This is a genomic window from Thermoactinomyces sp. CICC 10735 (assembly GCF_016055175.1).
Taxonomy (GTDB): domain Bacteria; phylum Bacillota; class Bacilli; order Thermoactinomycetales; family Thermoactinomycetaceae; genus Thermoactinomyces; species Thermoactinomyces vulgaris.
On the sequence record NZ_JAECVT010000003.1, the window covers coordinates 461,373 to 519,043 of the forward strand.

Below are 57,671 nucleotides of genomic sequence, written 5' to 3' on the forward strand. Positions count from 1 at the left end.
CCAAGTCAAAGAAGTGATCAAGCAGTTGAAACAACAACTTCAACGCAAAGCTTAAAAGCAACGCCTGTGGAAACTGTGGATAAGGTGTACAAGCTTATGCACACTTTCTCCACAGCCGGCAATCCGCTTTACACCTGGTCCAAACCCGGTTTTCCACATTATCCACAATCCCTACTACTAGTGCTACTGCAATTTTAAAAAATAAATATATGTACAAGCGTCCTGCTTTATGCATGCCTGTCATGTTTTTCCCAAAACAATTTTTGGTTCTATCACCATCAAGGAGGATCGATATGAAATTCCGTGTCATCAAATCAGCATTGGTTGATGCTGTTTCTCAAGTATCCAAAGCGGTTTCTTCCAAAACAACCATTCCCATTCTCACCGGGATTAAAATTGCTGTGGATGAAGATGGGCTCACTCTGACCGGAAGCAATTCGGACATCACCATTCAGGTGCATGTTCCCGTCAAAAAAGAGGACTTGGATCAGGTGTTCGTGGAAAAAATAGGTAGTATCGTACTCCCCGGACGCATCTTTGGCGAGCTTGTCCGCAAATTGCCCGGAGATGAAGTGGAATGGATCACCAATGATCAATTCCAAACCACCATCCGATCGGATATGGCGGAATTTCAACTGAACGGACTGGATCCGGTGGAATATCCGCGCTTGCCGCACTTATCCACAGAGCAGATGTTCAGTATTTCCGCCGATGCACTCAAATCCCTGATCCGGCAAACTGGATTTGCCGTGGCCGCCAAAGAAGCGCGGGGCGTATTGACCGGAGTGCTGTTCCAACTTGAAAATGGGGTGTTGACTTGCATCGCCACGGACAGCCACCGTTTGTCCAAACAACAGGCCCAAGTGGAAGCTTCCCCGGAAGTGACACTGAAAAATGTGATTGTCCCGGGCAAAAGCTTGTCGGAATTGGCCAAGACCCTGGGGGATTATTCCGGATATGTGGATATCCTGATCGCGGAAAATCAAATTCTGGTAAAAACCGATGAATTCTCGTTTTATTCCCGTTTGTTGGACGGGACCTATCCCGACACCAACCGGGTGATTCCCGAACGTGGTGAGACGGAACTCGTTTCCTCCACCAAGGAATTGTTACAATCCGTTGATCGTGCATCCCTAATCAGTCGGGATGGCCGGGATAATGTGATAAAATGGACTATAAAAGACGGAAAAGTGGAAGTTCACTCCACCGCCCAGGATATTGGAAGCGTCTCTGAAGAAGTGAATGCCAAGGTGAACGGGCCGGAAATGAGCATCTCTTTTAATGCGCGTTACATGATGGAAGCTCTCCGCTCCATTGAAAGCGATGAAATCCGGATTCAATTCACAGGCGCGATGACACCGTTTATGATCCAACCGACAGACCGGGATGACTCGCTCCATCTGATCGTACCGGTCCGCACCCGTTAGGACGGACCGGTACGGATGACGCCCGAAAAGGAGGACTGGGATTGGAATCCATCAAGATTGACACACCGTACATCACATTGGGGCAACTCTTAAAACGCCTGGATGTGATCAACAGCGGCGGGCAAGCCAAGTACTTTTTGCAAGAGGAAACGGTAAAAGTCAACGGCGAAGTGGAAACGAGACGGGGGAGAAAAATTTATCCCCGGGATCAAGTGGATATCTCCGGGTTCGGGTCCGTGGTCGTGTCGGACCGGTAAGGGAGGATCTTCGTTTTGCGTGTCCAAACCCTGGAATTGAAACAGTACCGAAACATTGAGAAACTTCATCTGCATTGTCCGGAGGAGCTTCATTTCTTTGTCGGCCCCAATGCCCAAGGGAAAACCAACATCCTCGAATCCCTTTATGTCCTTGCGCTTGGCAAATCACACCGCACACGGACTCATAAAGAACTGATCCGTTTCGGCCAAAAGGCATCGTTCATCAAGTGCAGAGTAAAAAAAGGAAATGAGATCCAGCGTCTGGAAATCAGTTTATCGGACAAAGGAAAAAAAGTGAGTCGGAACGGGGTTGAACAAAGGAAGTTGAGTCAGTATATCGGCTCGCTTCCTGCCGTCCTCTTTGCGCCGGAGGATCTGGCGCTGGTCAAAGGAAGCCCGCAGGTTCGACGCCGTTTTTTAGATATGGAGATTGGCCAGGTAAGTCCTCAATATGTGCATGATTTGTCGCAATTAAACAAATTGCTCGTGCAGAGAAACAGCCTGTTGAAACAACTTTCCCGGCAAAAGCAGGAGGATTCCCCTTTATTGGAGGTATTGGATGAACAATTTGCCGCTTTGTCCGTCCATTTATGGAAAAAAAGAAAACAGTTTTTAAAATCCCTCACCCGATGGGCGCGTGAAATTCATCAGGCCATTACGCAACAGCCGGAGGAGCTGGTGATCAAGTACCGCCCTTCTTTTCCTTTGCCCGAACCATCCGGGCCGGATGAATGGGCGGAGATTTTGCGGTCGGAACTGAAAAAAAACCGCCAAAAAGAAGTGATGCGGGGAAGTACCGCCATCGGGCCGCAACGGGATGACATCCGGTTGTTTCTGGGAGAGATGGATCTTCATCATTACGGTTCCCAGGGACAGCAACGAACCGCCGCCTTGTCGCTCAAGCTGGCGGAAATCGAATTGATTCATCAGGAAATCGGTTATTATCCCATATTATTATTGGATGATGTGTTGTCCGAATTGGATGACATGCGCAAAACGCATTTATTGAAGGCCATTTCCGGACGTGTCCAAACTTTTGTGACCACCACCGGTTTGGACGGGATCCATCCGGATATCTTATCCGGAGCCAAAATCTATCAGGTGAAGCAAGGACAGATTACGGAATCGGGGTGAAAGAAGTGTTTATACACTTGGGTGGAAGCCGGATGATTTGCATTCGCGAAGTGATCGCCATATTGGACGCCAATGTTGCGAAGAGTGCAACGCCACCGTTTTTGAACGCTTGCCATCAGAAAAAGAAAATTGAACATTTGTCTCCTGACGAAATCAAATCGTATGTGATCACCACACATCACATCTATGCATCGCCCATTTCTTCAACCACATTGAAAAAACGGGCCGATCTGACTCAAAAGATATAGAACCGAGTTTATCAGTTATGGAAGAAGGAAGCAGGTGACCGAGAGTGTCCATTCAACAAACAAATTATGATGAAACACAAATTCAGGTGTTAGAAGGTCTGGAAGCCGTACGAAGGCGGCCGGGAATGTATATTGGTTCCACTTCCAGCCGCGGTCTCCATCATTTGGTGTGGGAAGTGGTGGACAACAGTATCGATGAAGCACTGGCCGGCCGTTGTGATACCATTCAGGTGATTGTCAATGAAGACAACAGTGTGACCGTGATTGACAACGGAAGCGGGATTCCTGTCGGGATCCACCCGAAAATGGGCCGTCCGGCGGTGGAGGTTGTGATGACGGTCCTTCATGCCGGGGGTAAATTCGGCGGAGACGGATACAAATTTTCCGGCGGTTTGCACGGTGTGGGGGTTTCTGTTGTCAATGCGTTGTCGACATGGCTGTCGGTCGAAGTGAAGCGTGACGGGAAAATCTATCATCAACGTTATCAACGAGGGGTTCCGGATGCGGATTTGGAAGTGATCGGAGAAACAGAGGAAACAGGGACCAAAATCACCTTTAAACCGGATCCCGAGATCTTCACGGAAACCACCGAGTTTGATTTCAACATTTTGCAAAACCGTCTGCGCGAACTTGCTTTCTTAAACGGCGGCGTAAAGATCATTTTAAAGGATTTGCGCGGCGAAGAAGAAAAAGAAGTGGTTTTTCAGTTTGAAGGCGGAATCCGGTCTTTTGTGGAGCATTTGAACCGGAATCGCGAAGTGTTGAATCAACCGCCGGTATACATTCAGGGGGAACGGGATTCCATCCTGATTGAAATCGCTTTGCAATACAACGACTCTTTTACATCCAACATCTATTCTTATGCCAATAACATCCACACGCACGAGGGCGGTACGCATGAAGCCGGCTTTAAATCGGCTCTGACGCGCGTGATCAATGATTATGCCCGCCGGAACAACCTTTTGAAGGATAATGACAGCAATTTGACCGGGGACGACGTGCGGGAAGGCTTGACCGCCATTATCAGCGTGAAAATTATGGATCCTCAGTTTGAAGGGCAAACCAAAACCAAACTGGGGAACAGCGAAGCCCGTTCCGCAACCGAGCAGCTCTTTGCCGATCATTTCCAAACCTATTTGGACGAGCATCCCGCGGAAGCGAAAAAGATTATTAACAAAGCCGTGATGGCGTCCCGTGCCCGCCAGGCCGCCCGCAAAGCCCGGGAATTGACACGGCGCAAAAACGCGTTGGAGGTCAGTGCATTGCCCGGGAAACTGGCGGATTGCACCTCCCGCAGCGCTCAGGACAGCGAGCTTTTCATTGTGGAGGGGGATTCTGCCGGCGGTACCGCAAAACAAGGACGGGACCGGATGTTCCAAGCCATTTTGCCATTGAAAGGAAAAATCATCAATGTGGAGAAAGCACGACTGGACCGGGCGCTTTCCAATGATGAGATTCGCACCATCATTACGGCATTGGGAACCGGAATCGGCGATGATTTCAATATTGAAAAGGCCCGTTATCACAAAATCATCATTATGACGGATGCCGACGTCGACGGTGCCCACATCCGGACTTTGCTGCTCACCTTCTTTTACCGGTACATGCGTCCGTTGATTGAACATGGATATGTCTATATTGCCCAACCGCCTCTGTATAAAATTACGCAAGGCAAAAAGATCCGGTATGCGTTCAATGACAAGATGAAAGATGAAATCGTGGCCGAGCTCCAAGGGAAAGGGAAAATCGAGATCCAACGGTACAAAGGGTTGGGGGAAATGAACGCCACCCAGCTGTGGGAAACCACCATGGATCCGGAAAGCCGCACCTTGCTCCGTGTTTCTTTGCAAGATGCCATGGATGCCGATGAAGTGTTTGAAATGTTGATGGGAGACCGCGTGGCACCGCGTCGGGAATTTATCAAGGAGTATGCACAACAGGCGAACCTTGATATTTAGGCGAGTGTAGAACGGAGAGATGAACAATGGAAGAAATGAACCGTATCCAAGAAGTCAATATCAGTAAGGAAATGAAAACCTCTTTCCTGGACTATGCGATGAGCGTGATCGTGAGCCGGGCGTTGCCGGATGTCCGCGACGGGTTAAAACCGGTTCACCGGCGGATTTTGTACACCTTTTACGAGTTGGGGATGACCCCGGATAAGCCGTACAAAAAGTCTTCCCGTCTCGTCGGAAACGTGACGGCGAATTATCACCCGCACGGGGATGCGGCCGTGTACGATTCCATGGTGCGGATGGCACAGGACTTTACTTACCGTTATCCGCTTGTCGACGGACACGGGAACTTCGGATCCGTGGACGGGGACCCGCCGGCGGCCATGCGTTATACCGAAGCAAGGATGGCTGCCATCAATCTGGAAATGCTTCGCGACATCCAAAAAGACACCATCGATTTCACACCCAACTACGACGGGCAACAAGAGGAGCCGGTGGTGCTCCCTTCCCGTTTTCCGAACCTCCTTGTCAACGGGGCTTCGGGGATTGCGGTCGGGATGGCCACCAACATCCCTCCGCATAATTTGAGGGAAGTGATCGACGGCATCCTGTTGTTGCTGGAAAATCAGGATGTGTCCGTTGAGGAATTGATCAAAGTGATCAAAGGGCCGGATTTCCCCACCGGCGGCATTATTTTGGGTTATGACGGAATCCGCAAAGCGTACCGCACCGGTCGCGGAAGCATTCAAATCCGGGCTAAAACGCGGATTGAAGAAGCCCGAAACGGAAAAATGCGGATTGTGGTGGACGAACTTCCGTTCCAAGTCAATAAAGCGAAATTGATCGAAAAAATCGCCGAATTGGTACGGGATAAAAAGATCGACGGAATCACCGATTTAAGAGATGAATCCGACCGCAACGGAATGCGTGTGGTGATTGAGCTCCGCAAAGATGTGAATCCGCAGGTGGTTTTGAACAACCTGTACAAATTCACCAACTTACAAACCAGTTTCGGCATCAACATGCTGGCATTGGTCGACGGACAACCGCGCGTGTTAAATCTGAAGCAGACGATCCAACATTATGTGGACCATCAAATCGAAGTGATTCGCCGCCGGACTCAATATGATTTGAACAAAGCGGAAGACCGGGCGCACATCTTGGAAGGGCTCCGAATCGCTTTGGACCAGATTGACGAAGTGATTGATTTGATCCGCTCCTCGAAAACCACGCAGGAAGCGAGAACCGGCCTGATGGAACGGTTCGGCCTGTCCGAAAAACAAGCCCAAGCCATCCTCGATATGCGGCTGCACCGTTTAACCGGTTTGGAACGGGAAAAAATCGAGAGCGAATATAAAGAGCTGCAACAGCTGATCTCCAAATTGCGTGCCATTCTTGCCGATGAGAACAAAATCCGGGGGGTGTTGCGCAAGGAAATCATTGAAATCAAAGAAAAATACGGTGACGAACGCCGGACAATGATCAAAATTGAAGAAGACAACATCGACATTGAGGATCTGATCCCGGAAGATGAAGTCTCCATCATGATGACGCAAAGAGGGTATATCAAGCGGGTGCCGCTTTCCACCTACCGCGCGCAAAAACGGGGCGGCAAAGGCATCACGGGGATGGGAACCCGTGATGATGATCTCGTTCAGCACATGTTTGTCACCCATTCACACAGCACGCTGCTTTTCTTTTCAAACAAAGGAAAGGTTTATCGCCTGAAAGCTTATGAAGTTCCGGAACTGGGACGGACGGCGAAAGGGACACCGGTGATCAATTTGATTCAAATTGATCAAGAGGAACGGATCGAAGCCGTCATTCCGGTCAAAGAGTTCACCCCGAACCAATTCCTCTTCTTTGTCACGGCGGAAGGGGTGGTGAAGAAAACCGCATTAAGCGAGTTTGAAAACATCCGCCGCAACGGATTGTTCGCCATCAATCTACGTGACGGGGACGATCTGGTGGGCGTGCGTCTGACCGACGGGGACCAGGAAGTGATCATGGGCACACGGCACGGCATGTCCATTCGTTTCCATGAATCCGATGTCCGTGAAATGGGACGTTCCGCCACCGGGGTAAAAGGAATCACCCTGGGCGAAGGAGACCGCATCATTGACATGGATATTGTGGTTCCGGACAGCTACGTAATGATTGTGACCGAAAACGGCTACGGAAAACGGACGCCGATCGATGAGTACCGGATTCAATCGCGTGGAGGCAAAGGGATTAAAACGTTAAGCCTGACAGAGAAAAAAGGCGAAGTGGTTGCGCACAAAGTGGTGTCGGAAAACGAAGATCTCATGATTGCCACGCAATCGGGTGTTGTGATCCGGATCAAAGTCGCGGATATTTCCATCATGGGCCGGTATGCCCAAGGTGTCCGTCTGATTCGGGTGGATGAAGACGAAGTTTCCGCGGTGGCCCGGGTGCATGCCGAGGAAGAAAACGATGAAAAAGAAGAGAAAGAATCGGATGCTTAATCCGGCCAATCCCAAAACGGGGCCATAAAGCCGGGGAACCCGTAAAGAATCAGATCAGTCAGATGGATTAACATCAGCTGTTCCTGATGAACGGACGCCAGCATGATTTCTTCCCACAAGGGGGGATCATACCGGCACAGCATACTCATGGAAAAACACAGCATCATCAGGGAAATGACCCGCGGAAGCGGACCAGGGCGATGATTACCGATATACAGGTAATGGTCGCCCTTTTTGTTTCTTTCAATCCAAGGATGAAGCCGGTGCGGCGGGCCGGAGGCGGAACAGTTCAGGTAAAGCGCTCCTTCCTCTTGATGGTGCAATGAAAACTGAATTTCCCTGCTTTGTGCGTTTAATTTTTCCACAAAGGATGAGGTAGCAAGGTGGCATTGATCCAGAATTTTTTCAGGGATGACCATAAGGGAGGAAGAAGGCATCCAATCCACGGGAAACCAAGTGCACTCACCGAAGATCGTCCGGTACGTCGGCTGCAGTTCAGGCAAAAAGCCGAGCAATTCCTTCATCCGATAGGAATCGCCGGCAGATACCGGAAGATTTATCATTTCAGCCAGATACGGAAACAGTCCCTCTTTTTGGATCCGGATTTCGTCCTGCGAAAAGCGAAAGGGTTCCCTTTTCCGTTTGCGGGTCGACAGCCCGTGTCGCAACACGGCCGTGTTCTTTGGATAATCGGGGTCTTTGGTTAAAATCCAGGCTTTGAAAAAATTCATCATCCCGTAATAGAGCAAAAGGGGTTGCATCCATTTGTCACATGCCCGGGCTGTTTGAAACAGGGAGCAAGCTTGGCGAATGTAAGCGGCAAAAGATTGGACATTTTTGTAAGCCAAAACTCCCGGTTCCCCGAAAGAAGCATCCTGATATTTTTGCTGCAGAAATTTGCGTGCCCATTCTTCATTTTGCAGTTTTAAAAAAAGATCCGGTGCATGGAAGCCATCACGGGAAGAAGGGTCTGAGCAAAACGGCACACCCGTCACCTCGATTTTTCTTTCTTTTTTTTTTTATTGTTTGACAAAATAAAAAGGGCTATAACAAGAAAGAGCAATGGGAGAGAGGCAGCATCCATGAAAAGAAAGGTTATATGCCTTTGTCTGTTGTCGGTTTTTGTGTTTGGACTGTTGCCGCCTCCGGGTTCCGGAAAGACAACGGTTCCGAAAAAATATGATCTGGTGTTGATTCACGGATTTAACAACCGCCATCAATGGGGGTATGAATTTTTAAACTGTTTGGCCCGGAATTGGGGCTCCGGGAATGTTTATGTGGTGTATTCCAATTCGTCCATGAAAGTCTGGTCGATGCCGGTGCAAGGAAAACGGGTGATCATGATGGGGGCGAAAAACCATCAGGCCGGGAATGATTCCATTGAGAAGCAGGCCCGGGTGATTTCCGAGAAAATTTCGATTCTCCAAGAAAGGCACGGACTCGGGAAAAACTACTACATTTTGGCTCACAGCATGGGTGGACTCGTTGCCCGGCGTTTGGTTTACATGCGGCCCGGGGAAGTGGCGGACCTGGTGACGCTCGGGACTCCGCATCAAGGGACACCGCTTGCGAAAGAATATGAATGGCTGGGGATGTTTGTCAACGGACAGGAAGGGATCAAAGATGTCACGCCGGAAGCAGTGGCCCGGTTTAACCGGCGCTTTCCGGTGGAAAAAAGCCCGTTTTATCAAAACGGAAAACTGTACACGATTGCCGGGGATGCGGACGGTTGGGGCGACCGGGGATGGAAAGGGGAATTGGCCGTCGGTTGGACCTTGCTGGCCCTGAAATATCATACAGACAGCGACGGGGTTGTGGAAGAAGGAAAAGCCACGCTTCCCGGCGCTTACCATGTGAAAACTTTTTGGCATTTAAACCATTTGCAGTTGATCCAGAGCCCGCTGGTTGCCGAATTTGTATCCAAGTTGTTGCCTTAAACACATTTATCCACAAGCCTTTGTGAGTTATCCACAGGCTTTTGTGGATAATCTATGGATAAATACAATACAGCCATGGCTGGATCTTGAAAAATCTTGACAGTTATGCAGGAGACTGTTAAACTGCTTTAAAATTATTAGGCCAAAAGGGGAAAACGTCTATGTGGGAACAGAAATTCGCCAAAGAAGGATTGACTTTTGATGATGTACTGCTATTGCCGGCAAAATCAGAGGTACTGCCTCGCGAAGTCAATGTGGGAACCAAGCTGGCAGAAGGAATTGAATTGAATATTCCGTTGATCAGTGCGGGAATGGACACCGTCACCGAATCCAAACTGGCGATTGCCATTGCCCGGCAAGGCGGAATCGGAATCATTCATAAAAACATGAAAGTGGAAGAACAAGCCGAGGAAGTCGACCGTGTCAAACGTTCCGAAAGCGGAGTGATCACCAATCCGTTTTATCTGACGCCCGAACACAAAGTCCATGACGCGGAAGAACTGATGGCCAAATACCGGATTTCCGGTGTGCCGATTGTGGATGAAAACCGGAAACTGGTTGGCATTATCACCAACCGTGACCTTCGCTTTGTACGGGATTATGCCATGCCAATTCAAGAAGTGATGACGACCGAACCGCTTGTTACGGCTCCGGTCGGGACCACGCTCGAACAAGCGGAAGAAATCCTGCAAAAGCATAAAATCGAGAAATTGCCGCTGGTGGATGAAAACGGGGTTTTAAAAGGGCTCATCACCATCAAAGACATTGAAAAGGCGACACAGTTTCCCGACGCGGCCAAAGATAAACAAGGACGTCTTTTGGTCGGGGCGGCTGTCGGGGTGTCCAAAGATATGGAACGCCGGGTTCAAGCCTTGATCGATGCCGAAGTGGACTTGATTGTTGTGGATACGGCCCACGGCCACTCCAAAGGGGTTTTGGATGCCATTCACGCGCTTCGCCGGAAGTATCCGGATTTGGTCATTGTGGCCGGAAATGTCGCAACCGGTGAAGCCACCCGTGATCTCATCGAGGCAGGTGCCAATATCGTGAAAGTTGGAATCGGCCCGGGATCCATTTGCACAACCCGTGTGGTTGCCGGCATCGGCGTTCCGCAAATCACGGCGATCTATGATTGCGCGACTGTGGCCCGCCAGTACGGTGTGCCGATCATTGCTGACGGAGGAATCCGTTATTCCGGGGATATCGTCAAAGCTTTGGCGGCGGGTGCGGATGCAGTCATGTTGGGAAGCCTGTTTGCCGGAACGGAGGAATCTCCCGGGGAATCAGAAATTTACCAAGGACGCCGGTTCAAGGTGTACCGGGGAATGGGATCCATCGGCGCCATGCAACAGGGGAGCAAAGACCGTTACTTCCAGGAAGATGCGCAAAAACTCGTTCCGGAAGGCATCGAAGGACGGGTTCCGTACAAAGGGCCTTTGGCCGATACCGTGTATCAATTGATCGGAGGCATCCGTGCCGGAATGGGTTACTGCGGTGCGGCCACATTGAAAGAACTGAAGGAAAACAGCCGGTTTATCCGGATCACCAATGCCTCTTTGCGCGAAAGCCATCCGCATGATGTCCAAATCACCAAAGAAGCGCCCAACTATCATTTATAATCCATCCGTTAAAATGCAAGCTGTTGATCGTTGATTCGGTCAACAGCTTTTCTTCGTGATGCGAAATTTTTCTTTTCTTGTCCATTTCTTTTTTTATTGCAATTTTGTAAAATGATTCTCATCCTTTTCATCCTTTTCGAATGTTGTTGTAGAGGACGATTTCAAAACAGAGACAGGGAAGTAGGGAATGAGCGACGATGAATCATTTTCATGACAAAAAAGTTTGGTTGTTTTTAAGCGCGTTTGCTTTTTTCATATGGATGTTTCCGGTTCCGGTGCAGGCTGAGCAGGCAGAGCTTCCTCCAGTGGAAGCGCGTTCTTATTTTTTGATGGATTTTTATTCCGGGGTGGTTTTGGCCGCGAAAGATGAAGAAACCCCTTATCCCCCGGCCAGCATGACCAAAATGATGACGGCCCTGGTGGTTTTGGATGACATTCAGGACGGAAAATTGCATTGGGATGATGTGGTGACGGTCAGCAAACGGGCGGCCGATGTGGAAGAAGCACAAATTTATTTAACCGAAGGCGAAAAGATCACGGTCAAGGAACTTTTTGAAGCGATGTTGATTTATTCCGCCAATGATGCGACCGTGGCCTTGGCGGAACATGTGGGCGGAAGCGAAGAAGGATTTGTCGACCGGATGAATGAAAAAGCGAAAGAAATTGGGATGAACAACACCCATTTTCAAGGAGCCTCCGGTTTGGATCTGCATCTGTATCCCGATCCGCCCAAGGTGCCCGGGAAACACGTGATGTCGGCCCGGGACACGGCGATTCTTGCTTCGACGTTGATTCAAAGACACCCCGAAGTTCTGAAGGTAACGGCGACGGCGAAATATAAGGTCCGGCCCGGAACCAACCGGGAACAAACGGTGACGAACTGGAACCTTATGCTTCCGGATTTTGTGTATGCCTATCCGGGTGTGGACGGAATGAAGACCGGACATACCAATGCCGCCGGTTATTGTTTCACGGGAACCGCGCAACGGGACGGATACCGCTTGGTTTCGGTCGTGATGGGAACCGCGAATGATCAAAGGCGTTTTTCTGAAACGAAAAAACTTTTGGATTACGGATTTGACCAATTTTCATTCACCACTTTGGTCCCGGAACACGGAAAAGTAAAAGGGCAAGAATCATTGACATTGCCTAACGGCGTGGAACGGACCGTCCCGGTGGAAGTGGAAAAAGCCGTGTCGCTGCCGGTTCAAAAAGGAGAACAAGGCAAATATTCCATCAAAGTGGAGTTTGATTCCAACGTGAAAGCCCCTCTGGAGAAAGGCACCATTGTCGGAAAAGCATATGTCGTTTATGATGGAAAGAAAATGGAAGGCTTCAAACCAATCAATGTGGTCACTTCTCAATCCGTGGAAGAAGGGAGCTGGATTCGCCTCTTTTTCCGCTCGGTGGGGGATGAAATTTCAAGTTGGTTTGATTGATTATTTTTCAAATGCTTCCATTCAATTATAATAAAAGAGGGAGGAAAAGGGGGATTTTCTCTCTTGCAAAATGAAACCCCCCTTCCATGACGATCACAGTTGAAGACATCCATAAGATCACAGAGGAGGCAGCAAGATGAGTCAAACACGGAAAACAGGAACGGACCGGGTAAAACGCGGGATGGCTGAAATGCAAAAAGGCGGCGTCATCATGGACGTGGTGAACGCCGAGCAGGCCAAAATTGCCGAACAAGCCGGCGCGGTGGCAGTGATGGCGCTGGAGCGCGTTCCGTCGGATATCCGTGCGGCAGGAGGCGTTGCCCGCATGGCTGATCCGCGTGTGGTGGAAGAAGTGATGAACGCTGTTTCCATTCCGGTAATGGCCAAAGCACGGATCGGCCATTTTGTCGAAGCGCGTGTATTGGAATCCATGGGGGTTGATTATATTGATGAGAGTGAAGTGTTAACCCCGGCGGATGATTTGTTCCATATCGACAAATCCCAATTCACCGTTCCATTTGTATGCGGTGCCCGTGATTTGGGGGAAGCGTTGCGTCGCATCGGGGAAGGGGCATCCATGATCCGGACCAAGGGGGAACCCGGTACCGGAAACATTGTGGAAGCGGTTCGCCATATGCGTAAGATGCAGGCACAAATTCGCCAAGTGCAAAATATGTCCCGTGATGAATTGATGGCCGAAGCGAAAAAACTGGGGGCTCCGTATGAACTGCTCCTGGAAGTGCATGAGACCGGAAGATTGCCGGTGGTCAACTTTGCGGCAGGAGGCGTCGCCACCCCGGCGGATGCCGCACTCATGATGCACTTGGGATCCGATGGCGTGTTTGTGGGCTCCGGTATTTTTAAATCGGAAAACCCGGAAAAATATGCGCGCGCGATTGTGGAAGCGACCACCCATTATGAAGATTTTGCTTTGATTGCAGAGGTCTCCAAAGATCTGGGTTCGGCGATGACCGGGATTGAAATTTCCAAACTGAGTGCGGAAGAACGGATGCAAGAGCGCGGTTGGTGACATAAGGAGGACAGATCCGATGAAAATTGGAGTATTGGCATTACAAGGCGCAGTCCGTGAACATATCCGCCTGCTTCAACAAACCGGGGCAATGGCCGTGGCGGTGAAGAGGGCGGAAGAGTTGTCGGATCTGGACGGTCTGGTGATTCCGGGCGGGGAATCCACAACGATTGGCAAATTGGTGAAAAAATATGAACTGACCGAACCGATTCTCGCGCTTCATCGTGCTGGGAAACCCATTTTCGGAACCTGTGCCGGAATGATCCTGATTGCCAAAAATATCGGGCCGGAAGAAGAACCCCATTTGGGCATCATGAACATCACGGTGAAGCGGAATGGGTTTGGACGCCAGCGGGAAAGTTTTGAAGCGGAGCTGGCGTTAAAAAACATTGCTGATGATTACCCGGCGGTCTTTATTCGTGCTCCTTACATCGAAAAGGTGGAACCGGGAGTCGAGGTCTTCGCCGAAGTGGACGGAAAAATTGTCGCTGCCAAGCAAGGGAATTTGCTCGCGATGTCTTTCCATCCGGAATTGACCGAAGATCCGCGGGTTCACGCTTATTTTGCTGAAATGGTTCGTGAATCGATGGCAGAAAAAGCAGTATAACGGAAAATTTTCATTCTTGACGGAATCCTCCCTGTTTTGGGGAGGATTTTTTGGTTGGGATGGTTACAAAGGGTGTACAATCGGATATAATAAAAGGTAAAATTTGAAATGGCAGGCCGCGAGGAAAAGGCGAGTAGCTGATTGTTTTGTCATCCAGAGAGGCGGTGGAAGGTGCGAACCGTCCAAAATGATCAGTGAATCCACCTTGGAGCGAGGCACGAAGCGAACCGGGTTCGCATAAGTGTTTTCGGTGAACGAACCGTTATCTCGTCAGAGCGGGCCGGTGGATGCGTCCACGGCCAAGAAGGGTGGCAACGCGGAACCTTCCGTCCCTTGTATGAGGGGGGAAGGTTTATTATTTTATAGGAGGTGTGTGTGAGTGCTGGATATGAAAATCCTTCGCAATCAAATGGAGGATGTGAAGAAAAAATTATCGACAAGAAATGACGAATTGGAAGGACTCCGCGCCTTCACGGAATTGGATCAGCGGCGACGCGCATTGATTCAGCAAAGTGAGCAATTGAAAAACAAACGGAACGTGGTATCCAAAGAAATCTCCCAAAAGAAAAAGAACAATGAGGATGCAGAAGACAAAATCAAGGAAATGCGCCAAGTGGGAGAGGAAATCAAACGGTTGGATGAAGAATTGCGCCGGTATGAAGAAGAAATGAATCAAATCCTGCTCCAACTTCCTAACATTCCTCATGAAAGCGTTCCCGTCGGAAAGTCGGAAGAAGAGAACGAAGTGGTTCGCACATGGGGGGAAGTTCCCGCTCCTTCCTTCGAGCAGAAGCCGCACTGGGAACTGGCGGAAGAATTGGATTTGCTTGATTTTGAACGCGCCGCCAAAGTAACGGGTTCCCGGTTTGTCTTTTATAAGGGTCTGGGAGCGCGTCTGGAGCGGGCGTTGATCGATTTCATGCTGGATTTGCATACCAGGGAGCATGGATATACGGAAATTATTCCGCCTTATATTGTGAACCGCCGCACCATGACCGGTACAGGGCAATTGCCCAAATTTGAGAACGATGCCTTTAAGCTGGCGGAGAATACGGATTATTTCTTGATTCCCACTTCCGAAGTACCGGTCATAAACTATCATGCCGGCGAGATTTTGTCTTTGGAAGACCTGCCCAAATATTACACGGCTTACAGCAGTTGTTTCCGCTCGGAAGCGGGATCGGCCGGACGGGATACCCGCGGTTTGATTCGTCTTCATCAATTTAACAAAGTGGAATTGCTGAAATTGGTCCATCCGGAATCATCCTATGAAGAGCTGGAAAAAATGGTGGAGAATGCCGAAAAGGTCTTGCAATTGTTGGAACTCCCCTATCGGGTGGTGGCTTTGTGTACGGGAGATCTCGGGTTTTCTGCCGCCAAAACCTATGATCTGGAGGTATGGATGCCCAGCAATCAAAGCTATCGGGAAATCTCTTCCTGCAGCAATTGTGAAGATTTCCAAGCGCGCCGCGCACAAATCCGCTTCCGTCCCGGCCCCAAAAGTAAACCGGAGTATGTCCATACGCTCAATGGTTCGGGACTGGCCGTGGGACGGACCGTTGCCGCCATCTTGGAAAATCACCAGCAAGCGGATGGAACGATCCGGATTCCCGAAGCATTGCGTGCTTACATGGGCGGAATCGAGAAGATTGGATAAAATAAATCCCTGCAGATATTGCAGGGATTTATCTTTTGAGGTTGGTTGACATCGCACAAAAAATCAGTATAATATAACTTTGTAATTGAATATTTACATTGTGGAGAGGTGGTCGAGTGGTTTAAGGCAGCGGTCTTGAAAACCGCCGAGGGTTCACGCCCTCCGTGGGTTCGAATCCCACCCTCTCCGCCAAATGGACAGAAAGGTTTCGCTTTCCGCGAAACCTTTTTCTTTACTGCCAGGTTAAATTTTTACGGGATGCGTTTGATGTGTAATCCATGTTGTTGCTGGTTGTTCATGCACAAAAGATATCATTCATGGAAAAAAACATTAAAAAAACATAAAAAATTAATCAAATAGAAAGAGAATCGACATTCATCAGCAGGGGTTCTTAAATAAAAGGATTGAACCAACGGCCTGATTCATGTAAATTCAGAATTAAAGATATAGTTTTCACAATGACTTGATCAAATGTTAAAATCTCATTCAACATTTAAAACAAGGAGGGTAAAGAATGTTCTACTTAAAAATTGAAACTGAAAAAAACGGGGAAATCAAAACGCATGAATACCCCGCCGGATTTGAGACCGAAGAATCCGCCAACGAATACATAAAATCTCTGATTCGCTTGTTTCCCAAAAAACATGAAGCCAGCCGCTTCTATATCAGTACGGACAAAAGCAATTGGAAAGAAGTTCAGGTTGAAGTTTGAGACAATCCGACAAAAAGCTGAATATGATCAAAGTGGGAGGGGGAAACCTCCTCTTTTTTTTATCAATCTTAACATTTATATTAGCACAAGATGTTGTGGATAGTGTGGATAAAATTGTGGATATGTTGATAAATTTTATTTTTATACAACATACTGAATGAAAAAAAGAGCCGGCTTTTTAGCGCGACTCACCGGAGGGTATCGGTTTTTTCCCGTGATTCAATCCCGTTGAAATCTTACATTTTCATTATAACGAATCATCGGTGGATTCGAAATATTATTATGGAAAGGGTCATAAAAAAGACACATGCATAATTATGAATGATGGTTTTTGGAAGAAGAAGTTTTGAAGGTTAATTCCTCAAACATATTCTCCATTTTCCAGATCACGCTTTGATTATGGGATAGTTGTTCTTGGACCAAGGGAAGGGTTTCTTCAATGATACGGGCAGCCCAGATCAGCCATGGATTATGCATTCCATCGGCTCCTTTGGAAGTGGTTTTGTTTTATTATTATATCATATATTCGGCGGAATAGGAACGCATGTTCTTGTTTTGGGGTTGAAAAGCATGCTGTTCCGAAATTGCACTATATGTTGTGGATAATGTGGATAAAGTTGTGGATATGTTGATGGGGCGGCATCGGGATCAGCTGTTTTAAATGCATTAAAAAATCTGTACCAAGGAAAAGATGATTTATTCAAAGGTTGAAAGCTTTTTTTGAAACTGTTTTTGGTTTGACAGGATGTTGTAATCATCCGGCTTTTTTCCGTGGAACCGGTCTCACTTTGCCGGCAGAAAGAATGGAATTATTCATTTTGTTCAGAAAAAGGAAAATGAATCGTAAACAAAACGCCGTTTTCTTCATTGGTCAGCTGGTAAGGGAACGAATGGATATCCAAAATCTGTTTCACGATATAAAGCCCCAAACCGCTTCCCCCGGTGTTTCGGTTTCGGGATTTTTCCAAACGGTAAAAGGGTTCGAAGACTTTTTGCAGTTCGGCTTCCGGGATGGAGGCTCCCGTATTCAGTACGTGAAATTCGATATGGGAGTTTTTTTGTGCAAGGGAAATCCGGACGGTTTCGCCGGAAGGAGCATAGTTGATGGCATTGTGGATGATGTTTGCCACCGCTTTTTGCAGATAGCCGGGATCGGCTGTGACAAACAGGTCCGGTTCGATGTTCACGTCAAATCGGATTTGTTTGTCCTCGCGGAAAAATTCCAGCCTTTTGATGACGGATTGAATCATGCTTGATAAAGAAACGGTTTTTTTCAGCGGATGAAATGCATCCGATTCCAGTTTGGAGACTTCCAGGATTTCTTTTACCAGTTGTTCCATGTTTTTGATAATCGAATAGGATCGGCGCAAATATTTATCCCGGTCTTTGTACACACCGATTTGGTGGATCATGCCTTCCAGTTGCCCCATCACGGCCGTGATCGGTGATTTCAATTCATGCGAAATGGTCGCCATCCATTCCCTCCGCTTCGCTTCTTGTTCCCTTTCGCGTTGAATGTCATCTTTTAACTTCGCATTGGCTTGTTGCAATTCGGACATCGTTTGTTTGAGATTTTGCGACAATTCATTCAGGCTCTGGGACAATTCCCCGATTTCATCATCGGACCGGTTTTCCAACCTCTGGCTGAAATCCAGTTTGGCCATTCGCTTGGCCACTTGATTAATTTTAAGCAGAGGTTGGGTGATCAGTTTGGTGTAGAGAAATGCACCAACCATGGAGATCAACAGGACAAAAAAACCCATGTACGGCATCAGCATCAAAATGGCATTGGAAGCCTCATCGATAGGCTGCAAGGTGGCGACAAAAATGGCGATAAACCGGCCGTCCCGAAAGGAGATGGGTTTTTCGATGATCCGGATCGGCGGGATGCCATCTGTTTCCTTTTCGTAATTATTACGGTACGGGATTTTAACCAAAGGAGAAGAGGAAGACGGAATCGAAATCATGTTTCCCTGTTGATCCCGGATCAGCAAATGGATGTTGTAGTCATGGGTGAATTCGTATAAAAGGTTTTGTGCCTGGGAAACGGGAACCTCCGAAACATCGGCCAACAATTGGTCGATGCCGTGGTTTAATTTATTGATCTTGTATTCATAATAAAAAGAAGGCAACAAAAAATAAAAGGCAGCAAACAGGATGCTGGTGGTCAGAGCGATCAGCAGGCTGGTGACCCAAAAAATTTTCAGGGTAATGCTTTTTTTATGCTGTATCAAGCTTGTAGCCCACTCCTTTCACCGTCTGTATGTAGGGGACCCCCAATTTTTTGCGCAAGTTTTTGATATGGGTGTCGACAACCCGGGGATCTCCGTAATAATCAAATCCCCAAACTTTGTTGAGCAAAAGCTCTCTTGAACACACTTTCCCTTTGTGTTTCATCAGGGTTTGCAAAATTTCAAATTCCTTGGTCGTCAAGTGTTTTTGATGCTTGCCGACATAAACGTTATAGCCGTCCAAATCCAATGTGATTTCCTGGTACTTTAATTTTCGCGTTGACTCTGCTGTCTGATAGGTTCTGCGCAGCACGGCTTCGACGCGTTTGATCAAAATATGAAAAGAAAACGGTTTGGTGATGTAATCATCCACCCCCAGCTCAAATCCTTTCAGTTGGTCGGCTTCCTCATCCAAAGCCGTCAGCATGATCACGGGAACACCGGATTGTCGGCGGATGGCTTTCAATACCTGATATCCGTTCATCTCCGGGAGCATGACATCCAAAATCAACAGGTCCGGATTCGTTTCCATAAATTTTTGGATTCCTTCTTTTCCGTCACCGGCCACATCGACATAGTAATCCTGAACCGTTAAAAATTCACGAATCAGCTCCTGAATATCAGCGTCGTCCTCGATGACCAAAATATGGTATGGCATGATGACCCTCCGTATCGTTTCGTTTCTTTTGTTATGATAGCAAATTTATTTATGAAAAGACGGGACATACTAAGAAAAAGTGGTCCGCTTCAGGTGGAGGAGTTGTTATGCAGGAGCTTATCAGCCATCTTTTTTATCTTTTGTTGGTCCTCATCTTTGTCTTGTTAAACGGTTTTTTTGTGGCTTCCGAGTTTGCCATTGTGAAAGTCCGTTCCAGCCGGATCGCGCAGATTGACACCAAGCGGGGAAGAGTTGCACAACAGGTTTTGTCCAATCTGGATGAATATTTATCGGCCACTCAATTGGGAATCACCTTGGCGTCTTTGGGGCTTGGATGGATCGGGGAACCGGCGATCGCACGGTCTTTGGAGCCCTTTTTTCGTTGGGTCGGGATTCCGGACCTTCTGATTCATACAATTTCTTTTGCGATTGCCTTTTCCTTGATCACCTTTTTGCATATTGTGATCGGGGAAATGGCCCCCAAATCGCTTGCCATTCGCCAGTCGGAACGGATCACTTTATGGACGTCTGTTTTTCTGCACGGATTTTACAGGTTGTTTCGCCCGTTTATTTTTTTGTTGAACCGGTCCGCTAATTGGTTTCTCCAAAGATTTGGCGTCGGAACGAGCGAAACGCAACAAGCGCATACCGAAGAAGAAATCCGCATGTTGATTGCTCAAAGCCATCGCAGCGGTTTCATTGACCAGACCGAACTCAAGCTGTTTGACAATGTGTTTGATTTCACCGAACGCGTCGCCAGGGAAGTGATGGTTCCCCGTGTGCGAATGCATTGTATGTACGTGGAAAAACCGCTCGAAGAAAATCTGAACATCATCAAGCAGTTTCATCACACCCGTTTTCCTTTGTGCAAATATGACAAAGACAATATCCAGGGACTGATTCACATCCGGGATGTTTATGAACAACTGGTGGAAGGAAGAAAGCCCGATTTAACGGCATTGGTACGCCCGGTTGTCGTTGTGCCGGAAACGATGGAAATCAAGGATGTGCTTCGCCAATTGCAGAAAAAGAAAACAGGAATGGCGATTGTTATCGATGAATTTGGCGGGACATCCGGGCTGGTTACCACGGAAGATATCATCGAAGAGATTTTCGGCGAGATTCAAGATGAATTTGATGATGAAAGGCCATTTTTCCAAAAAGAAAAACAAGGCATCCTGATTGATTCCGGGTTGTTGATTGAAGAAATCAACAATTATTTTAACATCCATATTGAGGACGAAGATAATGACACCATCGGGGGCTGGTTGTTTTCCAAGCTGGAAAAAGTGCCGAGCGTCGGGGATCAAGTGGAGTTTGAGGGATTTGTGTTCACGGTCAAAGAAATGGACCAGTGGCGCATTTCCCGCATCTTGGTCGAACAACATAACACCGCCGAAAAAAAGGGCGATGTAGTCCGGTAAAAGGGCATCGCCCTGCGGGTTAAACCAATTTTCGGCTCAGGATTTCCTTTAATTTGTTGGTGGGGTTGGTCAGTGTTTGTTGTCCGTTGACATAAACCTGTCCCAGTTCGTGAGGATTCCAGGACAATGTGGTGTAAAAAGACTGATTGGCCCGGATCATTTCCAGGTTCATCAACACTTCGCTGTCAGAGAGATTGAAAACCACATTCAACTCGTCGATATAACCGTGGTAACGCCCGATGGGCCGGAATTGGAATACTTGTTGAAAACCGAAAGGCTTGGCTTCCGGATCATATTGGTTATAAATCTGATACAAAATAAATTCCGACTCCTCGATTTGTTTCAGGCAATTTTGCACGGTTGGATGGGGAAGCACCTCAATCAGGTCTTCGTCACTGGGATCGATGGCCATTTTGATGTCCAATCCGGTTTTTAAGTAAATGGGGTAACTGCCTGTGGACATCGGTGTGACAATCGGCAGATGAATCTGAAAAGGAATTTCCTTGGTCTCATTGGCTTGAATGACAAAGGATTTGGACAACTGGTATTCTTGCAGGATGTAAGAGACTTTTTTATTGTATCTTAAATAATGAATCACCAGATACAAATAAATATCGTCAATTTGTTGTTCGGCTTGTCCGCCTTGTATAAATACAACGCCTTGAACTGAATCGCCGGCGTAAAAAGTTTCTTGGTTCAGCCGGGTGTCCACTTGTGCGGCTCCGATTCCCAAGCTGGCTAATGATTTGAAAATCAACAGGTATCCCTCCTTTGGGCGAGAATTTGGTTAAAAGGACCAATTATATCATAACACAAAATAAGACATTTCCCGATATTGAATATTTTTCTGTTTTTTATGGGCACTTTTCTGGGGTTTCTACATAGTATGAGAAGAAGACACTTTATCAGAAAAATGGGGGATGTCCATGTGCGGAATTACCGGATGGATAGATTTTACGAGGGATTTGACCCGGGAACGGGAAATTTTACGCAGGATGAATAAAACGCTCCAATCCAGAGGACCGGATGGAGAAGGGTTTTGGTTTTCCGAACATGCCGCTTTGGGACACCGGCGGCTGATCGTGATTGACCCGGAAGGCGGAAACCAACCGATGGTGAAAAAAGTGGATGGGTATGAATTTGTCATTAATTATAACGGCGAAATCTACAACATGGAGGAACTCCGCCTCAAACTCCGGTCATTGGGGCATACCTTTGAGACCCGGTCCGATGTGGAATTGATCTTGACGGCGTACTTGGAATGGGGGGAAGATTGTCCCAAGCATTTAAATGGAATTTTCGCTTTTGTCATTTGGGACGGAAAAAAGCAGGCTTGTTTTGCGGCCAGGGACCGGTTGGGGGTAAAACCGTTCTTTTATACCAAAACAAAAGATGCTTTTCTGTTCGGATCCGAGTTGAAAGCCATTCTGGCCCATCCGGAAGTGGAACCGGTATTGGATGATCAAGGGTTGGCCGAAATTTTGGTGATAGGCCCGGCAAGAACCCCGGGATGCGGAGTGTTTAAAGACATTCATGAATTGCGTCCCGGACAGATGCTCCGTTATGACCGGAACGGCCTCAAAACGTGGACTTACTGGGAGCTGACCAGCCGCGAGCATGAAGATGATCTGGAAACCACGGCCGAAAAAGTGCGCGAACTTTTCCGGGATGCGGTGAAAAGGCAATTGGTTTCGGATATTCCTGTGGGCACGATGCTGTCGGGGGGATTGGATTCCAGTGCCATCGCGACATGCATGGCACAGGTTTATAAAGAAGAAAACCGGGGGCCGTTGCATACTTTTTCGGTGGATTATATTGATAATGAAAAATACTTTCATGTCAATGAATTTCAGCCCAATGCCGATCCCCCTTGGGTCAAAATGATGTCGGAAGAGATCGGGTCTGAGCACCATACCATTTTACTGGATAATCATGAACTGTTTCGCAGTATCATCCAAGCGATGGAGGCAAGGGATTTGCCGGGGATGGCCGATGTCGATGCTTCCATGCTCCTTTTTGCCAGAGAAATCAAGAAAGAAATGTCCGTGGTTCTTTCCGGGGAATCCGCGGATGAAGTGTTCGGCGGGTATCCGTGGTTTCACCGGGAAGAGATGGTGAATGCCGATACGTTCCCTTGGGCGCGCTTGGTTGAAAAACGGCTTCCTTTTATTTCCCCGGAAATAAAAGAACGGGTGAATCTGTTGGAATATGTGGAAGCAAGGTATCAAGAAGCCTTGTCGGAAGTTCCGCGCTTTTGTGAAGATCACACCCGGGAAGCACGGATGCGGGAAATGTTTTATTTGAATTTAACCCGATGGATGCCCACCTTGCTGGACCGGAATGACCGCATGAGCATGGCATTCGGTTTGGAAGTGCGCGTGCCGTTTTGTGATCATCATTTGGTGGAATATGTGTGGAACATCCCCTGGTCGATGAAAAAGCATGGAAACCGGGAAAAAGGATTACTGCGTTATGCCATGAAAGAGGTTCTCCCCCAACCCATTGTTGAGCGCAAAAAAAGCCCCTATCCCAAGACCCATCATCCCGATTATTTGCGCCTGATGAAAAAACAAATTCGCGAAATCCTGGATGACCCGTCGGCACCGTTATTTCAATTATTGGATCCAAAGGAAGTCGAAAATTTCATGAATCAGGATTTGACCCAGTTGCATTTGCCTTGGTTTGGTCAATTGATGAACGTGCCGGCCTTGTTGGCTTACTGGTGGCAAATCAATGAATGGATGAAACGGTATAAAGTGGTGATCCAATAAACGCGGGAATGAATTCAATCCCGCGTTTTTTTGGCATAAAATAACACCGTTCTTTTTTATATTAATAATTTACTTCATTAAAGCAATGGCGTTATAATGGATGGAGCATGATTGTACTTTATCGGACGGTGATAGAAACGATGCAAAATCAAGAAACAAAGTTGAAAAAGGATCTCGGTTTCTGGCCTGCGATTTCCTTGGTGGTGGGAGTTGTCATTGGTTCGGGAATCTTCGTCAAGCCCGGTACGGTGCTGGATTATGTGGGAGGGGACTCCTCTCTGGCCTTATTGGCTTGGTTATTGGGCGGTTTATTGATGCTGGCCGCGGGCCTGACCATTGCCGAGCTGAGTGCTCGGATTCCCAAAACCGGCGGGCTTTATATTTATTTGGAGAACGTATACGGAAGGTTTTCCGGTTTTTTAAGCGGCTGGGTGCAGACGGTGATTTATCAGCCGGCGCTGATCGGATCCATGGGGCTTTACTTCGGATTGTTGACAGGGAATTATTTATCTTTGGCTGAATCCTGGCATCTGTGGATTGGCATCGGAACCGTGCTTTTTCTGACCATCGTCAACAGTCTGGGCGTGAAATACGGCGGAATCATCCAAGTGATCACCACGATTGCCAAATTGGTGCCCATTGTCCTGATTTCCACATTTGGATTGTGGCAAGGTTCCGGCGACATCTTTTCTTCCGCAACCTTCGGGGGAAGCAAAGAAGGACTGGGGGCTGCCATGCTTGCCGCCATGTTTGCTTATGACGGTTGGATTGCGGCTTCATCAGTGGCGGGGGAAATGAAAAACCCGGCGAAAATCCTTCCCAAGGCGCTGAGTCTCGGTTTGGTAGTCATTATTGTCGCTTATCTTGCGGTCAATCTGGCTTTGCTTTCCGTCATGCCGGCCGGCCAGATTCAAGCGTTGGGTGAAAATGCAGCGGGGACGGCAGCCGGTCTCTTGTTTGGAGAGGTCGGACAACAAATCATCAGTATCGGTATTATCATTTCTATTTTTGGCGGTTTAAACGGGAAAATTTTAAGCTATCCCCGGCTTGCGTTTGCCATGGCCAATGACCGCCTGCTGCCGGGAGGAAACTTCTTGTCGCAGGTACATCCCAAATTTGGCACGCCGATCCGCGCGATTTTGTTGCAAATCCTGCTGGCTGTCCTGTTCATGGTGTTGAGTGACCCGGATCGTTTGTCCGAAATCGCCATTTTTGCTATTTTTATTTTCTACATCCAGGCTTTCATTGCCGTATTCTTGCTGAGAAAAAGAGACCCGGAATGGGTTCGCGAAAAAGGGAATTACCGGGTGCCGCTTTATCCGGTGACTCCGGTTCTGGCGATTATCGGTTCTTTGTTTGTGGTCTTCAGTATGCTGACCCACGACTTGGAAGGAGCCGTGATCACCATCCTCATTGCTTTGGCCGGTTTGCCGTTTTACGGATGGATGAAACGAAAAGAAAAACTTGCGGATCAATAAAAAAGTGTCGCCGGTATTTCAGCTCCGGCGACACTTTTTTTGTATCCCTGATAGCCCGAATTTCTCCAGCCGTGTATTACCGGAACCGGGGATCCAGCCCCATGGCAGAAAAAAGCCGGGGTTTCCCCCGGGTGGATCAGGCCGCTTGTTGGGAGCGTTGTTGCTGTTTTTTTCTTAAGGCGGCTTTTTTGCCGTGCAAGATGAAATACAGGAAAATCGACAGGAGAACAAGGAATGAAAGCATCAAATACATACTCCGGAAGTCCATGTACTGGATGACGATCCCGATCAAGTAAGGGCCGATGCCCACGCCGCCATCCACCAGAGAATAGAAGGTGGAAGTGGCCAAACCGACTTTGTGCTTGGGGGATTCTTTAATGGCAACCACCTGGCAACAGGACATGAGGGCGCCGAACCCAAGCGCAAGCAATGCACCTGCCAACAGCAGAACGGATCCGCTCCGGGCTTGGCTGAGGAACAGGAAACAAAGCGCATGCAAAATGATGGCCGGATATAGAACCATGTTTTCCCCTTTCAAGTCCAGCAGTTTCCCGGCAAAAGGGCGCGAGATCAGAAGCATGACGGCATAGACGATAAAAAAGAAGCCGGCAGACTCAGTCAAATTCACTTCGATGGCATAAGAATTGATAAACGAAACGATGCCGGAGTAAGTGATCCCGATGAGAACCATGTATAAAGAAATCGGAAGAGCCTTCTTTTCAAAAAAATCCCACAAGCTGAATCCGCTTTTCATCGCCTGCAGCTGTTCCTCGGTGACGGAGACTTGAGGAATGTCCGCAAAAAAAGCGAAGAGCAAGGAAAGGAAAGAAAAGAGTGCACAAAACTCAAAGATCACTTGGTAATCCGCGTGTTGGGAAATGAAAAGGCCGAGAAACGGACCGATGGCGGTTGCCACGGTGGTGCTCAAGGTGAAATATCCAATGCCTTCACCTTTCCGATGATGAGGAATCATGTCCATGACCGCCGTTTGCATGGCCGTCGAAGCACACCCGAAAGCAGCTCCGTGAAGAAAACGGATCAACAGCAACAAAATCAAATGATCAGCAAGAAAATAGCACAAGGTGGCAATCAGGTAAAAAAACAATCCTCCCAAAAGCAGGCGTCTTCGGCCGATCACTTCAATGTATTTTCCGGCAAACAACCGGGAAACCAATGCCCCGATGACAAAAATCCCCGCAGCCAGTCCGGCCGAGCTTTCGGAGGCATGATACTGTTTCACGGCATAAACGGCCATGGTGGTCATCAATAAGTAAAAAATTAGGGACACGAAAGAATTGGACAAAAATAAAAAAAGGAAATTTTTCGTCCACAGCTTGTCATTTTCCATATAAAACCATCACTCCTTTATCATGTAATGAAAAAGAAGCCGGCCCCGATCGGCGACTTCTTTTTAAAGCAAAATAAAATGCGCCCTCCACAACAGAGTCAGCGCGTTTCCTGGAGCACCGGAAGGATTGGAACCCCCGGCACGCGGGTGAAAATCCGCAATCACACGGTTAAAATATTTCGATACCCTAAATATACCATATCATCGAATTTTCTTCAATAATCATCGGTTCTTCTTCAGACGGTCGGCTTACCGGCTTCTCATAAAATAAAACGCCGCCTTTCTTTACCGGCAATTGCATGGTAAAGTGGCGGCTGTACGTACGGATCAGGAATTTTCACGGTTAACTGTGAAACCCTGCATCCTGTCCGGCTTGGTGCACCCGAGAGGACTCGAACCTCCGACACGCGGTTTAGGAAACCGCTGCTCTATCCTGCTGAGCTACGGGCGCTCAATGTTTAATGATCCAATCTTCATTATAACGTTTGGGAATAAAAATGTCCAGATATTGCGGATGGCCGAAAAAGGTGTATTTGGCCGGAAATTCCTTCATCCATGCATAATAAAACGCGTTTTGAAAAAAATAGGGACGTGGACTTCGCATGGAAAAGAGGGATGATGATGCAAGAATTGCATAAGACCTTGAATCAGCAACTGGCCAATTTTGGCGTTCTTTATTTTAAGCTTTATCATTATCATTGGTTTGTCAAAGGAGAAAAGTTTTTTGAACTCCATGCCAAATTCGAGGAATTTTACAAAGAAGCGGCATCTTACATTGACGAAATTGCAGAACGGATTTTGGCCATCAAAGGCATTCCGCTCAGCACCATGAAAGAGTATTTGGATCATGCCACCATCCAAGAAGCGGTGGGCAACGAAACCGCTGAACAAATGGTGGAGCAATTGATTCAAGATTTCCAAGTGGTGGTGGACGAGGCAAAAAAAGGCATCAAAGAAGCGGAACGCGCCGAAGATGATTCCAGTGCCGATTTGTTGACCGACATACGGACAAACCTTGAAAAACACATTTGGATGCTGACGTCATACTTGGCCAAGTGAAGAAAAGAGGGCACCTTCCGGGAGGTTGGGAAGATGCCTTCTTTCGTTTTTACTTTTTGGGGAGGGCATCATGATCCATATATCTTTCCCCGTTTAATTCACTGATTACATTGATGGCGACCCGGGCTCCGTCCCCGGCGGCAATGACGGTGTGGAAGCTCGCGCCGGCACAGATTCCGGCCGCCCAGATCCCATCAATATTGGTTTTTCCGTTTTCATCCACTTCAAAGATGGTTTTGATGAATGGTTCGGTTCCCGGCTTGGTTTGGATGCCGGTTTTGTCGGCAAGTTTGGCAACCATTCCGGTGGCCAGAATGACTTGCTTGGCTTGGATGGGTTCTCTGTTATCAGTTTCGATGACAAAATATTCCGATTCTCTGCGGATGTCGGACACGTTGTCTTTCACCCATTCCGCGCCAAACGAAACGGCTTGTTCCTGAATGGTTTTCAGCAAATCAGCCCCGTTGATTTCCTTGATACCGGGATAATTTTTTAACAAAGCTCTTCCAATGGGGGTTTTTTCATGATCGATCAGTATGGTTTTCTTTCCTGCTTTGGCTGCGAAAATCGCGGCGCTTGCACCGGTTGGACCGGCTCCGACGATGGCGATGTCAAACATGCAACCACCCTCCTGTGAAAAGGTTCTGTATAAATGATTTATATAGAATATTCTATCCTTATTCCTTGCGATTTGGAACAAGATGAAAAGGTCCCTGATTGCAGGAAAAAGAGTCTGTGGGGGACAGACTCTTTTTGCCTTATGTAGTCTTCTGAAAAGACATAGCTTATTTGGCTGGTAAATAAAAAATGAAAATCTATTTGTAGTATAACGCAAATGGAGACGGGATTCTATTTTTTTCTAAACTTCTGTTTGATTACTTCAATATATTATTGTTTTAGCGTATACTGATTTTAAATGGGTTTGTATCGGATTGACAGAAAACTGGGAGGACTTATTTATGCGTCATGAAAAAGTGGATTTGATTTTTAAAGCTGCCATTGAAGTGTTTGCGGAAAGCGGTTTTGATCAGGCGAAAATGGATGATATCGCCAAAGCGGCCGGCGTTGCGAAGGGAACCATTTATTATCACTTTAAAAGCAAAGAAGAACTGTTTGTCGGTTTGATGAATGAAGGCGTCCAAAAGCTGATTGACAGTGCACAGCGGAATGTGGATTTACACGAGTCGCCGACGGATCAATTGTTGGCATTGGTGGAGAATCAGGTTCATTTTTATGTGCAAAACGGAAAATTGGCCAAGCTGTTGTTGAGCGAAGCGTTCGGAACGAAAACAAGGCAACATCAGTTCCGGATTAAAATTGGCGAATATTTGAAGTTGATTGAGAAAGTGATGGAGGAAGGAAACCAGATCGGTGAATTCTGTGTCAAGCATGTTCCGGAAGCGGCCAGTGCATTTTTTGGGGCGGCCAGCGTGGTGGTTTTACAAAAATTGTATAGTTTGGAAGAATTGGATTCCGAACAAATCGAGAAAGATGTTCCGCAAATGATTGAAAGTCTCCAGCACATTGTTTTGTGCAGTATTAAAAATTCGCCATATTTTTAAGGAAATTATACTTGTTTATGCGAATAGGAGTAGTATAATATCATTTATACTGACCAGTCAGTTTTTGCGATCCCTGTGAGGAGGGGAATGATGAAAAGGAGGAAAGAGAACAAATTTTTGTTTTTGTCCGGTTTTAAGGATTTGGAGCGGTTATGGGCATCCAAGCCCATGCGCCTCGGTTTGGTCGGGATCCTTTTGATCCCCCTGATCTACTGCGTCATTTACCTGTCGGCGTTTTATGATCCCTATGAAAATTTAGAGTACCTGCCGGTGGCGTTGGTGAATGAAGACCAGGGAGCCGTTCGGGACGGAGAGAACTTGCATGTCGGAAATGAACTGGTGGAGGAACTGCAAAAGGATTCCAAGGTGAAATGGGAAGTGACCGACCGGAACAAGCTGGAGGAAGGTCTGGATAAAGGGACCTATTACATGGGAATCGTCATCCCCAAGAACTTCTCGCAAGCCGTGGTTTCCGTGGATTCTCCGGAACCGCTGAAAGGGCAGTTGGAGTATCACGTGGATAAGAGCAACAACTATTTGTCCGGGACGATCGGGGATTCCATCAAACGGGAATTGGAGATGAACCTGGATGAAAAGATAAGCAAAATTTACGTGGAACAAATTTTTGCGCAACTGTCGGATTCAGTGGAAGAATTGCAAAAAGCGGCAAACGGGGCCGGCTTGTTGGCGGAAAAAACCGGGGATGCCCAATCCGGTTCCGAAACCATTACCGGCAGCTTATCCAAGTTGGATCAAGGCGCCTCCAAAATCCTCGGGTATTTGCAACTGTTTAATCAAAAAGCAACCCAAGCGGAGAAGGAAATCAACAAGATTCCGATGGAGGATATGGAAAAGGCGCAACAAATCATTCATCAAGTGAATGATGAGATTCAAAAGCTTGCCAGGATTCCGCTGCCTGAGGATCCCCCGGATCTTAAAACACCGCTGTCGGAAGGGCAACGGTCGGTGAAAAAAGCCGCGGAGGATCTGCAAAAAACCGAAGCGGATTTAAACCGGTTGATCGAAAAACATCCGGAACTGGCCCAAGACCCGTCGGTTCTTTCCATGAAGGAGTCTTTAAAAGAAGCGGAGGCGGGCAACGTATCGGGAATGAACCGGTTCCGCGAGATCGACCAAAAAATCCCCGACTGGGAAAAACATTGGAAAGAGTTTTTAAACGAAAGACAAAAAGTGGCGGACCATGCCAATCAGTTGACACAAAAAGTGGATCAGGCAGTGGCGAAAGCCAAGGAGTTAAAAGGAAAAGCGAGCCAGTTGGTTCAGGCGACTTCCCAGCTGTCTGACGGACAGCAACAGCTGGTCAGCGGCATCCGACAGCTGGAAACGGGAGCAGGAAAACTGTCGGAAGGATTGGGAAAAATCCAGTCCGGACAAAGTGAGTTGGCCCAAGGCTTGAGTGACGGGGTGGATAAAGCCAAAGACCAACTTCAAGGTTCGGAACAAAAAGAAGAAGTGATTTCCGATCCGGTACAGATAAAGGAAAATGTTCATCATGATGTACCGAACTATGCAACCGGATTTGCCCCGTATTTTATCTCTTTGTCGCTCTGGGTGGGCGCCATGTTGCTGTTTACCGTGGTCGATTTGTATCAAGTGTTTTCCCACCGCAAAGAGCCGCTTTCCGTGCCGGCCGCCGGATTGATCGGCATCGGGCAGGCAGTGTTGCTTATCACGGCCATCATCTGGGGCCTGAAGATCGAGCCGGAACTTCCGGGATGGCTCTATCTGTTCAGTATCGTGATGTCGATCACCTTTATCGCTTTGAACCATATGTTAAATGTCTTTTTGGGCAATGTGGGCCGCTTCCTGTCAATCGGGATTTTGATGCTGCAACTGGCATCCAGTGCCGGGACATATCCGGTGGAGTTGTTGCCTTCGTTTTTCCGCACGATCCACGATTATTTGCCCATGACTTACACCGTTCAGGGATTGCGTGCGATTTTGTCCAGCGGAAACATGGAGATCGTGGAACACTGCATGTATATTTTGCTCGCGTTTATGACCGCGGCGATTGTGATCACCCAGTTCCACCTTCAAATCGGAAAACCGTTGCTGAAAAAAGGCGTGCAGCAAATCAAATTAAAATGGAGCAAAGCATAAAAAAAGCGTCCGGATTAATCCGGACGCTTTTTTTGGGGAAGACTGTGAATGGCGGAACGGATCGCTTCCACAAACGGTTGAAAGCGGGGGGAAGGCTCACTTCCTCCGGGCCGGCTCAAATCCTTGAAAAGCTCCGAACGCATGCCCCGGGTCAGTTCGATTTGCAGTCCTTTGCCACGGGCGCCGCGATTGACGATGTTTTTCGGGTCTGTTCCTTTAAGACGGCCGGGGGTGACACCGACCGGAAAGGATGCATCCAACAGGTAAAGCCGGGTTTTTTTCAACAACGCCTCATCCCGGCCGCCAAGATAAACGAACGGTTTGTCGCCTTTGGTTCCGTGAACCGTGACCACACGGGAGGCATGGGCCACCAGGTTCAAGGCGCGCGGTTCGTCAAAACAGGTGGAAGTAATGTGGAGATCCCGGTTATTTTTCTTTTTTTTCCCGCGGAAATCATAAAAGCTCCACCTTTCGCCGGCGATGCCCCGGGCAATTTCGCTGGTGCCGGCTTCAATCCTCCCGCCGTGAATGGCTAAAATCACGATGTCGGGAAGGGCATACTGAATGTGAATCGTATAGTCTTTTCCGATTTGCTGATGTGCCGACAATTCTTTATAATTTGCATACTTATCCATTTTGAAAAGAATTCTCCTTTGGAACGAAAAAGATTTAAATCGTAATATTTACGATTTACATAGATGTCTAAGGGGGTTATAATGAAAAAGATCTGTGAACGAATTTTGTCTTGAGAAGGTGATCCATAACATGAAACACCTGAAAAGCGCCGTGTGCTGGATTCTTTTCACGGTCCTTGCGCTCACGGGCTGTTCGGCGGGAACCCCGGAAAAGGAGGCCAAACAGCCAGGGGATAAAATACAAGTGTATACCAGTATATACCCGCTCTACGACTTTGCGAAAAAAATCGGCGGCGAGCATGCGGTGGTGACCAATCTGGTGCCTCCGGGGGTTGAGCCGCATGACTTTGAATTCACAGCGCGTGATATGAGCAAAATGAGTGAAGCGGATTTATTTGTTTATAACGGCGGCGGGTTTGAACCGTGGATCGAGCGGGTGAGCCGGATGTTAAATCCGGAGAAAACCAAAATCGTCGAAGCATCCAAACCGATATCCCTGCTCCGTGATGATCAACACGGGGGACAAACCGATCCGCATGTGTGGCTGGATCCGATGTTGGCGAAAAAGCAGGCATCGGCAATTTTGGATGCCCTCATTCAGCTGGATCCCCAACACCAAAAGGACTATGAAAAAAATTATGAAGCGTTGGCCGCCGGGCTGGATCAACTGGACCGGGAATACCGGGACATGACGGAGAAAGCCGCCAAAAAAGAGTTTGCCGTTTCCCATGCCTCATTTTCCTATCTGGCGAAGCGTTACGGACTGACGCAAATCGCCGTTTCCGGACTGAGTCCTTCCGACGAACCGAGCCCCAAAGAACTTCAACAAGTGGTGGAACAAGTCAAATCCCATGACATTGATGTGATTTTCTTTGAAACCCTGGTCAGCAACCGGATTGCCAATGTGGTGAAAAAGGAAGCCGGAGCCGAAGTTCTGGTTTTAAACCCGCTGGAAGGATTGACGGAACAGGAAATGAAGCAAGGGAAGGATTATTTTAGTGTCATGCGTGAAAATAAGGAAAACCTTGCAAAAGCATTGGGGGTTTCTTCTACAGATGAAAACGCCTCTGATTGAAATTGAGCATTTACATTATGCCTATGCGGAACAACCCGTACTGGAAGATATCCATTTGACTGTGGAGGAAGGGGAATTCCTCGGGATCGTGGGGCCAAACGGATCGGGCAAATCGACCTTGGTCCGGTGCCTGCTCGGCTTTTTAAAAACCCGGCAAGGACGCATCCGGGTAAGAGGCGAGGAAGTCTCCAAACTGCAAGACCGGCTGAATGTCGGCTACGTTTCCCAAAAAGCGAACAGTTTCCATTCGATGTTTCCTGCCACGGTGAAAGAAGTGGTTCAATCCGGCTTGTATGGAAAACTGGGGTTATTTCGGCGGCTGAAAAAAGAACATATCGAACAGGTGGAAAATGCCATCGATCTGGTCGGTTTGACGTCCGTCCAAAACAGGAGCATCGGCAAACTGTCCGGCGGTCAGCAGCAACGGGCTTTTATCGCCAGGGCATTGGTGGCTGAACCGGAGCTCCTTGTATTGGACGAGCCTACCGTGGGGGTGGACGAAAAAACAACCGGACAGTTTTATGATTTGTTAAACCGGCTTCACCGGGAAGAGGGTTTGACCTTGCTGATGGTGAATCACGATCTTCAAGCGGTGTCCGGGTTGGCGGATCAGGTGGCCTGCCTCAACCGGCGCTTGATCTTTCACGGCGATCCCGGGGAGTTTCAACAAAGACAGCAGGAAATTTTGAGCAAAGCCTATCAATATGAACTGATGGGCGTCTGACCGGAGAAAGACAGGGAGGGAAGAGCTTTTTTCCTATGATGATGGAGATCTTACAATATGAATGGATGCAAAACGCGTTTTATGCCGGAATCATCATCGGGTTCATTTCACCGCTTGTCGGCGTATTTTTGGTGGTCCGGCGCATGTCTTTGATTGCCGATGCGTTGTCCCATATCACACTGTCGGGGGTGGCGGCCGGAATGCTGTTGCAAAAAGAGCTGCCGCTTTTTTATGCGGTCAACCCGCTTTATGTCGGCATGGCTTTTGCCGTCGCCGGTTCGGTTTTGGTGGAACAAATCCGCCGCTTGTACAAATCCTTTGAAGAAATCGCCATCCCGATCTTGTTGTCGGGCGGAATCGGATTGGGCGTCGTGCTCATCAGTGCGGCGGACGGTTTCAATGTCGATATCGCCGGGTATTTGTTCGGAAATATCCTGGCCGTTACCCGTGAGGAATTGGGCTTTATGGCAGCCATCGGGGGAATCGTGGTCTTATTCATCCTGATCTTTTACAAAGAGATGTTTGCCCTTGCCTTTGATGAGGAACATGCCGTTTTAACAGGCATTCCCCGCAAAACCTTGCACTTTTTGTTTTTGGTGATCGTGGCGCTCGTGATTACGGCTTCCATCCGGGTGGTCGGGATTTTATTGGTCTCCGCCCTCATGACGCTTCCGGTGGCGGCCGGGTTGCAACTGGCGAAAAGCTTTAAAGAAGCATTGTTTTGGTCGGTGCTTTTTTCGGAGTTGGCCGTATTCAGCGGACTGATTGCCGCTTATTATCTGGACTGGGCTTCGGGAGGAACCATTGTCATCGTTTCGCTGATCATTTGGCTTTTTATTTTGTGTTTCAAAAAAATGACGAGGAAAACGGGAAGAATTTATTATAAAATAAAGGGAAAGTAATGGTGGAAAATAGGAGAGAGAGGGATGGATTTAAAACAGGCATTGGAAGTGCTGAAAAAAAATGGATATAAATACACCGGCAAGCGGGAAACCATGATGCATATTTTTTGGGAAGAAGGCCGCTATTTAACGGCCAAAGAAGTGTTGGACCAAATGCAGGAGGATTTTCCCGGGCTCAGTTTTGACACCGTGTACCGGAACCTTTCCCTTTTTGAACGGTTGGGTATCATCGAAGGAACGGAATGGGGCGGGGAAAGGCGGTATCGTTTTCACTGTGACCGGGATTCACACCATCATCATATCATTTGCACGGAGTGCGGACGTACCCGTGCCATCCAGCTTTGCCCGATGCATTCCATTTTGGGAGAGCCGGAAAACTTCGCCATTACCGGACACAAGTTCGAGATCTACGGAATTTGTTCCGATTGTGGAGGAGAGCAGACAACACAATAGGGAAAAATGGGATGGGTTGGGACTTGCAAAAAAAAAGCAGGTCCTTTTTTGCACGGGCGGTCCACTAAAGGAGGTGAAGTCCGGAATGGATCATGAAACGTATATGAAAGGAGCGCTGGCCGAAGCGAAAAAAGCGGGAGAAATTGGCGAAGTCCCGATCGGGGCGGTGATTGTCAAAGACGGGGAAGTGATCGGACGCGGATACAATCTCAGGGAAACGGGAAATGACCCGACCGCCCATGCGGAAATGATCGCCATTCGCGAGGCCGCCGCGAAAACGGGAAGCTGGCGGTTAAATGATTGCACCTTGTACGTCACCCTGGAGCCGTGCCCCATGTGTGCCGGCGCCATCATCCAAGCACGCATCGACACCGTGGTCTACGGGACAGAAGATCCGAAAGCCGGATGTGCCGGAACCTTGATGAACATCCTTCAGGACGGGCGGTTCAATCACCAAACCGAAATGATCACCGGAGTCATGAAAGAAGAATGCAGCACCATCCTGACTTCTTTCTTCAAAGAACTCCGCCGCCGGAAAAAAGAACAAAAAATGCAGGAAAAATCCTGATTGCCGCTCATATCCACAAAACTCACGGCAATTCCTCTTTCTCTTTTTCCCTTGACAGACATCCATTTCTCCTGTACAATATACAACTGTATGATCAGGATATCATCTTGGAGAGGTGTCCGAGTGGTTTAAGGAGGCGGTCTCGAAAACCGCTGTACGGGCTTCCCGTACCGTGGGTTCGAATCCCACCCTCTCCGCCAAACGCCAAGAGCTTCGCAACAGCGGAGCTCTTTTTTTGTTTTGCTTTCAAAATGGACAAGACAGACAGTATAGGATTGAAGGATACTTTCTTAGTTGTTAACATAGAGTGCGATTTTTTACAGGTGATTTCATTTCCTCCTTTCAGGTGACCTTTGGCTCGCCTCTTTTTTTGGTGAATATATAAAAGTAAAGGGGATTCCTTCTGACGAATCCCCTTTACACAGCATTACTTGTTTTTTTTCTTCACCCAATAAATAATGGCCCCAATGATGACAATGCCAAATACAAACATCAATGTCTGGTACAGAAGAGTAGCGATACTAAATATTTTAACCAACTCCTGTTGATTTTGTTATGGTGGAGTATATTGAAATTTTACGGTACAGTATATCCATAGTGAATATTGATGTCTTTAGAGTAAACGGTTCCGACTCCCTGAACAAATACAACCCATTTACCTGTTCCTCCACCTTTTACCATAGTGGTTCTTGAGCCGCTTGTTGGAGTACAATAAGCATATTTTTGGTCCCACCCAAGAGAAAAAGTCACACCTGTATGTGTTGTCCAAGCACGGCAGCTTGTAATTATTTTATTACTATTCCAAGTAATATCGGCATAAAGATTAATTTTTGAGAATCCAAACGATACAGATCTTACTTGAGTTGTTCCTAACGCAAGGGTACTAAATGAAGAGTCTTCGATTATTGGGTTTTCAGCGTCCTTATTGATTTTTGTAAAGAATTTATCAGCTGCCTCAACACTATCAAATTTAATGACTTCTGTTCCTTGAGGGATATTAGTTGCGGGTTCTAAATTGTATTTTTGAAAGAGTTGTTCTAGTGTTAGGCTTTCCCCAGTGCTCGGCAAGTTTGTTACTAGTTCATCTCCATCAACTACCTCATATGTACTGTCCAGCTCTGCATCACTCATTTTAATTCCTGCTGCATGGCTGTAAGAAGGAATGAAAGAGCTAATTGTTAGTGTTAGTAATGTGAATAACATAAAAATTTAAAAATTTTTTTCATATATTAAGCTCCTTTACACTTAATTAATTCTATTATCACTAGATTTATAAAAATATTCAAGAGTTTTATATAGATGATATTTAATTTGATTTTTATTGTTATTCTTATTTTTATACCAATTACAGATTGATAATTGGGTCGCGTCTTATTCAAATCTTCTCCAAGTTTATTAATAATATACAGAAATGATTGAATTTTATATATAATAAAGGAGGAGGTGTGTTGGCGTGAGCCGTTTTCAAGAGATAAGCCCCGGTTTGAAAACATGTCCCCGTTGTGGAGAAGGGAAGCTGCATAAAACCATAGACGGATATGTGGTTTGTGACGAATGTGATTATGAAGAATATGAGGGATGAGTTGTTCCCGCACAGCGGGAGTTTTCTTTTTATACCAAGGTAATAAGAATGATCCTGTGGAATAAGTATTAGCAACATCCATTGAAGGAGTCAAAGTCCATTGAAAACGGCAGATGCTTTTTTAAAGGGATACAAGCCTGCATTTTTGGAAATACTCGGCTTGAAACAGACGACAAAGCACTTGAATTTTTTATTGGCGAACTATCCGCATGTGAGTCATCGTGATTACGACTTATTGTCCGGTAACCGGTTTTATTTGTTTTTTCAAACCGACTTCATGCGTCACCGGTTTGAAGAAGAGTTGAAACAAAGCACTTTTTCGTTAGCGGACACAGACCGCATTTTGGGGATGACTTTGGGATTCCCGCCGCGAGCTGTCGGTTTTTATGTCCAAATGATGAGGGAAAAAAGAAAAGGAAACACTCAAGCGTATCAACAAATGAAAAGCAGAAAAATCGGTATGATTTACAGCGGATGCTCGTTTGCTTCGGATATCGCGGATTTCAAGGAAAATGCGTTGTGGTTGCTTAAAAGGTATCCGTACGAAGAAGCAAAAGAAGACGGCATGTATATCCGCATCGGTTTGGAACCGCGCATACCAGTGCCGGTTGATGATTACCAAGGGCTTACGGAGTTTCACGAATACATAATGAAAAAAAGCGGCTTTGTGACTGTATAAAGCGATCGCTTGGGAGTTCCCCCGGCGTCGGTATGTTATCATGTGACGGATGACAGCAGCTTCACGAGAACAACATGGGGGAACGATGTGATGTTGAAAAAGGTATGGATGATCATGGGATGTTTGATTCTGTTGGTGGGAGCGGCCGGGTGTTCTGAAGAGAAAATGACCAACCGGGGGGATTTGTCGGCCCGTGTCCCGTGCATGGAGAAAAAGAATATCAAGTTTGAGCTAAGAGCAGACGGTTTTTACTTGAGTGATGACCAGTGGGATAAGTTTATTCGGTTTTGCAGTTGACAGGGTGTGTGCATCGTTGGTGCCAAGGTGAAATTTTAGGGGGGGTGACAGTGTGGCTGTTCAAATTCGTCCGGCTGTTTTTTCCGATATCGGCGCGATTCGTGAGATTGCCCGCATTACCTGGCATCATACGTATGAAAACCTGATTCCGGAACCGGTCCGGCAACAGTTTCTGTCCGTGGCTTATTCCGATGAAATGCTGAAGCGGCGAATCGGAGAATCCATTTTTTTGGTGGCCGTGGCAAGAGAAAAAGCAACCGGTTTTATTCAGGTGACGGAAAAAGGGAGGATGGCGGTGATTGATGCGATTTATGTGTTGCCTGAATTCCAAGGAAAAGGGATGGGGACCCGGCTGTTCCAATCGGCTTTTGGGAAGCTGAAACAGGCCAAAGCGTGGCTCGTGGATGTGGAATCCGGCAATGAAACGGGATTTTGCTTTTATCAAGCCAAGGGGTTTCGGGTGGTGAAAGTGTACACAGAGCCTTTTTTCGGACATGATCTAAGAACGGTCCGGATGAAAAAGGATATTTTGATTTAAAAGATTTGTCACAAGACTCATGCTAAATGAACATGTGGAAGGGGCCGCTCTGCGCTAAAATGAATGATGAGACTTTTAAGTTTTGCTTAGGGAGTTATGAAGATGCTGGATAAGATCAAAGGCGGTTTATTCGGAGTGGCAATCGGGGATGCATTGGGGGCGACCACCGAATTTATGAGCCGGGGGGAAATTGAGGAGCAATATGGATATTTGACCGAAATCACCGGTGGAGGATGGCTGAATCTAAAACCGGGGGAAACGACCGATGATACGGAATTGACCATTGCCGTGGCCAACGGGTTGATGAAAAACCCGGACAATCCGTTGGGATGGATTGGCGATGAGATCAAAAAGTGGGTTGAAAAGAATCCCCGGGACATCGGGAACATCATTCGCACAACATATGATTGTTACGACGGGGACTGGTTTGAAGCAGCGGAAAAGGCCCATCAAGTGTTAAGCGGAAGAAGTGCAGGGAACGGAACCTTGATGCGCTGTTTGCCGGTTGCCCTCGTGTACGGTGATCCGGCCAAAATCACGGAAATCAGCCGCTTGCAATCGAAAATGACGCATTATGATGATTTGGCTTCAGAAGCCTGTGTGCTGTACAATCGCATCGCTCACCGGGTTCTTTGCGGGGAATCCCTGAAAACGGCGTTGGAAGAGGAGATTCAAGACACCCGATATGCTGAGGCCGTCAAAGAGAAACCCCAAGTTCCGCCCAACGGCTATGTGGAAAATACCTTCAAATGGGTGTTGTACCTGTTGTGGCATGCCTCTTCTTTTGAAGAAGTGGTGCAAGAGGCGGCCAATCTGGGGGGAGATTCCGATACCATCGCAGCTATTTCCGGCGGTCTTGCCGGCCTTTACTGGGGATTTGAATCCATTCCCCCGCAATATAAAGAAGCGATTTTAATCAAAGGAGAGCTGGCATCCCTGGCGGAACAGCTGTGGCAAGTACGAAAAAACGAAACGGAAAAGGCTTCACCGGAACGCGCTGCAACTCCCGGATTTTGAATAAAAATTCTGTTGTAAAAAACCCCGGCCGTGAAAAAACGGTCGGGGTTTTTGCGTCCTATTTGTTTACTTTAACGGATGGGATGACGGTTCCGGGTTCCATCCAGCCGGCATGGAAGGTTCCTTGTTGATCGGTGCGTTCGAAGCCGTGTGCACCAAAGTAGTCCCGTTGGGCTTGGATCAGGTTGGCACAACCGGTGGAAGACCGGTATCCGTCGTAAAAGGCGAGGGCCGAACTGAGACACGACAGCGGCAGGCCGTTTTCAAATCCTTTGATGACCACTTTCCGCAATGATGCCTGATAGCGGTTGGTTTTTTCCAAGAAATAAGGAGCCAAAAGCAGATTGGACAAGTCTTTGTTTTCCTCGTAGGCTTCGGAAATGCGGTTTAAGAAGTCGGCCCGGATAATGCACCCGCCGCGGAAGATCAGAGCGATGTCCCCCAAATCAAGCGACCAGCCGTATTGTTCGGAAGCTGTTTTGTATTGCTGAAACCCTTGGGCGTAGGCGCAGATTTTCCCCATGAAAAGTGCTTGCTTCACTTGTTCGATCCAGTATGCCTTGTCGGCTTCTTCTCCCGACGGGGAAGGTCCTTCCAAAAGGGATTCGGCTTGGATTCTTTCCTCTTTCAAGGAAGATAAAAATCTTGCAAAGACCGATTCGGTCATGATGGTGGTGGGAACGCCGAGGTTCAGCGCATCCTGGCTGGACCATTTCCCCGTTCCTTTTTGCCCGGCTTTGTCCAGTATCACTTCCACCATCGGTTTTCCCGTTTCCTGATCGGTTTTGGAAAGGATTTCTGCGGTGATTTCGATCAGGTAGCTTTTGAGTTCCGATTCATTCCAGGACTTAAATACATCAGCTGTTTCCGGGATGGAAAGCCCGACGATTTGATGGAGGAATTGCCAGGCTTCGGCAATCAATTGCATGTCCGCATATTCGATTCCGTTATGCACCATTTTGACATAATGCCCTGAACCTTCAGGGCCGATGTAGGTGCAGCAGGGTTTTCCGTCGACTTGTGCAGCGATTTTTTCCAGGATCGGGGCCACTTGGCGGTAAGCTTCTTTGTCGCCGCTTGGCATCAGCGCCGGACCGTTTAATGCACCTTCTTCCCCGCCGGAGACGCCCACGCTGATGAAATGGATTCCCCGTTCTTTTAAAGCCCGGTATCTCCGGTTGGAATCATGGAAGTCGGAATTTCCGCCGTCCATGATGATGTCCCCTTGATCCAAAAGAGGCAGAAGGGATTCGATGACGGAATCGACTGCCGCCCCGGCGGATACCATCAGAAAGATTTTGCGCGGGCTTTTTAAGGAACGGACAAAGGGTTCCAGTTCATAATAAGCCTCGATCCGGCTGTGTGCATGTCGGCTGACAAATTTGTCGGTCAGATCCGGCGTGTAGTTGTAGACGGCGACATTTTCGCCGTGATTGGCCATGTTTCTGGCCAAATTGGACCCCATCACACCTAAACCATAAACACCTATGCTGTTCTTCATTGAATTCCACCCTTTAGACAAACAGATTGAGAATCAGGACTCCTGCCAGACCGGTGACTGAGATGACGGTCTCCAGCAAAGTCCAGGTTGCAAATGTTTCTTTTATGTTCAGATTGAAGAATTCTTTAAACATCCAAAAACCGGCATCATTGACGTGGGAAGCGATCAGGCTGCCGGCGCCGGTTGCCAGAACCATCAGGGCCGGGTCCACATCGGCTCCTTGCATCAAGGGAATGACCAGACCGGCAGTGGTCAGTGCAGAAACCGTTGCGGAACCGAGCGCAATTCTCAAAATGGCGGCGATCAACCAAGCCAGCAAAAGCGGCGACATGTGGCTGCCGGCAAACAGTGCGGATACCGAGTCTCCCACACCGCCATCGATCAAAACTTGTTTCAGGACCCCGCCGCCGCCGATGACCAGCAGCATCATCCCGATGGCACGGACGGCTTCCTCTGCCGATTGCATCACTTGTTTCATCGGAATGTGTCGCTTGATGCCCATGGTATAGACGGCGAGCAATACGGAGATCAATAAAGCCGTGGTCGGTTCTCCGACCAAATGGATGGCGTCAAAGAACAGGTTGTCGCCTGCCACCCCCAAATCCTGAAGGAGTTCAACCAAGGTTGCAATGGCCATTAAAATCACGGGCAACAAGGAAGTGAAAACACTGATTCCGAATCCGGGAAGCTTTTCCGGTTGAATTTCTTTGTTGCTGACAAGGGAATCGATTTGTTCCGCTTCCGATTTATGAAAAGAATCAGGGCTGATTTTTTTGACCAACCGGGCAAATAACGGTCCGGCAAGGATCACGGCCGGAATGGCAATGATGGTTCCATAAAGCAGCACCATTCCGATATTTGCATCATACTGCCGGGCAATCACGGTCGGGCCGGGATGCGGGGGCAAAAATCCGTGGGTGACCGAAAGGGCCGCCGCCATCGGAATTCCCAAATACAAAACGGGAACTTTGGATTCCTTGGCGATTTGAAATACAATTGGCACCAACAGCACCAACCCCACTTCAAAAAACAGGGCAATTCCAATTATAAAGGATGAAATGACCACTGCCCATTGAATGCGTTTTTGGCCAAACCGGCCAATGAGCGTCACGGCGATTTGCCGGGCCCCGCCAGCATCGGCGACCAATCTTCCGAGAATGGCTCCCAGTCCGAAAATCAAAGCGATACTGCCCAGGGTTGCTCCCATTCCGCCTTCAATCGATTCGACGATTTTACCCAATGGAATACCGAGCGCCAGCCCGACGGCAAAGGCAGTGATGATCAAAGAAATAAATGTGTTGAGTTTGAACTTGGTGATCAAAACAAGCAAAAAGATGATGCCGAGTGCCACAATCAAAAGCGGCAACATGTTTTGCATTGGTTTTCACTCCCATCCGTTATGGTTTGAGGGTGGCAAATTGGTTATACTCTGGTGCCAGAACCCGGGAAAGGCGGATGAAGACCGGGATCCATTTGCGGTACTCCCGGACATGGGAAGGAACGGGTTTGTGCTGATGGGTTTTGCCGATCCATTCAGTCACCACGTCAAAGGAGTCGATTTTTCCAAAAGCGTAAAGCCCGAGCAGGCAGGCCCCCAGGCACGAAGACTCATGGCTTTCCGGGATGATCACTTCCTGGTCAAAGATGTCTGCCAGCATCTGCCGCCACAATTCGGATCTTGCAAAACCGCCGGTTGCCCTGATGGAAGTGACGGGATGATCCATGACTTCCACCAAAGCCAGAAAGACGGAGTACAGGTTGTATAGCACGCCTTCCAGGGCGGCGCGGATCAGGTGTTCTTTTTTGTGGCTGAGGGTGAGACCCACAAAGGAGCCCCGGACATCCGCGTTCCACAGCGGCGCCCTTTCCCCGGACAAGTAGGGGAGAAACAGCAGCCCGTCTGCTCCCGGTTGGACCTGGCCGGCAATTTTGGTCAAGGCATCGTAAGGATCCATGCCGAACGATTTTGCCGTTTCCGCTTCCGCCGCGGCCAGTTCTTCGCGGATCCAGCGAAGCACAATGCCGCCGTTGTTGACAGGGCCGCCGATGACCCAGTGATCCTCGGTCAATGCATAACAAAAGATGCGGCCTTTGGGATCGGTTTGGGGTTTGTCGATCACGGTCCGGATGGCGCCGCTGGTTCCGATGGTGACGGCCACTTCCCCTTTTTTGACGGCACCAACCCCCAGATTGGACAGGACGCCATCACTTGCACCGATGACAAACGGGGTTTCAGGCAGGATTCCCATTTGTTCGGCAAAAGACGGGTTGCATCCGGTAAACACTTCCCCGGTCGGGACAATCCGAGATAATTTTTCTTCCGTGATGCCCGCGACTTGAAGCGCTTTCGGATCCCAGTCCATTGATTCGAGGTTCATCAACCCGGTGCACGAGGCGATGGAAACATCGACGGCGTATTCGCCGAAAAGACGGAAAAACACATATTCCTTGATCCCGATGTATTTATGGGTTTTGACGGCAATTTCCGGCACATCATGTTCCAGCCAGGCGATTTTGCATAACGGGGACATGGGATGGACCGGGGTTCCGGTTCGTTGGTAAATGGCATGTCCGTCCCGTTCGGTTTTGATGGTTTCCGCCCATTTTGCACTGCGGTTGTCGGCCCAAGTGATGCAGCGTGACAGGGGGTGTCCCTTGGCATCGACGGCAATGACACTGTGCATCGCGCTGCTGAAGGCGATAAACGACAAATTCTCGGGGTTGATTCCCGACTTCTTCATGACATGGCGAACCGACAGGAGAACGGCTTCAAAGATTTCTTCCGGATCTTGTTCGGCAGTGTGGCTGTCCGGTGTGTACAATGGATAGCCGTTGTTTTCCGATGCGACAATCTCTCCGTTTTCCTTGTACAATACCGCTTTCGTACTGGTGGTTCCGATATCCACACCCATCATCCATTTGTTCTCATTCATATTGCTCATTCGCTTTCTTTAAAAATTCCGGGGTTGTCCACAATCCGTCCGATTTTCTCTTTACGTCTCTGAAGTTTTTGTAAAAAGCTTCTTCAACCAATCGCATGTCCTTTTCTTCGATGGACTGGATCAGGAGTTGGTGGTTTTGGATAATCCGGCCAAAATCCGCATCGTTGTTTTTCATCCGATGCCGCATGTCCAGCAAAATGAGGCATTCCATCACCGGTTTGATATTGGACCAGAGGATGAAAAGATACCGGTGTTGGATGGACCGGATGATTGTTTCATGAAATTCGATATCCCGAAACGAAAATTCATCGGCATCTTTGTATTTGATGGCAACCTTCATCATTTCCAGGATTTTATTTAGTTCCCGGAGCAGAGAATCATTATTTTCCCGCTCCAATAAGTTTTTAAAAACAAAAGATTCCATCATCAGCCGGACATCATAAATTTCATCAATGTCTTTTTCCGTGATGCCGGCCACTTTGGCGCCCATCCGGTTTAATTGCACCAAATCTTCCCGTTCCAGTATCCTCAATGCTTCCCGGATGGGGGAGCGGCTGACGTTGTATTCCTCAGACAGCCGGTTTTCTGATAAAACGGTTCCATTTTTAAGATCCCTGGAAAGGATCCTCATTCGCAAATCGGCAGCCACTTGTTGGCCGATCGAGGACTTTGCGAGTCTTTTTTCAGGATAAAGTCCTTTCAAATCATCACCTCTTTTGGTTTTGAATACTTGTATACAAGTATCCTACCAGGAAACGGTTGGTTTGTAAACGGTTTCGGTCTGGTGGGAAGAAACAAATGTTTCATAAAGAAAACCCTGATCTATCAATAAGATCAGGGTGTGACCATCCGGTCTCTTTTATTCATTTTTGGTTGCGAAGCAGACGGAGCCCGTTTAACGTGACCAGCAAGGTGGCTCCCGTATCCGCGAAAATGGCCATCCAAAGTGTCAGCCATCCCGGAATGATCAGCAAAAGGGCGATTAATTTCAATGCGATGGCCAGCGTGATATTTTGCTTGATGATGTTTAGGGCTTTCCGGCTCAGTCGGATGGTAAACGGGAGTTTTTCCAGATCATCCCCCATCAGCGCAATATCTGCGGTTTCCAGCGCCGTGTCAGTCCCGGCTCCGCCCATGGCGATGCCGACAGTGGATGCAGCCAGCGCCGGGGCGTCGTTGATGCCGTCTCCCACCATGGCGACGGATCCGGTCTCTTGTTGCAACTGCTTGATCCATTTCAATTTTTCCTGTGGCAGAAGCTCTGCCCGGACTTCGCTGACCCCCAGTTTTTGGCTGATGGCTTGTGCCGTGGAAGCATTGTCTCCCGTTAACATGACGGTTCTTTGGATTCCCAGGGAATGCAATTTTTGAATCACTTTTTGCCCGGACTCCCGGATTTCATCCGAAACAGCGATCAAAGCCAGGATTTCTTCTTCGTTCCCCATCAACATGACGGTTTTGCCTTGGGCTTGTTGCGATTGGACCCGATCTTTGAGATCATCGGGCATCCGGTCACGGAATAACCCTGGATTTCCAATTTCGTAAAGGATGCCGTCCACTTTGGCCCGCACGCCTTTTCCCGTCAGCGAGGAAAAATCCTCCACCACGCGGGAGCCGAAAGGAACATTCCATTCTTCCGCTTTTTTGAGAATGGCTGACGACAACGGATGTTGGGAGTTTTTTTCGATCGCTGCCGCAATGGCAAGCAGTTCTTCTGCGGACCTTGAACAAAGCGGCACGAAATCCGTGACTGCCGGTGTCCCTTTGGTCAGGGTGCCGGTTTTGTCAAAAGCGATGGCTTTGAGTTTGGCCGCGGATTCCAGGTGAATTCCGCCTTTGATGAGCACCCCGTTCCGTGCGGCCGTGCCGATGGCCGTGACGATAGAAACCGGGGTGGAGATGACCAAAGCACAGGGACATCCGACAACAAGCAGCGACAACCCCCGGTAAATCCATTCGCTCCAGTCTGCCCGGAAGATCAGGGGAGGGAGGATGGCCAAAAGAATGCCGGCAGCCAGTATCGCCGGGGTATACACCCGTGCAAACCGGTCAATGAAGGCTTGCGCCGGAGCCCGTCCGGCCTGGGCTTCTTCCACTAAATGAATGATTTTGGCTAGGGTGGTGTCTTCAACCCGTTTGGTCACCCGCACTTCCAGGAATCCTTCTTCGTTTAAGGTTCCGGCAAACACTTCATCCCCGGTGCTTTTGGCCACGGGAACGGATTCGCCGGTGATGGCGGCCTGGTTGACCGTGGAAGCTCCGTTGATGACCATCCCGTCCATGGCTATTTTTTGCCCGGGTTTGACCAGCATAATGTCGCCCGTTTCAATTTCCTGGACGGGAATGAGTTTTTCTTCCCCGTTGCGGCGAATCCAGGCCTGTTTCGGTGCGATATCCATGAGCGAGCGAATCGATGTGCGCGCTTTATCCATGGAGTATGATTCCAGCATTTCACTGATGGCGAACAAAATAACGACCATGGCGCCTTCCCCCCACTCTCCGATGGCGACGGCACCGACGATGGCAATGGTCATCAGGGTATTCATTTGAAATTCAAATCGGATGAGGTTTTTCAAACCGTGGATAAACAACCGGTATCCTCCCGTGAGGATGGAAGCCGCATACAAGAGGATGACGGGAAGATTTTCGCCGGATTGCCGGCTCAAGATCCAGGCGGCAATCAGAAAGAAAGCAGAGAGAAAGACGGGATAATTCGCTTTGTTCTTCCAAAATGAAAGGCGGTTTTCACCCGGGATTTCATGCTCCGGTGAGATTTTCAAGTTTTCAAAGGCGCCGGCTTTTTCAATTTCTTCCATGGTGGCATTGCCAAGCACCGTGATCTTGGAAGCCCCGAAATTTACCTTGGCATCTTTTACACCGGGCAGATTGCAAACATTTTTCTCAAATTGTGCAGCGCAATGGGCGCAGGATAACCCGTGAATACGGTAAATTTTTTTCGCTTCATTGGTTTCCATTTTCGCGTAACTCCTTACTGTGATCAAAGGCCAACCGGATCAAGTCTTTGACGTGATCATCATCCAGTGAATAAAAAACCATTTTTCCTTCCTTCCGGTATTTGGCCAGGCCCATATTCCGCAACAAGCGTAAATGATGGGAGGCGGTTGCCGGCGAAGACCGGATGATATTGGCCACATCACAAACGCATAGTTCACTTTCCTTTAATAAAGCATAAGCGATTTTCAAGCGGGTCGGGTCAGCCAAAGCTTTAAACATTTGTGACGTATCGCTGAAATTTGTGTCTTTCAGGGAAGACCGGGCTCTTTCGACTTTTTCTTCATCAAAACAATAAATTTCACAACGGTCTTTACTCAACGATGGCACCTCGTTTCTTTGGAAATATCGGGGACAGGCCGGTTTTTACCATCAAATATTCAAATGATTGTTTGATTATATGATAACACCAAGCGGCATAGATTCAAATATCCTTTTGAATATCTTTTGGATCCATGTTTGGAATGTTTCTTTATTATTGACATCCGGATCACTTGATGATAAAAATTGATTGAACGACCAATCAAAAATTAGATTATACAATCAAATTTTGAGGGTGGGTATCGTGCAGATCCAAAAAGGAGAAGAAAAAGCTTATTTTTTTGTTAGTATAGGACTGAGTATCCTTGCGTTTTGGTATTTATGGCATCACTTTGCCGGAGTGGAAGAAAAAACGGTGATCACTGTTTATGATTACTGGTATGTTTGGATCCGGCCCGTGATTATCGGGATTGTCGGGATCATTACTTTGCTTTCGGCCGTGCTGTTTTTATTTCGTCATCCTGTTGCGGCCGTGCTGTTTCAAAGCGGGATTTCCCTGATCGTGTTCATTCTGGTGGCGAACTTGGTGGTTTTGGTCATCCGGGGGGGTCATCACTTGATTCAGGGAGGTGCCCGGCCGGTTTTGGAAGGGGTGGTCCGGGAGCCGCACAAAGTATTTTTGGTTCCGGTGATTATCCTTGTGTTGTCCATTATGAGTGCCATCAGGAAAAAATAACCTGAGAGGTGAATGCGATGCAAAAAGATGAACGGGAAAAAGGAAAATTATCCTTTATTCAAGAGGCGAGACGGGAACAGATCATTCAAGCCGCCATTGAAACACTGGGGGAGATTGGATATGTGAAAGCCAGCTTGTCCAAGATCGCCAAAAAAGCTGGCATTTCCACCGCTCTGATTTCTTATCATTTTCGGGATAAGGAAGACTTGATGTATCATGTGTTGATGAAACTGATGGGGGATTTGTCTGCTTATGTTTTGGAGAGGGTTCACAAGAAAACAACCCCCTTGGACCAGTTGCATGCCTTCATTGAAGCCAGTTTGGCTTACCAGGGAACACACCAACAGAAAAATGTGGCTTTGATTGAAATCATTTTTAATGGCAGAACACCAGATCATATTCCTTATTATCTGCTTGGTGACTCAGAAGAGGATCCTCTTCTGAAGGAGCTGCGGAATATTTTAAGGGAAGGGCAGAAAGAAGGAGTTTTTGGAGACTTCCATTTGGATGTGATGGTTCACGTCATTCAGGGATCAATCGGAGAATACATGCTGGATTCAGGTCTCATGCAAAAAGTGGATTTGGAAACATACAGCCGGGAACTGATCCGGATCCTCGATCAGACTGTCAAAGCCGGCGGGGAGGATTGAAACTGCAAGGTCCGTTTCCGATGTCGTGAAGAGGAAAAGAGGGGCTGTCACGACTTCAACCGGCTTTCATCAAAAGGGGAAAGCCGGTTTTGATGCTTTTCAGGTGAAGGAGAGGGATTCCATTTCCGTGATCTTTTGATTGGAAAAGAAAGCTGAAATGGCAAACGAAGCGGCGCCAAGGGCTGTCGAATCATCTTTCAGCTTGGAAAAGCGAAGGCGGGTTGGGAAGGGATGATGGTTGGACAGCCGCTCTTCCAAAACGCGTTCAATGGGGTTTTTAATCCAGGGTTCAAAGCGGGCGATCCGGTTTCCGATGATCATGGCTTCGGGATTGAACGTATTCATGACATTGGTCAGGCCGATGCCGATGTATTCTCCCAAAGTGTTCAACAGTTGAATGACTTCAACGTTTCCTTTTTGGGCTTCGGTGTAAAGAACATCCAAATCGGCTTCCGGATGTCCTTCCGGGAGGTTCCGTTTGGAAGCCGCATTTAAAAGGGCGCTTTCCGATGCATATAATTCCCAGCAACCGCGGTTGCCGCACGAGCATTTTCTGCCCTGAAAGTCGATGGACATATGTCCCATTTCCCCGGCAATCCCCGTAAAGCCCCGATAGAGTTGATGGTTGATCACGATCCCCGTTCCGATCCCGATGCCGATGCTGATATACACTGAATTGGCAATGTGTTTGCCGGATCCGTACAACTGTTCCCCGTGGGCGCCGGCATTGGCTTCGTTTTCGATTTTGACCGGAATGTGGAATTTTTCTTCCATCACTTGTTTTAAATCCACGTTTTTCCATTTCAGATTGGGGGCGAATAAAATTTGTCCCCCGGAATCAACCAGTCCCGGGACCCCGATGCCGATGCCGACAATGCCATACGGGCTGTCGGGAGCTTTTTGGATAAGGTTCTCCGTGACGGCCGTCATTTGGTCCACGACCGTTTCCAGCCGGGTTGACTTTAATTTGCTCGTGGTTTTTTCGACGATATTTCCGCTTAAATCCGTTAAGATTCCCGAGAGATAGTTCACGCCGACATCCATGCCGATGGCGTAACCGGCGTGATGATGAAAATAAAGCATTACAGGCTTCCGGCCGCCACTGGATTGGCCGGCGCCGATTTCTTTGACGAAGGATTCTTTCAACAATTCGGCAACCATGGTGGACACCGTGGCTTTATTCAAACCGGTTTCTTTGGAAATTTGTGCCCGGGAGATCGGGCCTTTGTTTTTGATGGTGTGGAAAACAACGGATTTATTGATCTGTTTGACCAGGTTTTGATCTCCGGTTCTGAGTGCTTTCATTTCTTTTTTCTCCTTACTGCAACCTCTGTTGTTGAAATTTTATCATACTCCATGGTTCGGTTCATGCGCAATGATTGTTTATGGTTTATACAAAGTTATGCTGCCAACCGCCGTGGATTTTGTATTTTATTATATATAGAAATTATATATTTGGATATATTCTTATTTTTATTGACAACGCTTTCATCAAAGTGTTAATCTTAGTTTAACAATTAAACAAAGTTTCGCTGAGTGTGGGCTGGAAAGGTTTCCGGGATGTCAGGAAATTCCGTCAAATGGCATAATATTCTTTCTAAATTTGCGGTTGAAAGAAACCTGCAGGCAACATGGAGACAGGAGCTGGTTCAATATGAAATATGTCATCGGTGTCGATTTGGGGACGAGTGCAGTCAAGCTTCTTCTGGTCAACAAGCCGGGGGAAGTGGTATTACAAGTCTCCAAATCCTATCCGCTGATTCAGGAAAGGTCTGGGTGGAGCGAACAAAACCCGGATGATTGGGTGAAGGCCACCATCAGCGGATTAAAAGAGCTTTTGCACCAATTTGCGGGGGATCCCGAAGACATTGAGGGGATCAGTTTTTCCGGGCAGATGCACGGCTTGGTGCTGCTGGATGAAAACCTGGAAGTGCTGAGAAACGCCATTTTGTGGAATGATACGCGCACGACGGAAGAATGCCGGGAGATCGAAGAGCGGGTGGGCAAAGAAAGGTTGCTCGAAATCACCAAAAACCCGGCCTTGGAAGGGTTCACCTTGCCGAAACTCCTCTGGGTGAAAAAGCATGAACCACATTTGTATCAAAAAGCCGGCGCTTTTGTCCTGCCCAAAGATTATGTGCGCTTTAAGCTCACCGGGAAACTTCATATGGACTATTCCGATGCGGCGGGCACCCTTTTGATGAATGTGCCGGAAAAAACATGGAGCCGGGAAATCGGGGAACGGGTCGGGGTGGACATGCGCCTGTGTCCGCCACTTATTGACTCGGTAGATGAAGTCGGTACGGTCACACCGGAAATCACAAAAGAGACCGGCTTGTCGCCGGCGACCCGCGTCTTTGCCGGAGGGGCGGATAATGCCTGCGGCGCGATTGGGGCCGGAATTTTAAAAGAAGGAAAAACGCTTGTCAGCATCGGGACTTCCGGAGTGGTTTTAACGTATGAAAAAGACGGAACCAAAGACTTTGGCGGAAAAGTCCATTATTTTAACCATGGCGCCCCCGATGCGTTTTACACCATGGGCGTCACGTTGGCCGCCGGGTACAGTTTGTCCTGGTTGAAAGAGGTCTTAGCCAACGACGGGGATTTTGACGAACTGTTAAACGGGATCGACCGGATTCCCGCCGGGGCGGATGGCCTGCTGTTTACCCCTTATATTGCCGGGGAACGAACACCGCATGCCGATGCCTTGATTCGCGGAAGTTGGATCGGACTGGACAGTTCGCATCAAAAGGAGCATTTGGTCCGTTCCGTGTTGGAGGGAATCACCTTTTCGCTGAATGAATCCGTGGAAATGTTTCGTGCAAACGGCAAAAAGGTGGATCAGGTGATCTCCATCGGCGGCGGGGCCAAAAATGAAACATGGCTGCAAATGCAGGCGGATATTTTCGGGGCCAAAGTCGTGAAACTGAAAAGCGAACAAGGCCCGGGGATGGGAGCGGCCATGCTGGCGGCTGCCGGATGCGGCTGGTTTGAATCGTTATCAGAATGTGCGGAGCAATTCGTCAAAGAGGAACGGGTTTACGAGCCGATTCCGGAAAACGTGAAAAAATACCGGCAACTGTTTCGGATCTACCGGGAAATTTATCCGGCTACCAGCGGACTGAGCCGTCAATTGCAGGCGTTCCGCCATGGAGGATGATCTTTTAAAGAGGAGGATGCGTAGGTGAAGGCAGACAAAGCATACCGGTTATCTTTCACCGAAAAGGCCAAGGAAATCGTCAGCCAAATGACCTTGGAAGAAAAAGTGTATCTGATGAGCGGGAATTTGACGAGAGAAGACTTGGTTGAGGAAGACAAAAAAGGCATCCGCTACAATGAAGTTCCTTATGAAGCGGGTGGGAACCGACGCCTGGGCGTGCCGGCCGTCAAGTTTGTCGACGGGCCGCGCGGGGCGGTGTCGGGAAATCGAAGCACCTGTTTCCCGGTTTCCATGGCCAGAGGGGCGACCTTTGACAAAGACTTGGAAGAAAGAATCGGACAGGCGATCGGGAAAGAAGTGAAAGCACTTGGCGGGAACTTGTTCGGGGGAGTTTGCATCAATCTTCCGCGCCATCCCGGATGGGGAAGGAGCCAGGAGACGTACGGGGAGGATTCGTTCCATCTGGGGGTGATGGGCTCTCACCTGGCCAAAGGAGTCCAGAGTGAAAACGTGATTGCCTGCGTCAAGCATTTTGCATTTAACAGCATGGAAAATGCCCGGTTTACGGTCAATGTGAAAGCGGACGAGCGCACGGAACGGGAAGTGTATCTGGCCCATTTCAAAGACGTGATCGACGCCGGGGCGGCTTGTGTGATGAGTGCTTACAACAAATACCGGGGAACGTATTGCGGACATCATGATTATTTGCTGAATCAGGTGCTCAAAGGCGAATGGGACTTTGACGGATTTGTGATCAGCGACTTCTTGTGGGGAGTCCGGGATACGGTTGAAGCGGCCAACGGCGGGATGGACATCGAAATGAACGCTGTGAAATACTTTGGCGAAAAATTGGTGGAAGCGGTCAAAAACGGCCAAGTTCCCGAAAAGAAAATCGATGAAGCCGCCGTGCGCATTGTCCGGACGCTTCTGGCTTTTTCGGAAGCGGATGAAAAAAAATACGGCGAAGAGGTTGTCGGCTGCAAAGAACATGTTGCTTTGGCGCTGGAAGCGGCGGAAAAGTCGATGACCCTGCTACAAAACAAGCATGAGACGCTTCCATTTTCCAAAGAACGTTGCAAGCGCATCGCAGTAATCGGCCGGCTGGGGAGCAAAGAAAATACGGGCGATCATGGTTCCAGCCGGGTTTATCCCGAATATGTGGTGACACCGGTGGAAGGAATCCGGCGAATTGTCCCCGGTGCCGAAGTGATTTTTGATGACGGACAAGACATCGGGCGGGCCCGAAAATTGGCCGCCACGGCGGATGCGGTCATTTTTGCGGTGGGCTATGACCATGATGATGAAGGTGAATATATCAACAATGCTCAGGATGACAGCGGATTGTCCGCCATCGGTGCCGGGTTTGATGCGGTGGGCGGAGACCGGGTCCGGTCCTTGGGGCTCCATGAAGAAGAGATCCGGTTGATTCAAGCCGTGGGGCCGGTGAATCAAAATTCTGCAGTCGTTTTGATCGGCGGGAACATGATCATGATCGAGGAGTGGAAAGATTTCGTTTCCTCCATTCTGATGGCTTATTATCCGGGGATGGAAGGCGGAACTGCGATTGCCAAAACGTTATTCGGCGATGTGAATCCCGGCGGAAAGCTGCCGTTTGTTGTCCCCAAAAAGGAGAGCCATCTCCCACCGGTCGATTGGGAAGCCGATGAGATTGTCTATGGATATGACCATGGTTATGTCAAATTGGAAAAAGAAGGGGTCGAACCGTCTTTGCCGTATGGGTTTGGCTTGTCTTACACCACGTTTGATCTGTATGATGCCGGGTTTTCCGCCGGCGACGGGTGGGTCACTGCCAGCTGTACGGTCAAAAACACCGGAAACCGGGCGGGGGATGAAGTCATCCAGATGTATGTCGGATTCAGCCAGGCCAAAGTGGACCGGCCGGTGAAAGTGTTGCGCGGGTTTGAACGCGTCCGCCTTCAACCGGGAGAGGCCAAAAAAGTGGAGATCCGGTGCCCCGTTGATAAGCTGAAGTGGTTTAATCCCAAAACCCGCCAGTGGGAGCTGGAGCATATGGAGTATGAAGTCTATATCGGAAACAGCAGCCATGAGCGGGATTTGATCAAAGGCAAGGTCACGTTGTGATTCTTTTGCGCGAGGAAAAGGCCGGACGGGTCTTTTCCGTGTCCCAACCAAAATTTAAAGTGTTTGGGGGATTTGTATGGAACACATCAGGGAGTACAAACCGAAGGCCGGGGAAACCCCGAAGTTGACAATGCTGGAGAAACTGACGTTTGGGATCGGGGATTTCGGTGCCAATTTCAGTTGGACCTTCATCGCTTCGTTTATCACGATTTACATGACGGATACGGTGGGGATTCAAGCCGGGGTGATCGGAACGATTATTTTGATTGCCCGGATTTTTGACGGCTTCACGGATCTGTTCATGGGAAACATCATTGACCATACCCGGACAAAAATGGGGAAAGCCAAACCGTGGGTGTTTTGGACGGCTCCGGTTCTCGGAATCCTGACATTCATGTTGTTTCATGTGCCGGATGATATCAGTGATATTTGGAAAATTGCTTATATTTTTACGGTTTATCTTTTAATTTCTGCGGTTTTTTACACGGCGAACAATGTCGCTTATGCTTCGTTGACCTCATTCATGACCAACCGTGAAAAAGACCGTGTCGCTTTGGGAAGCATCCGGTTTATTTTCGCCAATGCGGCGGTATGGATTATCACCACGTTCACCACCGTGTTGGTCGGAACATTCGGCGGCGGCCAGCAAGGTTGGACCGTCACCGCGGCCATTTACGGGATGCTGTGCGCCGTTCCCCTGATGATCACCGGTTGGTTTGTCAAAGAAAGAAATGTGGCCAAAAAGAATAAAGCAGAAACCAAAACCTCTTTTTTCCCGACCATGAAGGTGCTGTTTACCAACAAATACTTTATTCTGGCTTTGATTTTGTACTTGTTGTGGTATCTGCGCCAAACGGAAACAGGGGCAAGAATTTATTATGCGTCTTACATTTTCCATCAGCCGAATCTGATGGGCGTCTTAAGCACAGCCGGATTGATTCCTTTGCTGGCGGGACTCTTTTTTGCCCCGTATGTGGTAGGCAAATTCGGAATGAAAAAAAGCGCCTGTTACGGGTTGTTGATTTCAGCCGCCGGGTCCTTGATCATGATGGTGTTTTCCGAAAATTTAATCGCCTTGATTATCGGCATTGTGATCAACGCCATCGGATTGGTTCCCTTGCAGGCAGGGCTGAGTGCCATCGTGGCGGATGTAGGGGATCTGGTTTATTGGAAATCCGGCGTGCCGGTTCAAGGCTCGGTCTTCAGCTTGACCAGCGCCGGCATGAAAATCGGACAAGGACTCACCTCCGCTCTGGTCGGTTGGGCCCTGCAAATCGGAGGGTACGTGGCCAATGCCGGCGTCCAGTCGGAAAGTGCCGTTTTCGCGATCAAGTCGATGTTTATGTATTTTCCGTTCCTCGTCATTCTCTTGATGCTCGGGGTGCTCATGTTGTTGGATTATGAGAAAAAAATGCCGAAAATCAGACAGGAAATTCAAAGCCGAAATCATTGAGGGAGGGAATCCGGTGCATGTTCAAACCATCCGGCTCCACGAAAAATGGAAAAAATTCATTCTCCAAAACAGGGAAGGAATTGAAATCCATGTATTAAATTATGGCGGGATCATCCAAAAAATCATGGTCCCAGATCGCTTTGGCAAAGTGGAAAATATTGTTTTGGGATATGAAAAGGAGAAGGATTATGAGACGGATCCTTATTATCTGGGGGCGTTGATCGGGCCGGTGGCAGGCCGGATCCAAGGGGCCGAATTTCAATGGAATGATCAAACATTTAAACTGGAAAAAAATGAGGGGAACAATCATTTGCACGGCGGATCGCAGGGGTTTCACCAAGTGATTTGGGAAGCGGAACCGCTTCAAACACCGGAGGGTGTCGGCGTGAAGCTGTGTTATGAAAGCAAAGACGGAGAAAGCGGATATCCCGGAAACGTCAAAGTAACGGTGATCTATTGGCTGAACCGGAAAAATGAGTTGGTCATGGATTATCAAGCTGTCACGGACCGGACGACCCCGGTTACCTTGACCAACCACTCCTATTTTAATTTGTCGGGGAACTTGAAGGATACCGTTGAAAACCACCGGGTGCGGATGAATGCTTCCCGTTTTGCGGAATTGGACGAAGCGTTGCTTCCGACGGGAAGAATCCTTTCCGTCCGCCAAACCCCGTTTGATTTTGGGCAGGGACGAAATCTGAAAGACGGTTTTACCGGCAGCCATCCGCAAAACCGGATGGTTGGCGGCGGATATGACCACTATTTTTTCTTTGCTTCCAACCCGGGATGCGTGTCAGTCGAAGAAATAAAAAGCGGCCGGATGATGCAAATCATTACAAACCAGCCGGGGATGGTCTTGTATACATCCAATCAGATGAAAAAGGACCGGATGCTGGCGGGGGGATGGTCGAGAAAATATTTGGGAGTTTGTTTTGAAACACAAGCATCGCCTGCCTCCTTGCATGATCAGAGGTTTCCGTCCGTGCTTTTAAAGAGGGATGAAGTTTACCGCAAAAAAACGGTTTTTTCGTTTGGAATCAAATAGTGGCAGATGGCGTGGCCCTAACGGGCCGCTTTTTTTTATTTCTGATTCAAAACCATTCCCGTGGTCCACAGTTTGATACTCAGGTCAAGCAGAAACAGATCATCGGGATTTTCCAGGGACCGTCCGGTCAACGATTCAATTTTGCGCAGACGGTACACCAGGGATTGCCGGTGCAAATTGAGGGCCCGGGAAGTTTGGCTGATTCGGCAACATTTGTGCTGGGGATGATGACATCCGGCGCGAACTCCGATCCTTCCATCCTGTGCCGCTTCATTTGGGGAACGTTGATGGCCGCCATTACGGCCGTTCTCATCATCAGTAGCGGCTTGGAAGGATTGCAGACCGCCGCCTTGATTTCAGCTCTTCCCTTTACAATCATATTGATTTTGATGAGTTTTTCCCTGATCAAATCCTTAAGGCAAGAGAAAGGTTAAGGTTGTGCGCGGAAAGGAGAAAACACCTTTCCGCTTTTTGCTTGAAAAAGGGGACAAAAGCGGGGAAAGAAGGATCTTTTTTTATTCAGCCGGCCGGCTATGATAAACAAAGGAATCATTCAACCGGACGATGCACAGGAAAGGGTGAAAGGGAATTGGCAGGAATCAAAAAAAGCAAGCGCAAATGGATTTGGATTCTTGTGGTTCTTTTGCTGTTCGTCTCTTTGGTTTATGTCAACAACACTTCTCTTTTGGCAAAACCGCGTTCTGGCGATCCGTATCTCATGGCTCATCGCGGGCTGGCACAAACCTTTGACTTGGAGGGGGTGGAAAATGACACCTGCACCGCCGAGCGGATCCATCCGCCGGAACATTCTTATCTGGAAAACACGCTTCCTTCCATGCGTGCGGCTTTTCAGGCCGGAGCGGACATGGTCGAACTGGATATTCAGCTGACCAAAGACCATCAGTTTGCCGTGTTCCATGATCATATGCTGGAATGCCGGACCAATGCCAAGGGGAAAGTACGCGATTATACCATGGATGAACTGAAGAAATTGGATGTGGGGTATGGTTATACGGCCGATGGGGGAAAAACGCATCCCTTTCGCGGGAAAGGCGTCGGCTTGATGCCGTCACTGGACGAAGTGCTTCAGGCCTTCCCCGGAAAAATGCTGCTCATTCATGTGAAAAGCAATGATCCCCAAGAGGGAATCGTGCTTGCAGAAAAACTTAAATCGCTCC

The 57,671-nt window shown here is 48.3% G+C and carries 53 protein-coding genes, 3 tRNA genes, 1 pseudogene and 1 other annotated feature (2 of these 58 cut by a window edge); of the genes and pseudogenes, 39 read left to right on the forward strand and 18 right to left on the reverse strand.

Annotation, left to right across the window (positions count from 1 at the left end; genetic code table 11):
- From dnaA to gyrA, 7 genes are all read left to right on the forward strand, one after another.
- Positions 1–55, forward strand: partial view of a chromosomal replication initiator protein DnaA gene (dnaA, locus tag I8U23_RS08555; RefSeq protein ID WP_049720746.1) — the 3' end only. The gene continues 1,301 nt to the left of window position 1, outside the view; the window shows 55 of its 1,356 coding nt (coding positions 1,302–1,356); its start codon lies beyond the left edge, outside the window; the stop codon is at positions 53–55.
- Between the two features lie 238 nt (positions 56–293).
- Complete coding sequence (gene dnaN / locus I8U23_RS08560; RefSeq protein WP_049720747.1) at positions 294–1,427, forward strand: DNA polymerase III subunit beta; 1,134 nt, start codon at positions 294–296, stop codon at positions 1,425–1,427.
- A 41-nt stretch (positions 1,428–1,468) separates the two neighbouring features.
- A complete protein-coding gene (gene yaaA / locus I8U23_RS08565; RefSeq protein ID WP_037998244.1) occupies positions 1,469–1,684 on the forward strand; it encodes a S4 domain-containing protein YaaA in 216 nt (71 codons plus the stop codon).
- Between the two features lie 15 nt (positions 1,685–1,699).
- Positions 1,700–2,818: a DNA replication/repair protein RecF gene (gene recF / locus I8U23_RS08570; protein ID WP_037998245.1), complete on the forward strand. Its 1,119-nt coding sequence runs from the start codon at positions 1,700–1,702 to the stop codon at positions 2,816–2,818.
- Between the two features lie 5 nt (positions 2,819–2,823).
- Positions 2,824–3,066 (forward strand): extracellular matrix regulator RemB, encoded by a 243-nt coding sequence (remB, locus tag I8U23_RS08575; protein ID WP_037998272.1) that lies wholly within the window; start codon positions 2,824–2,826, stop codon positions 3,064–3,066.
- 44 nt (positions 3,067–3,110) lie between these two features.
- Positions 3,111–5,024: a DNA topoisomerase (ATP-hydrolyzing) subunit B gene (gene gyrB, locus I8U23_RS08580; RefSeq protein ID WP_198050905.1), complete on the forward strand. Its 1,914-nt coding sequence runs from the start codon at positions 3,111–3,113 to the stop codon at positions 5,022–5,024.
- A gap of 26 nt (positions 5,025–5,050) precedes the next feature.
- On the forward strand, positions 5,051–7,507 hold the full coding sequence (gene gyrA / locus I8U23_RS08585) for a DNA gyrase subunit A (protein WP_049720749.1): 2,457 nt from the start codon (positions 5,051–5,053) through the stop codon (positions 7,505–7,507).
- Here the strand turns inward: gyrA and I8U23_RS08590 are convergent.
- Complete coding sequence (locus I8U23_RS08590; protein ID WP_175413162.1) at positions 7,504–8,493, reverse strand: YaaC family protein; 990 nt, start codon at positions 8,491–8,493, stop codon at positions 7,504–7,506. The genes gyrA and I8U23_RS08590 overlap by 4 nt on opposite strands.
- Before the next feature lie 96 nt (positions 8,494–8,589).
- Here I8U23_RS08590 and I8U23_RS08595 point away from each other — a divergent pair, with 96 nt between their 5' ends.
- The 8 genes from I8U23_RS08595 (at position 8,590) to I8U23_RS08630 (ending at position 16,508) form a co-directional block, all read left to right on the forward strand.
- Positions 8,590–9,444, forward strand: coding sequence for an alpha/beta fold hydrolase (locus I8U23_RS08595; RefSeq protein ID WP_037998254.1), 855 nt, complete (start codon positions 8,590–8,592; stop codon positions 9,442–9,444).
- Positions 9,445–9,605: 161 nt separating this feature from the next.
- Complete coding sequence (guaB, locus tag I8U23_RS08600) at positions 9,606–11,063, forward strand: IMP dehydrogenase (protein ID WP_198050906.1); 1,458 nt, start codon at positions 9,606–9,608, stop codon at positions 11,061–11,063.
- A gap of 197 nt (positions 11,064–11,260) precedes the next feature.
- A complete protein-coding gene (locus I8U23_RS08605) occupies positions 11,261–12,502 on the forward strand; it encodes a D-alanyl-D-alanine carboxypeptidase family protein (RefSeq protein WP_198050907.1) in 1,242 nt (413 codons plus the stop codon).
- Between the two features lie 136 nt (positions 12,503–12,638).
- Entirely contained in the window at positions 12,639–13,532 is an 894-nt protein-coding gene (pdxS, locus tag I8U23_RS08610; protein ID WP_037998258.1) for a pyridoxal 5'-phosphate synthase lyase subunit PdxS, read from the forward strand.
- 19 nt (positions 13,533–13,551) lie between these two features.
- Positions 13,552–14,139, forward strand: a complete 588-nt coding sequence (gene pdxT, locus I8U23_RS08615) for a pyridoxal 5'-phosphate synthase glutaminase subunit PdxT (RefSeq protein WP_037998259.1) — start codon at positions 13,552–13,554, stop codon at positions 14,137–14,139.
- A 112-nt stretch (positions 14,140–14,251) separates the two neighbouring features.
- Positions 14,252–14,476: a binding site (T-box leader), on the forward strand.
- Positions 14,477–14,518: 42 nt separating this feature from the next.
- Entirely contained in the window at positions 14,519–15,796 is a 1,278-nt protein-coding gene (gene serS, locus I8U23_RS08620) for a serine--tRNA ligase (protein WP_062843208.1), read from the forward strand.
- A gap of 102 nt (positions 15,797–15,898) precedes the next feature.
- Positions 15,899–15,988: transfer RNA gene (locus I8U23_RS08625), tRNA-Ser, on the forward strand.
- A gap of 322 nt (positions 15,989–16,310) precedes the next feature.
- On the forward strand, positions 16,311–16,508 hold the full coding sequence (locus tag I8U23_RS08630; RefSeq protein ID WP_037996561.1) for a hypothetical protein: 198 nt from the start codon (positions 16,311–16,313) through the stop codon (positions 16,506–16,508).
- A 315-nt stretch (positions 16,509–16,823) separates the two neighbouring features.
- Here I8U23_RS08630 and I8U23_RS08635 read toward each other — a convergent pair whose 3' ends face one another.
- The 3 genes from I8U23_RS08635 to I8U23_RS08645 all read right to left on the reverse strand — a co-directional run bounded on the left by I8U23_RS08635 (position 16,824) and on the right by I8U23_RS08645 (position 19,400).
- Entirely contained in the window at positions 16,824–16,985 is a 162-nt protein-coding gene (locus tag I8U23_RS08635; protein ID WP_156097749.1) for a hypothetical protein, read from the reverse strand.
- Positions 16,986–17,317: 332 nt separating this feature from the next.
- Positions 17,318–18,742 carry a sensor histidine kinase gene (locus I8U23_RS08640; protein ID WP_198050908.1) on the reverse strand — a complete coding sequence of 475 codons (1,425 nt, stop codon included), beginning with the start codon at positions 18,740–18,742 and terminating at the stop codon, positions 17,318–17,320.
- On the reverse strand, positions 18,729–19,400 hold the full coding sequence (locus I8U23_RS08645) for a response regulator transcription factor (protein WP_175413221.1): 672 nt from the start codon (positions 19,398–19,400) through the stop codon (positions 18,729–18,731). The genes I8U23_RS08640 and I8U23_RS08645 overlap by 14 nt, the downstream gene beginning before the upstream one ends.
- A gap of 104 nt (positions 19,401–19,504) precedes the next feature.
- Between I8U23_RS08645 and I8U23_RS08650 the strand changes: the two genes are divergently transcribed.
- Positions 19,505–20,821 (forward strand): hemolysin family protein, encoded by a 1,317-nt coding sequence (locus I8U23_RS08650; protein ID WP_198050909.1) that lies wholly within the window; start codon positions 19,505–19,507, stop codon positions 20,819–20,821.
- Between the two features lie 19 nt (positions 20,822–20,840).
- On the opposite strand, the gene I8U23_RS08655 is transcribed toward I8U23_RS08650, so the two are convergent.
- Positions 20,841–21,578: a sporulation protein gene (locus I8U23_RS08655; RefSeq protein WP_049720756.1), complete on the reverse strand. Its 738-nt coding sequence runs from the start codon at positions 21,576–21,578 to the stop codon at positions 20,841–20,843.
- Positions 21,579–21,747: 169 nt separating this feature from the next.
- On the opposite strand from I8U23_RS08655, the gene asnB reads away from it, so the two are divergent.
- Positions 21,748–23,592, forward strand: coding sequence for an asparagine synthase (glutamine-hydrolyzing) (gene asnB, locus I8U23_RS08660; protein ID WP_037996573.1), 1,845 nt, complete (start codon positions 21,748–21,750; stop codon positions 23,590–23,592).
- Between the two features lie 140 nt (positions 23,593–23,732).
- Positions 23,733–25,070, forward strand: coding sequence for an APC family permease (locus I8U23_RS08665; RefSeq protein ID WP_037996576.1), 1,338 nt, complete (start codon positions 23,733–23,735; stop codon positions 25,068–25,070).
- 136 nt (positions 25,071–25,206) lie between these two features.
- Here I8U23_RS08665 and I8U23_RS08670 read toward each other — a convergent pair whose 3' ends face one another.
- Both I8U23_RS08670 and I8U23_RS08675 read right to left on the reverse strand, forming a co-directional pair.
- Complete coding sequence (locus I8U23_RS08670) at positions 25,207–26,418, reverse strand: MFS transporter (RefSeq protein ID WP_198050910.1); 1,212 nt, start codon at positions 26,416–26,418, stop codon at positions 25,207–25,209.
- Between the two features lie 374 nt (positions 26,419–26,792).
- Positions 26,793–26,869, reverse strand: a tRNA-Arg gene (locus I8U23_RS08675).
- Between the two features lie 167 nt (positions 26,870–27,036).
- On the opposite strand from I8U23_RS08675, the gene I8U23_RS08680 reads away from it, so the two are divergent.
- Positions 27,037–27,477, forward strand: a complete 441-nt coding sequence (locus tag I8U23_RS08680) for a Dps family protein (RefSeq protein WP_037996581.1) — start codon at positions 27,037–27,039, stop codon at positions 27,475–27,477.
- A gap of 49 nt (positions 27,478–27,526) precedes the next feature.
- On the opposite strand, the gene I8U23_RS08685 is transcribed toward I8U23_RS08680, so the two are convergent.
- On the reverse strand, positions 27,527–28,096 hold the full coding sequence (locus I8U23_RS08685; protein ID WP_037996583.1) for an NAD(P)/FAD-dependent oxidoreductase: 570 nt from the start codon (positions 28,094–28,096) through the stop codon (positions 27,527–27,529).
- A gap of 340 nt (positions 28,097–28,436) precedes the next feature.
- Between I8U23_RS08685 and I8U23_RS08690 the strand changes: the two genes are divergently transcribed.
- Positions 28,437–29,039 (forward strand): TetR/AcrR family transcriptional regulator, encoded by a 603-nt coding sequence (locus I8U23_RS08690; protein WP_037996586.1) that lies wholly within the window; start codon positions 28,437–28,439, stop codon positions 29,037–29,039.
- Between the two features lie 90 nt (positions 29,040–29,129).
- Positions 29,130–31,160 (forward strand): YhgE/Pip domain-containing protein, encoded by a 2,031-nt coding sequence (locus tag I8U23_RS08695; RefSeq protein ID WP_037996587.1) that lies wholly within the window; start codon positions 29,130–29,132, stop codon positions 31,158–31,160.
- A 14-nt stretch (positions 31,161–31,174) separates the two neighbouring features.
- Here I8U23_RS08695 and I8U23_RS08700 read toward each other — a convergent pair whose 3' ends face one another.
- A complete protein-coding gene (locus I8U23_RS08700) occupies positions 31,175–31,795 on the reverse strand; it encodes a poly-gamma-glutamate hydrolase family protein (protein ID WP_052186801.1) in 621 nt (206 codons plus the stop codon).
- 130 nt (positions 31,796–31,925) lie between these two features.
- Between I8U23_RS08700 and I8U23_RS08705 the strand changes: the two genes are divergently transcribed.
- From I8U23_RS08705 to I8U23_RS08730, 6 genes are all read left to right on the forward strand, one after another.
- Positions 31,926–32,870, forward strand: a complete 945-nt coding sequence (locus I8U23_RS08705) for a metal ABC transporter substrate-binding protein (RefSeq protein WP_121874262.1) — start codon at positions 31,926–31,928, stop codon at positions 32,868–32,870.
- Positions 32,851–33,594: a metal ABC transporter ATP-binding protein gene (locus tag I8U23_RS08710; protein WP_037996590.1), complete on the forward strand. Its 744-nt coding sequence runs from the start codon at positions 32,851–32,853 to the stop codon at positions 33,592–33,594. The genes I8U23_RS08705 and I8U23_RS08710 overlap by 20 nt, the downstream gene beginning before the upstream one ends.
- A 35-nt stretch (positions 33,595–33,629) precedes the next feature.
- Positions 33,630–34,496, forward strand: coding sequence for a metal ABC transporter permease (locus I8U23_RS08715; protein WP_037996592.1), 867 nt, complete (start codon positions 33,630–33,632; stop codon positions 34,494–34,496).
- A gap of 24 nt (positions 34,497–34,520) precedes the next feature.
- Positions 34,521–34,949, forward strand: coding sequence for a Fur family transcriptional regulator (locus tag I8U23_RS08720; RefSeq protein ID WP_037996594.1), 429 nt, complete (start codon positions 34,521–34,523; stop codon positions 34,947–34,949).
- Positions 34,950–35,034: 85 nt separating this feature from the next.
- Positions 35,035–35,517, forward strand: coding sequence for a tRNA adenosine(34) deaminase TadA (gene tadA / locus I8U23_RS08725; protein ID WP_198050911.1), 483 nt, complete (start codon positions 35,035–35,037; stop codon positions 35,515–35,517).
- A gap of 109 nt (positions 35,518–35,626) precedes the next feature.
- Positions 35,627–35,717, forward strand: a tRNA-Ser gene (locus I8U23_RS08730).
- 376 nt (positions 35,718–36,093) lie between these two features.
- On the opposite strand, the gene I8U23_RS08735 is transcribed toward I8U23_RS08730, so the two are convergent.
- Positions 36,094–36,648 (reverse strand): RNA-binding protein, encoded by a 555-nt coding sequence (locus I8U23_RS08735; protein WP_198050912.1) that lies wholly within the window; start codon positions 36,646–36,648, stop codon positions 36,094–36,096.
- A gap of 551 nt (positions 36,649–37,199) precedes the next feature.
- Here I8U23_RS08735 and I8U23_RS08740 point away from each other — a divergent pair.
- The 4 genes from I8U23_RS08740 (at position 37,200) to I8U23_RS08755 (ending at position 39,630) form a co-directional block, all read left to right on the forward strand.
- On the forward strand, positions 37,200–37,778 hold the full coding sequence (locus tag I8U23_RS08740) for a hypothetical protein (protein WP_037996599.1): 579 nt from the start codon (positions 37,200–37,202) through the stop codon (positions 37,776–37,778).
- Between the two features lie 90 nt (positions 37,779–37,868).
- A complete protein-coding gene (locus tag I8U23_RS08745) occupies positions 37,869–38,075 on the forward strand; it encodes a hypothetical protein (RefSeq protein ID WP_062843202.1) in 207 nt (68 codons plus the stop codon).
- A 52-nt stretch (positions 38,076–38,127) separates the two neighbouring features.
- The gene (locus tag I8U23_RS08750) at positions 38,128–38,613 is read left to right on the forward strand and encodes a GNAT family N-acetyltransferase (protein WP_037996603.1); all 486 of its coding nucleotides are present in this window, start codon (positions 38,128–38,130) and stop codon (positions 38,611–38,613) included.
- Positions 38,614–38,715: 102 nt separating this feature from the next.
- Positions 38,716–39,630, forward strand: a complete 915-nt coding sequence (locus I8U23_RS08755; protein WP_309485134.1) for an ADP-ribosylglycohydrolase family protein — start codon at positions 38,716–38,718, stop codon at positions 39,628–39,630.
- Positions 39,631–39,688: 58 nt separating this feature from the next.
- On the opposite strand, the gene gndA is transcribed toward I8U23_RS08755, so the two are convergent.
- The 6 genes from gndA to I8U23_RS08785 form a co-directional block, all read right to left on the reverse strand.
- The gene (gene gndA / locus I8U23_RS08760) at positions 39,689–41,131 is read right to left on the reverse strand and encodes an NADP-dependent phosphogluconate dehydrogenase (protein WP_049720770.1); all 1,443 of its coding nucleotides are present in this window, start codon (positions 41,129–41,131) and stop codon (positions 39,689–39,691) included.
- 13 nt (positions 41,132–41,144) lie between these two features.
- The gene (locus I8U23_RS08765) at positions 41,145–42,497 is read right to left on the reverse strand and encodes a GntP family permease (protein ID WP_037996619.1); all 1,353 of its coding nucleotides are present in this window, start codon (positions 42,495–42,497) and stop codon (positions 41,145–41,147) included.
- 31 nt (positions 42,498–42,528) lie between these two features.
- Positions 42,529–44,064 carry a gluconokinase gene (gntK, locus tag I8U23_RS08770; protein ID WP_049720771.1) on the reverse strand — a complete coding sequence of 512 codons (1,536 nt, stop codon included), beginning with the start codon at positions 44,062–44,064 and terminating at the stop codon, positions 42,529–42,531.
- Complete coding sequence (locus I8U23_RS08775; RefSeq protein ID WP_037996607.1) at positions 44,057–44,776, reverse strand: GntR family transcriptional regulator; 720 nt, start codon at positions 44,774–44,776, stop codon at positions 44,057–44,059. The genes gntK and I8U23_RS08775 overlap by 8 nt, the downstream gene beginning before the upstream one ends.
- A gap of 160 nt (positions 44,777–44,936) precedes the next feature.
- Complete coding sequence (locus I8U23_RS08780; protein WP_049720772.1) at positions 44,937–47,048, reverse strand: heavy metal translocating P-type ATPase; 2,112 nt, start codon at positions 47,046–47,048, stop codon at positions 44,937–44,939.
- Positions 47,035–47,406 carry an ArsR/SmtB family transcription factor gene (locus tag I8U23_RS08785; RefSeq protein WP_037997750.1) on the reverse strand — a complete coding sequence of 124 codons (372 nt, stop codon included), beginning with the start codon at positions 47,404–47,406 and terminating at the stop codon, positions 47,035–47,037. The genes I8U23_RS08780 and I8U23_RS08785 overlap by 14 nt, the downstream gene beginning before the upstream one ends.
- Positions 47,407–47,650: 244 nt before the next feature.
- Here I8U23_RS08785 and I8U23_RS08790 point away from each other — a divergent pair, with 244 nt between their 5' ends.
- Positions 47,651–48,082 carry a hypothetical protein gene (locus I8U23_RS08790; protein WP_049720773.1) on the forward strand — a complete coding sequence of 144 codons (432 nt, stop codon included), beginning with the start codon at positions 47,651–47,653 and terminating at the stop codon, positions 48,080–48,082.
- A 17-nt stretch (positions 48,083–48,099) separates the two neighbouring features.
- Positions 48,100–48,732: a TetR/AcrR family transcriptional regulator gene (locus I8U23_RS08795; protein ID WP_049720774.1), complete on the forward strand. Its 633-nt coding sequence runs from the start codon at positions 48,100–48,102 to the stop codon at positions 48,730–48,732.
- A 99-nt stretch (positions 48,733–48,831) separates the two neighbouring features.
- On the opposite strand, the gene I8U23_RS08800 is transcribed toward I8U23_RS08795, so the two are convergent.
- Positions 48,832–50,037: an ROK family transcriptional regulator gene (locus I8U23_RS08800; protein WP_049720775.1), complete on the reverse strand. Its 1,206-nt coding sequence runs from the start codon at positions 50,035–50,037 to the stop codon at positions 48,832–48,834.
- 349 nt (positions 50,038–50,386) lie between these two features.
- On the opposite strand from I8U23_RS08800, the gene xylB reads away from it, so the two are divergent.
- The 4 genes from xylB (at position 50,387) to I8U23_RS08820 (ending at position 56,493) form a co-directional block, all read left to right on the forward strand.
- Positions 50,387–51,892, forward strand: coding sequence for a xylulokinase (xylB, locus tag I8U23_RS08805; RefSeq protein ID WP_049720776.1), 1,506 nt, complete (start codon positions 50,387–50,389; stop codon positions 51,890–51,892).
- A gap of 24 nt (positions 51,893–51,916) precedes the next feature.
- A complete protein-coding gene (locus I8U23_RS08810) occupies positions 51,917–53,995 on the forward strand; it encodes a beta-glucosidase family protein (RefSeq protein ID WP_198050913.1) in 2,079 nt (692 codons plus the stop codon).
- 76 nt (positions 53,996–54,071) lie between these two features.
- A complete protein-coding gene (locus I8U23_RS08815; protein ID WP_198050914.1) occupies positions 54,072–55,448 on the forward strand; it encodes an MFS transporter in 1,377 nt (458 codons plus the stop codon).
- A gap of 13 nt (positions 55,449–55,461) precedes the next feature.
- Positions 55,462–56,493 (forward strand): aldose epimerase family protein, encoded by a 1,032-nt coding sequence (locus I8U23_RS08820; RefSeq protein WP_049720778.1) that lies wholly within the window; start codon positions 55,462–55,464, stop codon positions 56,491–56,493.
- Positions 56,494–56,528: 35 nt separating this feature from the next.
- Here I8U23_RS08820 and I8U23_RS08825 read toward each other — a convergent pair.
- Positions 56,529–56,696, reverse strand: a pseudogene (locus tag I8U23_RS08825) (helix-turn-helix domain-containing protein); the annotation flags it as partial.
- Between the two features lie 24 nt (positions 56,697–56,720).
- Here I8U23_RS08825 and I8U23_RS08830 point away from each other — a divergent pair.
- Both I8U23_RS08830 and I8U23_RS08835 read left to right on the forward strand, forming a co-directional pair.
- Positions 56,721–56,927, forward strand: a complete 207-nt coding sequence (locus tag I8U23_RS08830; protein WP_232335125.1) for a BCCT family transporter — start codon at positions 56,721–56,723, stop codon at positions 56,925–56,927.
- Positions 56,928–57,082: 155 nt separating this feature from the next.
- A protein-coding gene (locus I8U23_RS08835; RefSeq protein WP_062843303.1) for a glycerophosphodiester phosphodiesterase family protein crosses the window boundary here: on the forward strand, positions 57,083–57,671 show its 5' portion. Its footprint extends 398 nt past the window's final position; 589 of the gene's 987 nt are visible here — the first part of the coding sequence; it begins with the start codon at positions 57,083–57,085; its stop codon lies off the right edge, out of view.

Coding starts and splice junctions, on each gene's coding strand:
- guaB (WP_198050906.1), top strand. CDS start 9,606: ATGTGGGAACAGAAATTCGCCAAAGAAGGATTGACTTTTGATGATGTA.
- I8U23_RS08630 (WP_037996561.1), top strand. CDS start 16,311: ATGTTCTACTTAAAAATTGAAACTGAAAAAAACGGGGAAATCAAAACG.
- I8U23_RS08715 (WP_037996592.1), top strand. CDS start 33,630: ATGATGATGGAGATCTTACAATATGAATGGATGCAAAACGCGTTTTAT.
- I8U23_RS08635 (WP_156097749.1), bottom strand. CDS start 16,985: ATGCATAATCCATGGCTGATCTGGGCTGCCCGTATCATTGAAGAAACC.
- I8U23_RS08665 (WP_037996576.1), top strand. CDS start 23,733: ATGCAAAATCAAGAAACAAAGTTGAAAAAGGATCTCGGTTTCTGGCCT.
- I8U23_RS08735 (WP_198050912.1), bottom strand. CDS start 36,648: ATGAGTGATGCAGAGCTGGACAGTACATATGAGGTAGTTGATGGAGAT.
- I8U23_RS08795 (WP_049720774.1), top strand. CDS start 48,100: ATGCAAAAAGATGAACGGGAAAAAGGAAAATTATCCTTTATTCAAGAG.
- I8U23_RS08755 (WP_309485134.1), top strand. CDS start 38,716: ATGCTGGATAAGATCAAAGGCGGTTTATTCGGAGTGGCAATCGGGGAT.
- I8U23_RS08700 (WP_052186801.1), bottom strand. CDS start 31,795: ATGGATAAGTATGCAAATTATAAAGAATTGTCGGCACATCAGCAAATC.
- I8U23_RS08690 (WP_037996586.1), top strand. CDS start 28,437: ATGCGTCATGAAAAAGTGGATTTGATTTTTAAAGCTGCCATTGAAGTG.
- I8U23_RS08695 (WP_037996587.1), top strand. CDS start 29,130: ATGAAAAGGAGGAAAGAGAACAAATTTTTGTTTTTGTCCGGTTTTAAG.
- I8U23_RS08670 (WP_198050910.1), bottom strand. CDS start 26,418: ATGGAAAATGACAAGCTGTGGACGAAAAATTTCCTTTTTTTATTTTTG.
- I8U23_RS08780 (WP_049720772.1), bottom strand. CDS start 47,048: ATGGAAACCAATGAAGCGAAAAAAATTTACCGTATTCACGGGTTATCC.
- I8U23_RS08720 (WP_037996594.1), top strand. CDS start 34,521: ATGGATTTAAAACAGGCATTGGAAGTGCTGAAAAAAAATGGATATAAA.
- I8U23_RS08595 (WP_037998254.1), top strand. CDS start 8,590: ATGAAAAGAAAGGTTATATGCCTTTGTCTGTTGTCGGTTTTTGTGTTT.
- asnB (WP_037996573.1), top strand. CDS start 21,748: ATGTGCGGAATTACCGGATGGATAGATTTTACGAGGGATTTGACCCGG.
- I8U23_RS08705 (WP_121874262.1), top strand. CDS start 31,926: ATGAAACACCTGAAAAGCGCCGTGTGCTGGATTCTTTTCACGGTCCTT.
- xylB (WP_049720776.1), top strand. CDS start 50,387: ATGAAATATGTCATCGGTGTCGATTTGGGGACGAGTGCAGTCAAGCTT.
- I8U23_RS08650 (WP_198050909.1), top strand. CDS start 19,505: ATGCAGGAGCTTATCAGCCATCTTTTTTATCTTTTGTTGGTCCTCATC.
- I8U23_RS08680 (WP_037996581.1), top strand. CDS start 27,037: ATGATGCAAGAATTGCATAAGACCTTGAATCAGCAACTGGCCAATTTT.
- tadA (WP_198050911.1), top strand. CDS start 35,035: ATGGATCATGAAACGTATATGAAAGGAGCGCTGGCCGAAGCGAAAAAA.
- pdxT (WP_037998259.1), top strand. CDS start 13,552: ATGAAAATTGGAGTATTGGCATTACAAGGCGCAGTCCGTGAACATATC.
- pdxS (WP_037998258.1), top strand. CDS start 12,639: ATGAGTCAAACACGGAAAACAGGAACGGACCGGGTAAAACGCGGGATG.
- gndA (WP_049720770.1), bottom strand. CDS start 41,131: ATGAAGAACAGCATAGGTGTTTATGGTTTAGGTGTGATGGGGTCCAAT.
- gyrA (WP_049720749.1), top strand. CDS start 5,051: ATGGAAGAAATGAACCGTATCCAAGAAGTCAATATCAGTAAGGAAATG.
- I8U23_RS08800 (WP_049720775.1), bottom strand. CDS start 50,037: ATGAAAGCACTCAGAACCGGAGATCAAAACCTGGTCAAACAGATCAAT.
- I8U23_RS08605 (WP_198050907.1), top strand. CDS start 11,261: ATGAATCATTTTCATGACAAAAAAGTTTGGTTGTTTTTAAGCGCGTTT.
- I8U23_RS08745 (WP_062843202.1), top strand. CDS start 37,869: ATGTTGAAAAAGGTATGGATGATCATGGGATGTTTGATTCTGTTGGTG.
- gntK (WP_049720771.1), bottom strand. CDS start 44,064: ATGAATGAGAACAAATGGATGATGGGTGTGGATATCGGAACCACCAGT.
- I8U23_RS08830 (WP_232335125.1), top strand. CDS start 56,721: ATGACATCCGGCGCGAACTCCGATCCTTCCATCCTGTGCCGCTTCATT.
- dnaN (WP_049720747.1), top strand. CDS start 294: ATGAAATTCCGTGTCATCAAATCAGCATTGGTTGATGCTGTTTCTCAA.
- I8U23_RS08685 (WP_037996583.1), bottom strand. CDS start 28,096: ATGTTTGACATCGCCATCGTCGGAGCCGGTCCAACCGGTGCAAGCGCC.
- I8U23_RS08710 (WP_037996590.1), top strand. CDS start 32,851: ATGAAAACGCCTCTGATTGAAATTGAGCATTTACATTATGCCTATGCG.
- I8U23_RS08815 (WP_198050914.1), top strand. CDS start 54,072: ATGGAACACATCAGGGAGTACAAACCGAAGGCCGGGGAAACCCCGAAG.